Below are 57,671 nucleotides of genomic sequence, written 5' to 3'. Positions count from 1 at the left end.
AACGGCTACGGCGGTACTTTCAGCGCCGGCGAAGGCCCATCGCTTTTCCGGGCGAACGATGGGGATGTCAACGGATATCAGTACTACCTCTTTGCCGATCAGCCCAATTACCACGGTGGCCCCAACCACTATGTGCCGATGGCCACGAACAATATATCCAAGGCCGACCAGTGGAAGGTGATCGGCGACAAGATGCCCGAGGCCAACTTCCCGACCAATACGGACGGCGGCAAACCACGGCACGGCACTGTCCTGCCAGTGACCAGGGCTCAGTATCAGAAGGTCCTGGAGGCCTATGCGCCCCATGTGGCGGTCGCCTCGGTTCCGGCCATGTCTGTAGAGACGAAGGTCGGTCAGGATCCCACGCCGAATCTTCCTGCCCAGGTGGAGCTGACCAAGGCTGACGGAAGCAAGGAGCAGGTGAAGGTGGCTTGGGATGCCGTGGATCCGTCCTCCTACAACCACCCCGGAACCTTCCGAGTGAGCGGAATCGCTGCAGATGCTTCTCGGATGCCCGTGGAGGTCACGGTCAAGGTCCTCTCCAATGACGCCAGCCTCAAGTCTCTGACCGTGGCCGGCCAACCAGTGGACCTGGCGCAGGCCTTGGCGGGTACTGCCACGCTGGCGCTCGCCGACCTGCATGGACTGACTGAGACTGACATCGCCGCTCTCGCCACGGATGATCAGGCTACTGTCGCCTTGACCTTGGACTCTTCTGGATCAGCTGAAAGGATGCTGACGATCACGGTCACAGCAGCCGATAAGGCCACCACAAGGACCTACAAGGTCAAACTGACCCAGATTCGCAGCGCCCAGCCTGCACCCGACAAAGACAACACTCAGAAGCCGGGGCATTCATCATCCGGCAATCCATCCGGTACTGCGAACCCGCAGGCACAGGCTCGCCCCTCCCTCTCCGCCACAGGTGTGGACCTGTCAAAGGTTCCAAGTCTCCTGCTGGCAGCAAGCCTGGGGCTGGTTCTCATTGCCGTCTGTAGGTTCTTCGTCCGTCGACAGGGGCCGGCAACAGCCATGGACGGAGATGAGCAGAAGTGAAACGATGTGGAAGAATGATCGCCTGGATGATGGCGATTCCGACCGCCTTGGCCGGATTGGCTTTCATCCCTGCAGCAGCAAGTGCTGTTGAAACCCTGCCCACCGAGGATTTGCTGGCCGAGTACTCCTTTGCCAGCAAGCCATCGGACGGGCACACGGTCGCCAATACCGCCTCTGGCAGCGCCTTTGGTGAGGCCCAGGTGCAGAATCCGGGAGACGATCTGTGGAAGGATCAATCGCTGGTTCTTTCCGGTGGGGACTGGAGCGGAGGGGGCAGCTGGGTTCGGCTGCCTGCGGATCTGCTTTCCGGCAAGTCCTCCGCTACCGTCCAGATGGAGGTCAAGGCGGATCCCGACATGCTGAAGAGCTTCCACTTCATGTGGAACATCGGCAACGCCTCCAACCAGGAATACCTGTTCAGCTCCCTCAATTGCGCCTTCGGACGCCAGCCCCTGGTAGGCATCAAGGCGAAGGGGACCGAGCATCTGGTCCAGTCGGGTTCTTGTGCAGTCCGGGCCGACCAGTGGATGTCGGTGACGGCCACCTTGGACGGGTCGGACGGTATGGCCAAGCTCTATGTCGATGGCGAGGAGGTCGCCTCTGGCAAGGTTCCCGTCACGACTGCCGACATTGGCGACCAGAGCCTCAACACCATCGGCCACTCGCCTTGGAAGGATGTGAATTTCAAGGGCCAGGTGGCCAACTTCCGCGTCTACGGCAGGGCTCTGGACGCTGGAAAGGTCAAGAGCATCAGCACTGTCGACGCCAACATCCACAGGAGCGAACTGGTGGACGGACGCATCGATGCCCTGGGCTTCCATGACCAGAGCGTGGACGGCGACTACCTGGCACTTCCCACAGCAGGAGGCACGGTAACCTGGTCCTCATCGGATCCTTCGGTCATCACTGATACAGGTATGGTCAACCAGCCGCCCTCCGGCGCTCAGGATCAAACGGTAACCATGACGGCTACCACCACAGTGCGTGGATTGACCGGCAGCAAGAGCTACCGCATCACCGTAAAACCGAGTACGAAGACCAAGGCCGAGAGGTTGCAGGAGGCGGCTGACGGTTACGTCATCCCGCCCCTGATCGCCTCGGGGACCAAGCTTCCTGTGGCTCCGGATCATACGACTCTGCAGCTGAAGGCCGCTTCCGGCATCTCCATCCAAGACGGGGGACTGGTCTCCATAGCTGGCGACAAACCTGTCTCTGGACGGATCACTGCCACAATCACAGCTGCGGGAGTTGCTGAACCTATTGTCAAAGACTTCGAGGTGAAAGTCCTTCCCAAGTCGAAGGCCAGCACCCTCCTTGCCTACGACCGTAATGCGACCTCGGCGGATACTGCCAACAACGGCGATATCGCGCACAGCATGCATCTGGCCCTCAAGGACGAAGCTTCGGGGCGGTACCAGCCCTACAACGGCAACTATGGCATCTTCTTCCCACTGGGTTACGCCTCGCAGCCCGTCAACCAGAACACCAGGGACTACGCGCGCAGCCTCAAGGATCCCTCGATTTTCATGATGGGGGATGGGTCTTACGGTATCCTCTCCGTGCGCACCAACCGGGGGACGGATGTGCCGGACAGTCCCGGTCATCTGCTTTTTGCCCGGTCTGCTGACCTGCTTGCCTATGAGGAGTCCCCGAATTCCGCAGGCCTGATTGACCTGGGCGAAACCAACGGGGTCAACAGCCCCTACGGGGTCTACGATACGGCGTCCAAGACCACCATGATCGGGTGGTATGACGACAACGGAGTGCCCAAGTACACCAGTTTCGCTGAGCTCAAGGACAAGGATTCCGCGCATGGGCCTGTTCATGTTGGGCGGTTCGCCACAGTCGGCGGCAGCCAACCGGCGTCAAAGGTTCAGGGTATTGATGACTATCGCCACGGTTCGTCCATCGTCATTGATCAGGACCGTGTCAAGGCCCTGCAAACCCGATTCGGTCGTCTGGCCAACACCGGCGTGAACGATTTCAAGGACATCACCGTGACCAAGGGGAGTTCAGCAAACGGATTGAAGCTGCCGAAAACCGCTCGACTGACCTATTCCGATGGTTCCACAGGTTCACTGCCCATCAAAGACTGGGATACCTCGCATCTTGACTTGAACAAAGTCGGGGAATATGAGGTCACCGGCACCATTGGCCAGACCTCCTACAGAGTTCCTTTCGCTGAGGAGCGCGCTGACCCCTCCATCTATAAGTGGCAGTGGAAGCGGCAGGTGGACGGTCATGAACGGGTGGATACCAAGTACCTCATGATCGCCACCAACGACATTGAAGGAGACTGCACCTGGCAGCATGGCAGTCCCCATATGCCCCTGCGGATGGCCGATGCCATCGCCGATCTGGCTGACACCCTTGGCCAGGATTCCGGGTTGATTGATGCCAACGGGTACAACGCCAAGGAACACATCATCCTTAAGGCGGGGGATCCTGATGCAGAGGGGCAGCCGATCATGCACAGCTTCTGGGCGCCCGAGATTCACGAGATCAACGGCAGGTTGACAGTCCTGTTCATGGCGGGATACGGAAACCAGTGGACCAATGGCAAGGCCGTCTATATGCAGCTCAAGCAGGATGCCGGAGGTCATGACCTCGACCCGACCGTTGCTTCCAACTGGGAGCGGCCGCAAGCCGTGACTCGTTCCGACGGGCGTCCCTTGGCCCTTGCCGCTGATGGAAGTGTCGGCATGTCCTTGGATATGAGCTACTTCCAGGATCAGAAGGGACAATCCTATTATGTCTGGCAGCAGTTGGGCGCCACCTATTTGGCCAGGATGAATCCTGCCGACCCTGCTCACGTCACCGCCGACCCGGTGAGGATTGTCGCCCCAGATTACGCCTGGAACGCCACAATCGCCGAGGGGCCTAATGTAACCCTGCACCAGGGCAAGCTCTATCTGATGTACTCCGGTTCCTCGGTCGGCAAGACCTACACCACGGGCATGGCCGTGGCCGACGGATCAGGCAATACCGATCTGACCAATCCAGCCAGTTGGAGCAACCTTAACTATCCCATCCAGAATTCAGGCATTTTCAACGGAAAATGGCAGCTGGGCACGGGCCATGGCATGTGGAGCGAGGACGAGGACGGCAATCAGATCTACGTCTTCCACGCATACGCCAACAAGACGGATGGCTACCGCAACTATTCCGGGCGGGATACTTTCGTGCGCCGAGTACATTGGGCAGCGGATGGTCTGCCTGTGCTGGACATGGATGCGGATGAAGAACTCGCCCACCCTGATGTGAAAGTCCGGGTCAAGGTGGTTGATTCCATAGCCAAGGTCGACAAATCCGGTCTTTCTGCTGCCTTGAAGAAGGCCGATGGTTTGGATCAAGGCAAATATGAGTCCGGTTCCTGGATGGCTTTCACTGCGGCTCGAATGCGGGCACAGGCTGTCTATGACGATCCCGATGCCGACCAGGCTGCTGTTAATGAGGCGCTGAAGGGTCTTCAGGAGGCTGTCAAGGCCCTGGTTCCCCTCAGCAGACCGGGCGGAAACGGGACGCAGGACGGCAGTATAGGACAAGGTACCAGTCTGATCTCTGCCGGCGCCAGCGGGCATGGTCGTCACGACCCTGTCCGTGATGCATCGGTCGGGGGCGGTGGTTTGTCCTCCACCGGGGCGGATGTCGCTGCAGTAAGTTTGGCGGCTTTGCTCATGGTCTCGCTGGCCTTGATGGTGGCCATTCCGGTCAGAAGGTCGATGTCATCGTCGTTGACCTAGGCTTGAGCTTGGCCCGATGGTACCCCGCAGATGGAACAGATCATCTGCGGGGCACTTTTACAAGGTGTCCGCCGTGTCCTGCTGCTTCAGCGGGCGGATTCGGCGCCGGACACGTCCATGTCCTTGAGGCGCACGATCTTGGTGTGGTTGACGAACTTGAAGCCCAGGTAGAGGACCAGGACCAGTACCACGCTGAAGTAGGTCATGGCCATGTGCGACCAGTTCAGGTTGAGCAGGGAGGGGATGTCCTGTCCGGCGATGACGATGACGCAGAGCACCATGGCCAGGACCGGGCCGAACGGGTAAAGCTTGGAGTGGTACTTGAGCTCGCTCAGGTCGTGCCCCTGGAGCTTGAAGGCTCTCCGGAAGCGGAAGTGGCTCAGGGCGATGCCGATCCAGGCGATGAATCCGGTCAGTCCGGTGGCGGTCACCAGCCACATGTAGAAGGACTGGCCGAAGATGCTGGAGGCGAAGGTGGCCAGAGACATGCATACCGTGGCCATCAGAGCTGCCAGGGGGATGCCCCTCTTGGTGGTCTTGGCGAAGATGGCCGGAGCATAGTGATCCTTGGCCAGTCCGTAGAGCATGCGGCTGGAGGCGTAGGCCCCGGTGTTGACGGCCGAGAGGATGGATGTCAGCACCACAGCATTCATGACGCTGGCTGCCGAGGCCAGGCCGGCCCGCTGGAAGACCAGGGTGAATGGCGACATGGCGATGTTCCCGTCGGAGGCTCCCAGGAGGTTGGGGCTGGTGTAGGGGATCAGGGCGGCGATGACGAAGATGGACAGCACATAGAAGAGCAGGATCCGCCAGAAGACGTCGTTGATGGCCTTGGGGACCGCCTTGCCGGGGTTTTCGGATTCACCGGCAGTCACGCCCACTACCTCGGTGCCCTGGAAGGAATAGCCGGCGATCAGGAAGACGCTCATGATGGCCGGGAATCCTCCAACGAAGGGGGCGTCCTTGTAGGTGAAGTTCTTCAGGCCGACCGCCGGCTGGAACATGATGCCGCAGATCATGGCCATGCCGATGACCAGGAAGACGATGATGGTGGCCACCTTGATCAGTGAGAGCCAGAATTCGGTTTCCCCGAATGCGGAGACTGTCAGGGCGTTGATCAGGAAGACGATGACCAGGACCAGCAGACTCCAGACCCATCCTGGGGTGTTGGGCAGCCAGTACTGGATCAGCAGGGCCGCGGTGGAGATGTCCACGGCACCCGAGATGGTCCAGTTCAGCCAGTAGTCCCAGCCCATGGCGAATCCCAGGGCCGGATCCACATAGCGGGCGCTGTAGGCGGCGAAGGATCCCGACACTGGAAGGTGGGTGGCCAGCTCGCCCAGGCTGGTCATCAGGAAGTAGACCATGACGCCCATGGCTATGTAGGCCAGAAGTCCGCCGCCGGGGCCGGCTGTAGAGATGGTGGAGCCGGAGGTCATGAACAGGCCGGTGCCGATGCAGCCGCCCAGGGCGATCATGGAGATGTGGCGGGTCTTGAGGTTGCGCTTGACGCTGCCGTAGCCATGATGCTCTTGCCCGGCCCGGTCGGATTGATTGGTGTTCGACGCTGCATTGCTGGTGTTCTGCGTCATGATCCTCCTCCTTTTGGCTGGGCGACGCACCGGGGAGTCCGGGGTCGTACTGAAATTGCGATTCCTGATATGCCGGCTGGATGCCGGAATGGATTCATATGGCCGGGTCCTTGAGCCGGTCCTCGAACGCTTAGGGAGTCTATGCCATTGGTATGGCCTTTCGGCTCCCGTGGTCACAATGTGTCATGGTAGTTGACAGATCTGTCATAGCGATTCCGGATCCCCGCTCAAATCCATCTCCTTCAGGGGCACGATCCGGGTATGGTACCGGATCTTGTAACCCAGGTAGAGGGCAAGCACCAGGGGCACGCTGATGTAGGTGATGCCGATCTCCTGCCAGTTCCAGTTGACGAAGGCCTCGATGTTCTGCCCGCCGATGACGATGACGCACAGGATCAGGGCCAGGATGGGCCCCAGGGGGAAGAGCTTGGCATGGTAGCGCAACTCCTCAACCCGGTGGCCTTGGACCACCCAGGCGCGACGGAAGCGGTAATGGCTCAGGGCGATGCCGACCCAGACGATGAATCCGGTCAGCCCCGAGGCGGCCACCAGCCACATGTACATCCGCTGGCCGAAGATGCTGGCGGCAAAGGTGGCCAGGGAGACCACGAGAGTGGCGATCAGCGAGGCCATGGGTATGCCGTGACGGGTGGTGTGCCCGAAGAAGGCGGGGGCGTAATGGTCCTTGGCAAGGGCGTAGAGCATCCGGGTGGAGGCGTAGACACCCGAATTGGCGGACGAGAGGACCGAGGTCAGGATGATGGCGTTCATGACGCTGGCTGCCGAGGCCAGGCCCGCCCGCTGGAAGACCATGGTGAAGGGTGACATGGCGATGTCCCCCTCGGCGGAGCTCAGCAGATTGGGGCTGGTGTAGGGGATCAGGGCGGCGATGACGAAGATGGACAGCACGTAGAAGAGCAGGATCCGCCAGAAGACGTCGTTGATGGCCTTGGGAACCGCCTTGCCAGGGTTTTCGGACTCGCCGGCCGTGACCCCGATCAGCTCAGTGCCCTGGAAGGAGAAGCCTGCAATCAGAAAGACGTTGAGGATGGCGGGGAATCCTCCCACGAAGGGGGCGTCCTTGTAGGTGAAATTGCCCAGGCCCACGGCTGGGCGGAACATGATGCCGCAGATCATGGCCAGACCGATGACCAGGAAGACGATCACCGTTACCACCTTGATCAGAGCCAGCCAGAACTCGGCCTCGCCGAAGGCCGACACGGTCAGGGCGTTGATCAGGAAGATGACTACTAGGACCAGCAGGCTCCAGACCCATCCTGGGGTGTTGGGCAGCCAGTACTGGATCAGCAGGGCGGCGGTGGAGATGTCCACAGCCACGGTGATGGCCCAGTTCAGCCAGTAGTTCCAGCCCATGGCGAATCCCAGGGCCGGATCCACATAGCGGGCGTTGTATGCGGCAAAGGAGCCGGAGGTGGGCAGGTGGGTGGCCAGCTCGCCCAGGCTGGTCATCAGGAAATAGACCATGAGGCCCATGGCCGCGTAGGCCACCAGCGCGCCTCCTGGTCCGGCCTTGGCGATGGTGGAGCCGGAGGTCATGAACAGGCCGGTGCCGATGCAGCCGCCCAGGGCGATCATGGTGACGTGTCGGGTTTTAAGGTTGCGTTGAACCCGGTCGGTGGAAGCGGAGGGGCTGTCCTTTCCGCCCTGCCTGGTCGCCATAACTGCTCTTTTCCTTGGACTGACCTGAGAGCCCTATGACGACGGTTCCGGCCAGTTCCGCTCAGGCGGAATCCAGGCGGGTTGCCTGTCTGTGACACTGCACATAGCGCTCCGCAACATGGGGTTGCGACAGTCCCGGACCTGTTCGACCCGGGCCCAACGGGTCGGATGGGCGGATCCGAACCGTTTCGGCCGGACCTCCTTTCGCCGGGAATGCGCGACACCGCACTGTCTGATCCCGGTTACTGATAGGTTCGGCGACCTCTTCAGTGGCTTTGCAATTACGGGTAAGCATAGAGGGATTCTCAGACAAGGTAGGAGCGCTTGCCTTATAGGGCATAGGGCGAAGTCGTCGAAAGCGCTGCTACCGCAAAGCGCTACACCAGCCTAGAGTTCGTTTGATCAAACAGGTTGATATCAATTGTGAATGAAGATAATCAAATGAAAATCCCGTGGTTTAGCACCGCTTTGCTAAATCTACATTTCCTGTAATTGAATTAATAAACTGTCCTCGCAAATAAGTACTGCTATACTGAATGTGCACTTCGAGGTTAAGACAATGTTGTTTTTTATGAAGGGGTGAATCAAGATGAGAACCAGCAGCAAACGCATAATGGCGGCCATGGCTGCAGTGGCGGCCTTAAGCATGGCATTGGCCGGGTGCGGTTCCTCCGGCGGATCCGGTGCCAGCAAGGGCGGTGACACCAAGTCGGGTGGCAAGGTCGAACTGACATACCTGCACCGTCTTCCCGACAAGCAGGGCATGACCATGGTCAAGGACACCGTGGCCAGGTGGAACAAGGATCACCCGAACATCCAGGTCAAGGCCACCAAGTTCAACGGCAGCCCCGGCGACCTGATCAAGAAGCTGGAGACCGACGTCAAGGCCGGTAATGCTCCCGATCTGGCCCAGGTAGGTTACGCTGAGCTGCCCGAGGTCTATACCAAGGGCATCGTCGAGGATGTCACTGCAGAGGCAGGCAAGTACTCCAAAGACTTCGCAGAGGGTCCCAGCAAGCTCATGAGCGTGGACGGCAAGGTCTTCGGTCTGCCCCAGGATACCGGCCCCATGGTCTACTACTACAACAAGACGGAATTCGACAAGCTGGGCATTAAGGTTCCCACCACGGCCGAGGAATTCATCGAATCGGCCAAGAAGGCAGCGGCTCAGGGCAAGTACATCATGACCTACCAGCCCGATGGTGCAGGCATGGCCTTCTCCGCCCTTTCCGGTGCGTCATCTCCCTGGTACAAAATCAAGGACGGCAAGTGGGTCGTCAACGTTGATACGCCCGGCTCCAAGGCCACAGCCGACTTCTACCAGCAGCTGCTCGATGCCAAGGCGATGAACCTGACCCCCAGCACCGACCCCTCCTTCGCTGGCGCCTTCCATGACGGCTCCATTATCGGATCCATCGACGCCGCCTGGAATGCCCCGATCATGATGGACTGGATCGGTGATGCCGGCAAGGGCCAGTGGAGGGTCACCCAGATCGGTGACTGGTTCAAGAACGGCGAGAAGACCGGACCCAACGGCGGTTCGGGCGTTGCAGCCATCAAGGGCACCAAGCACAAGGCAGAGGCCATGGAGTTCCTGGATTGGTTCAACACCCAGGTGCCTGATCTGACCTCTCAGGGTCTGATTGTCGCGGCCTCCACCGAGAAAGCCAAGACCCCCCAGTCCTGGACCGAGTTCTTCGGCGGGCAGGACGTGATGGCGGAGTTTGCCAAGGCCAACGCCAACATGGGCTCCTTCAACTACATGCCCGGATTCTCCGCGGTGAGCAGCGCCGTCGGCGAGGCTGCCGACAAGGCCGGCAAGGGTCAAGCTAAGGTCTCCGATGCCTTCGATGCAGCACAGAAGACATCCCTTGCCACACTGAAGGATTATGGCCTTCCGATCGCCAAGGATTGATCGGTAACCGCTCTTCGGCGGATACAGCAGGGAGACCTTCCCTGACAATCTCACCAGGTTGGGGAACCCAGGTCTGTGGCCCGTGTTCCCCGCCTGCTGGAAGGTCGCTCGCCTTATAGGTTCCGAGAGGATGGGTTATTCACATGAGCCATCGAACAGCAGCTGAGGCAGGGGCTCAGAAGAAGGGGAGATCCGAGATCGTCAAACGCAACGAACGGACGGGTTGGGCATTCATGATGCCTTTCTGCATCCTCTTTGCGATCGTCTTCATCATCCCCATTGCCTATGCCGTCTATATGAGCTTCTTCCAGCAGGTGGCCTCGGGCGGCGGCGCCTACGGCGGGGGCGAGATGATCAATAAGTTCGTCGGGTTGGAGAACTTCCGATTTACAGTCACCTCCGCAGCCTTCTGGACCGGCATCGGCAGGGTCCTGATCTACACGGTCATCCAGGTCCCGGTCATGATCATCGCCGCCCTGTCCCTGGCCATGCTTCTGGATTCCTTCATCGTCAAGCATGTCACCCCCTATCGGCTGGGCTACTTCCTGCCCTATGCCATCCCGGGCGCGATCGCGGCCATCATCTGGGTATTCCTTTACAACGACCAGTTCTCGCCCATCGTCAAGGGCCTGGCAGCCATAGGAATCCATGTCAACTTCTTCGCGCCCAACGCTCTGATTGCCTCCATGGCCAACATCACCACCTGGACCTTCACGGGCTACAACATGCTGATCTTCCTGGCGGCTCTCCAGGCCATCCCTCGTGATCTCTATGAGGCTGCACGAATCGACGGAGCCAACGGCTTCCAGATCGCCATGAGGATCAAGCTCCCCAACGTCAGGGGGGCGGCCCTCCTAGCTATGCTCCTGTCCATCATCGGCAGCATCCAGCTCTTCAACGAGCCCCAGGTCATGCAGACCGTCGACAAGGGCATATCGAACTCCTACACCCCTATGATGATGGCCATGAACACGTCACGAGGCATCCTCACCCCTAAGGGTGACGGTCCGGCTTCCGCCATCGCAATCGTCATGGCACTGATTGCCGGGGTCCTTGCCGCCCTCTACGCATACATCGAGAGGAAGGTGAACGAATCATGACCTCGGCCAACCCCGCACGCCTCGCAAAAAAGCAGGAGAAGCTCCTCAAGCAGAAGGCCGATGAACTGCCCCGCTCCATGAGGCCCACCAAGGTGGTCAAGATCACCACCATCGTGGTCCTGGTTTTCGCCCTGATCTACTTCCTCTTTCCCATCTACTGGGCCATCATCGCCTCTACCAAGTCGCCCTCCCAGCTGGTCAGCAGCAACGGCCTCTGGTTTGCTGTCGACCTGAAGAAGATTCCCCAGGCGGTGGCCACCAACTACTCGATCCTCCTGGGCTGGACACACTCACAGTTCTGGCATTGGGTCTTTAATTCCTTGATTTACTCAGGGGTATCCGCCCTGATCGGCACGGTGGTTTCGGTCATGGCCGGGTATGGCACAGCCAAGTTCCAGTTCCGGGGCAGGGGTGTCGTCATGACTATCGCCATGTCTGCCCTGCTGATGCCCTCGGCACTGATGACCATCCCCCAGTACTCCATCTTCAATGCCCTGCATCTGAGCAACACCATGCTGGCAGTGATCATCCCCTGCTCGGTCTCGCCCTTCGGTTTCTTCCTGGGAAGGGTATATGCCCAAAGTTCGGTACCTACCGAGCTTCTGGAGGCGGCCAGGATCGACGGTGCCGGTGAAGCCAGGATCTTCTTCACGATCGTGTTGAGGATTCTTGCGCCCGCCATGGTCACGATCTTCCTCTTCCTCTTCGTGGCCACCTGGAACAACTTCCTCCTGCCGCTGATGATGCTCTCCAGCGAGAACCTCTTCCCGGTGACCCTGGGCCTCTATGGTCTGGTCTCTCTGCCGGTCTTTACCGATCGAGGGGCGCTGATGATGGGGTCGCTGCTGGGTGTTCTGCCGGTGATCATCCTCTTCTTCTGCCTGCAGCGGTTCTGGCAGGCTGGACTGACCGCCGGTTCGGTCAAGGAGTAAGGGTCCAAGGCTGCACACAGTTTTTCAGTCATTCCGTTACGAGATATTCCAAGGAGATTTGATTCAATGACCACGACCGGGCGCTTTACCCTGCCGGGCGAAGAGAACTTTGCCGAAAAGACCAAGGAGCTGGCCAAGCTCTGGGGTGCGGATGCCATTCGCAACTCGGACGGCACCCGTTTGGACCAGGAGCTGCTGAACTTAGGGATGAAGGTGTACAGCGCCTACTTCCCTACTCGCGCCCACAACGAGTGGATCAGCAAGCACATGGACGAGACCCCGCAGGTCTACCTGATGTCTGAGCGCATACTGGCCCACGAAGATCAAGTGCAGATTCCCTTGATGGACCGCTATTTCGACCAGCAGCTCAGGCCCAACAGGGATGCCGACCCCCATCGGTACTGGGAGGTCATCGACCGCACCGCCGGACGGGTCCTGGACCAGTCGGAGTGGAGCCTGGATCCGGATCAGGACCTGGTTCGCGTGACCGGGGCCACTCCCATGCATGAGTACACGGCATCCTTCCTGGCCTACATCATCTGGGATCCGGTCGAGATGTACAACCACCTGACCAACGACTGGGGCGACAAGGAACACGAGATTCCCCTGGACATCTACCATCCTGCCACCCGAAAGTTCGTCATGGATGCCTATCGGCAGTGGCTGGATGAGAACCCGGCGACCGACGTGGTCCGGTTCACCACCTTCTTCTACCAGTTCACGCTGATCTTCGACCAGCTCCACCGGGAGAAGCTGGTGGACTGGTTCGGATATGCCTGCACGGTCTCCCCCCAGGCCTTGGATGACTTCGAGACTCGGTACGGTTACCGTCTGCGTCCAGAGGACTTCATCAACAAGGGCAGCTACAACTCCTCCTTCTGCATTCCTGGCAGGGCACAGCGCGATTGGATTGATTTCCTCTCGGATTTTGTGCGGGAGAATGTCAAGACCATGGTCGATATGACCCACCAGGCCGGCAAGGAAGCTATGATGTTCCTGGGAGACCAGTGGATCGGCACCGAGCCCTACAAGCCGGGCTTCGAGAAGCTGGGTCTGGATGCTGTGGTTGGGTCCGTGGGCGACGGTACCACCCTGCGCATGATCTCCGATATTCCCGGGGTCCGCTACACCGAAGGTCGTTTTCTGCCATACTTCTTCCCAGATACCTTCCATGAGGGCAACGATCCCAGCATCGAGGGGCTGGACAATTGGCGCAAGGCCCGTAGGGCCATTCTGCGCAGCCCCATATCGCGCATGGGCTACGGCGGCTACCCATCCCTGGCGGCCAAGTTCCCCAAGTTCGTTCAGACCGTGGCGCGCATCGCAGACGAGTTCCGCGATCTGCATGACAGGACCAAGGGGAGGGCAGCCCAGGGACAGCTCAATGTGGCGGTGCTGAATTCCTGGGGCACCATGCGTTCCTGGATGGCCTACACGGTGGCGCATGCCCTGCCCAACAAGCAGACCTACTCCTACTACGGGGTTCTGGAGGCACTGTCGGGCATGAGGGTGAACGTCCGCTTCATCAGCTTCGACGACATTCTGGCCCACGGCGTGGATCATGACCTGGATGTGATCATCGCCGGTGGTCCGGCTGATACGGCCTTCAGTGGTGGCGGGGTCTGGAGGAATCCTGCCCTGCTGGAGACCCTGCGAGCCTGGGTCGACGGGGGAGGGGCCCTGGTCGGCATAGGCCAGCCGACTGCTCTGGAAAGAGAGGGGCGCTTCTTCCAATTGGCCGACGTATTCGGCGTTGATCAGGAGCGCTTCCACACTCTTTCGGTAGACAAGTACTTCCCGAAGGTCACCGAGAGGCACTTCATCACCGCCGATCTGCCCGAGGACGGCAAGGTGGACTTCGGAGAGCCCGTGGTGAACACCTACCCCATCAACGAGGCTGTCACCCTGCTCAGGGCCGACCAGGGTCAGGTGCAGCTGGCGGTCAACCAGTATGGCATGGGCCGTGGGGTCTATCTTTCCGGACTGTCCTATTCGGCCGTCAACGCCAGGCTTCTTGAACGGATCCTCTTCTACGCCAGTGGGCGACAGGATCGGTACGGGGACTGGAGCTGCACCAATCCTCATTGCGAGGTGGCCTACTTCCCGCAGGAGGGCATCTACTGCGTCGTCAACAACACCGACTTGCCCCAGGAGACCAGCGTTCGTCAGGCAGACGGCCAGGTCAGAGACATTGTCCTGGAACCCAGCGCCATGGTCTGGCAGCAGGCATAAGGGCAGGTTCGGCAGGAAAGGGGCTATTATGACGACGGTTCAGGATCAGGAGCTGGCCGCGGTTGCCGCCCGCTACCCCCTCAAAGGGCGTGTGGAGAGCATTGCGCCTTATGGCAACGGGCACATCAATCAGACTTATCTGATACAGACGGACAAGCGTCGTTACATTCTGCAGCGAATGAACACCTCGGTTTTCCCTGATACGGCCTCCCTGATGCGCAACATCGAGTTGGTGACCGAATTTTTGCGCTCGCAGGGTCAGGAGACCCTGGATATCATCCGCAATAGAGAAGGCAATACCTACTGCGAGCTGGCAAGTGGGGCCTGGCGGGTCTATGCCTTCATTGAGAACACGATCTCCTACGATTTGGTTCCCAGCCCAGATGTTTTTAGGGAGGCGGGCCAGGCTTTCGGACGCTTCCAGAACTCCCTGGCGCTCTTCGATGCCTCTCAGCTGACCGAGACCATCGCCCACTTCCATGACACCCCCAAACGGTTCGAGACCTTCAAACGGGCTGTTCAGGAAGATATCAAAGGCAGGGCATCCACCTGCCGGACCGAGATCGACTGGTATATGGAACGTGCCGACCAGTACCCGGTCATCATGGACGGGCTGGCCGATGGATCCATTCCACTCAGGGTCACCCATAACGACACCAAGCTCAACAACATCCTGATGGATGCCGCCACCGGTAAGGCCAGGGCCATCATCGACCTGGACACGATCATGCCCGGATCCATGCTCTTCGATTTCGGCGACTCCATCCGTTTCGGCGCTTCGACAGCCCTGGAGGATGAGCGTGATCTGGATAAGGTCCATTTCAACCCTGATCTTTACCGTGCCTATGCCCGAGGGTTCCTGGGAGCCGTGGCCGGCAAGGCTGTGGACCGGGAGCTGAGCCTCTTCCCGGCTTCCTGCAGGATTATGACCTTGGAGTGCGGCATGCGCTTCCTGACCGACTACCTTCAGGGCGACACCTATTTCGCCACCGCCTACCCGGAGCACAATCTGGTGCGGACCCATACGCAGATGCGCTTGGTGGAGGAGATGGAGGCTGACGATGCCCAAATGCAGGAGATGACCGCCCAGGTGGTCGAAGAGGTGAGGAGCTGATGCTGAATCGGGTTTACCGGAGCCTCGATGCTCTGATCGGGTACGCCTGTGCCTGTCTGGACCTGGACCCGTCCGATGTCGACTGGGCTCGCAATCAGATCCTGGCGCTTTTCTCCTTGGACTCCTACGATTCCGGGAATGGATCTGCTGATCCCGCCTCCGGTGGCGTCGATGAACTCCTGGAGTCCTTTATGCAGGCCTTGGAGGGTGCCGGTCTTATGGCTCAGGATGAGGCCCTCTCCATGGCAGATACGGTCATGGGAATCCTGTCCTCTAGGCCATCCCAGCTGCAGCGGCGCTTCACGCAGGTGGAGGGGGCCCAGGGTGGTATGGCTGCCATGCACTGGTTCTATGACTATTGCGTCAAAAATACCTACATCAAGAAGTCCCGTCTGGACAGGAACCCTCGTTTCTCCTCCGGGGGCGTGGTGGTCACCATCAACCTGGCCAAGCCGGAATTCAAGGACATGAAGAAGGCTGCGGCGGGCAACAGCACCGCAGGCGGGTACCCCAAGTGCACCATCTGCCATGAAAATGAGGGCTTCGCCGGGCGTGACAAGCGTACACTGCGGACCATCCCACTGACTCTGGGCGGCCACGACTGGTTCTGGCAGTTCTCGCCCTATGGGTACTTCCGCGAGCATGGCATCTGTGTCAACGCTGATCACACCCCCATGCACGTGGATCGGGACACCTTTGGGAATCTGCTGGATTTTGTGGACCGTTTCCCCGGCTACTTCCTAGGCTGCAACGCCGCCCTGCCCCGAATTGGCGGATCCGTTCTGGCTCATGATCACTATCAGGGCGGAGGAGAGCGTCTGCCTGTGCATCAGGCCGGAGCTTGGCGGACCCTGCACTTGGACGGCCACCCTGATACTCCTATCGAGATTCTGGACTGGCCGGGGACCGTGGTCAGAGTGGTTTCGCCGTCACGGCAGGAGATTATCGAGGTCAGCGAGACCATCAGGCAGGCCTGGGTGGATTACGACAACCCGGACCTAAACATCGCCAGCCAGGGGCCAGAAGGGCGGCAATCAGCCCTTTCACCCAGCCTGGTCAAGACCGACCGAGGCTACGAGATGAGCCTGATCCTGCGCAATAACGGTGTCAGTCCGCAGTTTCCTGATGGCATCTTCCACGTGCACCCGGAGTTCTATCCGGTCAAGCAGGAACCCATCGGGCTGATCGAGGCCCAGGGGCTCTTCGTCCTGCCCGGAAGGCTGGTCGGCCAGCTTGCCTGCCTGGAAGAGGCCCTGGTGGCAGGTACCGGGCTTTCCGAACAAGTGGCCGACTTCAGCTTGGAGTATGGCGAAATTACCAAGGCTCTGCGGGGTTCGCATGATCCGGAGAAGATCCATGAGGCCCTTAAGAGTGAGATCGGCAGTGTCTGCGCCCGGATCTTGGGCAACACCGCAGTCTTTAAGCGGCCCGAACAGACCGAGGAATTCCTGCGGGGGCTGGGTTGCCGGTAGGCGGCGTAGATGAATAACACCAATGACAGGGGATGACCGATGGGCGGAACAATCATGGGCGGAAACCAACCGATCGCGAGGCCGGGCGCCACGGACTCTTGGGAGACCCTGCATACTCAAATAATGGAAGTGCGCCTCAGGCCTGACTTTCCTTCGGTGATTGACTATCGGTTGAAGACGCCTCAGGCTGAAGGAACCATGCTTGGGCAGGTCCGGGATCTGCGTCTGGTGGCCATCAACGGCATCGAGATTGAGCTGGGCCCTGACAAGGTGGAGCTGGAACGGGAGAATGAGACAAGTCTGGTCTATCGACTCCATGCGATCGCCGCAGAGCAGGGGATTGATGCGGTTTTGGCGGTCCGCATTTCAGTCGAGGACGCCTCTCTGAGCTTTAAGGTGATCTCGATTGGGAACCAGGCTGGCCCCGACCATCCAGTCCAGACGGTGGCCTTCCCTGGACAATGCCTGATTTCCGTGACCAACACTCAGGCGGATGCGGAGTTTACCGGCGCTCGCATGTCTGCGGACGTCTCCATCAGTGGCGATGTGCACCGGGCGGTCGCTGGGCAGATGGAGGAGGATCCTATCGGGCAGGACTACATGTATGGCTTCCTCTCTGCGGATGGCCTCAGTGCCGGCCTCTGGAGCAACTCCGAACACGATGGGACCACGGCCAGCAAAACGGGAACCGGTGGCGCGCAGAACACCAGGGTTCTGGCGGTTCGCGACCAGGTGGACGGAGTCACCGTCCTCGGCTTGACCAGCGCACCTTGGATATACAACCGGGTGGTCCAGGATTCCCACGGACGCTCTTATACGGTCGGGGAGACGGACAAGCCCGCCATGGCAGTAGCTCTGGCCGGAGACCTGAATGATGACGGGGTGGTCAACTGGCAGGATGGTGCCATCGCCTTCAGACGCATCATGAACAATCCGTATGGTTCTGATGATGTCCCGGACCAAGTGGCACGACGCATAGCCATGAACTTTGGCTCCCAGGCCCAGAATCCCTTCATGACAACCTTGGATAACGTCAAGCGGGTGGCCCTGGCTACCGATGGCCTGGGTCAGTCAGTCCTTCTCAAGGGATATGGCAACGAGGGCCACGACTCCGGCCATCCGGACTACGACGACATTGGTCGACGAATCGGCGGACTCCAGGACATGAATACCTTGATGGACAGGGGCAAGACCTATGGGGCCCGGTTTGGTGTCCATGTCAATGTGGATGAGATGTTTCCCGAGGCCAATGCCTTTTCTGAAGACATGATCCGTAGGGATGACAAGGGCGGCCTCTGCTACGGCTGGAACTGGCTGGATCAGACCGTGGGTATCGATGGTATCTACGACCTGGCCTCGGGCGCCAGGAGGGAACGCTTTGCCGCCCTCGCCCGTGAGGTCGGTGACAGGATGGACTTCGTGTATGTGGATGTCTGGGGCGATGGGACCTCGGGGGAGGAGGATTCCTGGCAAACCCGGCAGCTCTCGAAGATTTTGACCGATAACGGGTGGGGGATTGGCACGGAGTACGCTTCGGCCAATGAGTATGATGCCGCCTTCCAGCATTGGTCCCTGGATTTGACCTATGGATCCCCTCACGACAAAGGTGAGAACTCCCAGGTCATGCGCTTTCTGCGCAACCACCAGAAGGACAGCTGGATAGGTGATCACCGAGCCTTCGGAGGCGCAGCCAACGCCCCGCTCCTGGACGGCTACAGCATGAAGGACTTCGAGGGATGGCAGGGACGCAACGACTTCGATGCCTATATGGATAACCTCTATACCTGCGACCTCTCGACCAAGTTCATCCAGCACTTTAGAATCATGGCCTGGTACAACGACCCCATCAATGTCGATTCAGTGCGTGACTTGACCAAGAATCAGGGGAACGAACAGATTGAGCTGGTCAATGATCAAGGTGACAGGCTGGTCATTTCCAGGGGTTCCAATGAGCAGACATCGCCCGCCTACCGCGAGCGCACGATGAGGCTGAATGACCGAGTGGTGCTTGTCGGCGAGCTGGAGGCCAATGACCCCAAGGCCGACAAGCCTGGGATTGAAACCGGAACCGGCGCAGGAGCGTATCTGCTGCCCTGGGTCTGGGATGCCAATACGGGGGATCGGCTGGATCCAGATGAGCAGAAGCTCTACCACTGGAATACTGCAGGCGGCTCGACCACCTGGGAGCTCCCGGAATCGTGGCGCGATGCCTCTGTCGTCATCGTCTACCGGCTGACCGACCAGGGCAGATCGGAGCCAAGGGAGATTCCGGTGGTGCAGGGGAGCCTCACCCTGGATGCTAAGCCCAGAACACCCTACCTGGTCTGCCGGCATGCGGGCCAGGGAGTCCAGGTGGACTGGTCGGGAGAGCATCTAGTGGATGCAGGGTTCAACGGCGGCGAAAGGCTGTTCCAGTCGGTCTGGTTCGTGAAGGGGCTCGGACGTGCCTCGATCACCAAGGGTCAGTGCGCCAATCCCATGCTTAGGCTTGAGGGTTCGGTCTGTGCTGTGCAACCCCTGACCAACCTGGTGCCAGGCAAGAGGTATGCCCTCTATTTAGGGCTTGACAACCGTGGCGGCCAGGTCGAGCTGAGTGTGGATGCGGACCAGGGTGGGGTGCTGGCTCGCAATATGAGCGGCCCGAGCATTGCCAAAAACTATGTCAAGGCCTACGCCCACAACACCGATGCTCCAACGACTGACGGCAGCAGCTACTTTCAGAATGCCTATCTCTTCTTCACGGCTCCCAAGGGTGGGCAGACCCGTCTGGCCTTGGCCCATGAAGGGGATGGCGCCGCCTACCTTGACGACATTCGCCTGGTTGAGAACGAATACGATGGCATCAGCCTGGACCAGGACGGTCATCTGGTTGAGCTTACCTGTGATTTTGAAGATAACGTCCAGGGCATCTGGCCCTTTGTGGTGGCTGGAGCTGAAGGGGTGGAAGACAACCGAATCCACCTGGCCCAGCTGCATGAGCCCTTCACGCAGGCTGGGTGGGATGTCAAGAGGATGGACGATGTCCTCCAGGGTGACTGGTCTCTGAAAGTCAACGGTCTGACTGGGAGACGCGCTCTCCTCTTCCAGACCATTCCCCAGAACGTCCCCTTTGCGCCGGGTCGACGCTACAGGGTCTCGTTCGACTACCAGTGCGGATCAGACGGCATATACGCCCTGGCAACAGGTAGAGGCGAGTACACCGGTGAGGATCTGAACCTGTATCCCTTGCACAAGGCTCTGGGGGTCACCGCCAGATGCGAGTTCGAGCTGACTGGCGATCCGAATGGCGATACCTGGTTCGGCATTTACTCCACTGACAGAGGACCAGATCTGGAAGGCAGCAGCGGCTCGGAGGCCAACATGGCTGGCTACCAGGATCTGGTTCTCGATAATCTGCGGATTACCAGCCTCTAGTCAGAGATTCCTGGGTCAAGAAGGAAGTGACTACAAGGGCATCGAAATTCTTCAATCAGGGCTAAGAAATTAGCCTCGACCAGATTCGCCTTGCTGAATGGTCCGCAGAGTAATTTGTGCGAATTCATCCCAGAGTGGTTCCGGTATCTCATGAGCCATGCCAGGGTAAATATGCAGTTCCGAATTCCTGAGTAGCCGGGAAATCCGAATGCCTGCCTTGGGGCTAAAGAAGGGATCGCGGCGTCCATGAATGATTGCTGCTGGCAGGGTCAATTCGCCAAGTTTGTTTTGGTCCAAGCTGAAGGAGTTTGTTGCAGCCTGCTGTCTCCTCCATCCGTCGGGCCGATAGCAACGGTCATATGTCATCATTCCCAGTTGACGGGCTTTCTCTTCATTGAAGGGATAGGCAGAATTGACATGGCAGGCTTTTTCTCGTGATACGAAAAGATCGATGGCCTGGTCGCGGTTCGATGCGACATCAAGACCGGCGTTGTTGCCCGACTCGGCAGAGTCGGCATTCGACATCCATTCCTTTCCCCAGGACGGGGCAGTGAACATGATAACGGCAGAATTAATGCGATTGGGATAATCGACCAGAACTTCTTGAGTGATCATCCCGCCCATCGACTCACCCATGATGTTGAATGTCTTGAGCTTTTCTGCATCCGCAACCGCCAAGACATCATTGGCCATGTCGGTAATGTCATAGGTCTTGTCTGTCTGGTCGGGAGTTCCTGTCTGGCTGGATAGACCGACATCCCTATTGTCGAGCAAAATGGTCTGAATGTCCAGATCGTTCAGTTTTTGCACGAATCCTTTGTCCCAGCCAACTAATTGAGCTGTGTATCCTTCAATCATGATCAGGGCAGGCCCATCGACAGGACCATACTTTTCGTAATAAATGGATATGTCACCATTATGAGCATAGGGCATGATGCTTGCTTCCTTTCATACAGTAATTTTTTAAGTACTACGGTCACCTGACTGAACGAATCAGCATGGCAAAAATTCCGCCGAGCAACGAAGTTACGATGCCAAATACGAAGACGGACACATAGGAGCCGGTGGCATTAATCAGCGTGGAGCCGATCAGGGGGGCTACTGCTGCCGGCACCGAAGTGGCGATGGCCAGGATGCCAAGATCTCTGCCCTCATTGGCCTTATTGGGCAGAACCAGGGACATGACCGCAATATCTACGGCGAAGTAGACGCCACCTGCCGCCCCATTGATGGCCGCGTAAATCAGCATTCCTGTCCAGCTATGCATAACCAGCGGGACGATGAATGAAGCCATAAAGACCAATGAGGACAGTGCGACAATTAGTTTTCTGCGGTCGAGGAGATCTGCCACCTTGCCGAAGAGCACAATAGCGATTATCTGGGCGATGGTGGAGATGGTCGAAACCGTGGCAACCCCTGCCGTGGCATTATTCCCGGGGAGGTTTTTAGAGCCAATGTAGTCAGTCAGAATAAAGAATGTGAAATTGGATATGGCAAAAGATGCAAAGTAGAAAGCGAACCTTGACAGAAAAGCCATAGAGAAGTCCCAGTGGAGGAATGCGGAGAAGAAATGTCCTACGGTACTGAGACTCCAATTGGAATGTTGTTTTTTTGCTGGTGTAGGCATATCCAATGATGGGTCTTCCGGAGCCAAAAGGCAGAACAGAAGGGAAGCCAAAAGAATAAAAGCTCCGATGATTACGTATCCCCAGTGCTGGCCGGTGCGTGATGCAACGTTGACGAAAATCAGGATGCCAAACGGAAGCCCCAAGCCACTGACCGAAGAAGCCACTCCACGGTGCTCCTCAGGGATTCGGTCAGGAATTACTGCGTAGATGACGCCCTGAAACCAGTTGGCGAAGAACCAGACCAAACCCGCAAAAACAATAACCATGGCGATGCTGGTCATCATGCCCATTCCGACACACATGAGCGCTGTGCCTATTCCGGAGAATATCAGCCAGGGCGTTCGCTTCCCAAACCTTGAACGTGTTCTATCTGAAATGGCAGCGCCAATGGGAAGAATCACAGTGCCGACGATTGACTCGACTAGTGAAGCGACGGCCATGTCATGAACCTTGTTGGTCGCGTTGATGCTGACGATCTGAGCGGGCAATAGAACTTGATTGATTGCTTGGTACACCCCGTATAGCCCTACTATAGCCGGGAACAGGAGTACCAGAATTCGTGTGATGCTTACTGGGCGTCTGGTATGGACCGTTTCCTCGTTTTTCATAGTTGATCTCCTTCGCTCATCTTGCATCCTCACAAGTAATACGTATTAGTAACACGTGTTACTAAGTTATAATAAACTGATTGAGGATTTTGTCAAATAGAGGTGTAGAAGGGCATCCATATGAGCAGACGGAAGGCGAAAAGTCAGGATGTGGCAATTCGAGCTGGCGTTTCCAGGACAACGGTCAGTTTGGTGCTTAATCACCACGATGCCAACATTCCTGAGCAGACCCGCAAGAAGGTTCTTCAGGCAGCCAAGGAGCTTGAATTCATTCCATCTGCAGCAGCAAGGACCTTGAGAAAGGGCAAAGGATCAATTGTGCTCTGCCTGACAGTTAACGCTGAGCCTTCCTCCCGCGCAGATGAAGCATGGAGCTCCTTGAGCGAGAAACTTCATGATCGAGGCCTGGTTTGCATCTTCTCGAGAACTGCGGGTTCAACCACTCCGCTCCGTCAGCTCTTGTGGGAGATAACTCCGAGCGTAGTCGTGCCTTTTTTTGATCTGAGTGTCGACGACAAAGCCATGCTTCAGCAGATGGGTATACCTGTAGTTGAATTTTTTGGTAGGCAGAATAAAGAGGAAATAAAGGGCCAACCCATTCAGTTGTTTGCCGATTTCCAGGTCCAGCTCGGTACAGTTCAAGCGAATTATTTATTGAATAAAGGGTGTGGCAAGATTGCCTATGTAGGGACTGCGACTCCAAGTAGTAGCGCCATGATGAACGATCGCAGAAATGGTGTTCGTAGAGCCCTGGAGGCGGTAGGTCTTGAACTGGTCTCCGATGGGAGTATTTCTCTTCACGATAGTGGCCAGTCGGCAAAATTGATGGTCAAGAGGCTTAGAGAGGCAGAATGTGACGGGGTCTGTGCTTTCAATGATGAGCATGCTGCTCCGATTATGGCTCAAGCACAAAAACAAGGTATACGGGTTCCTCAAGATATGCGCGTAATTGGAGTGGACAATGAGCCAATCAGTGCTTATCTGCAGCCTGCATTGACCAGTATTGATTATGATAGCATCATCCCTGCATATCTCGATAGCATTGTTGCGGCATGTAGCTCGTCTGCAAAACCGGCTCCAGTGGAGCGCAACGATACCACCCTGTGGGTGGTCGAAAGAGAATCTGCATGATATCAGGGAATAGTGCTCAATGCTGAGCAGAGACAACTGTCCACGCTAGAGTGAAAGCTGCCTCTTCCTATGAATCCGTCATTCAAGCTTTCCGCTGGGTCAGCTGGTAGGCCGCCAGGAGGACGATCAGCCAGACTGGTCCAGCGACGACGGCCACCCGGTAGCTGGGCGAGAAGCACATGAGCACGACGATCATGGCCAGGAAGGCCAGGACCGCCCAAGGGGTCACCCGGGCAAAGGGCAGCTTGAAGTGCAGGGCATTCAAAGCGCTTTCGCCGGTTTTGCCCGCCAGGTCGCCGGGGCCTTTGCCACGAGCAACAGCACGCCGGAAGAGCATCTCGGTCACCATGATCATGGACCAGTTGATGATGGCCGAGATCGTGGCGATGCTCATCAAGTAGTTGAAGGCGAACTGGGGCCAGAGGAAGACCACTACCACCGCCAGGGCGATGATGCAGGCCGAGGTCAGCACTCCTGCGTAGGGTACCCCTCCCTTGGAAAGCCTTCCCAGGTACTTGGGGGCATTGCCTTGCCGGGCCAGGGAGAAGAGCATGCGGGAGTTGGAGTAGAGGGCCGAGTTGTAGACGCTCATGACTGCGGTCAGGCAAACGAAGTTGAGGATGCCTGCGGCCGCGTGGACACCAACCGAGTCGAAGATCTGAACGAAGGGGCTGACGACCATGCCTTGCGCGTTGGGCTTGCCGATGGCATTCCAGGGGACTACGGCCATGATCACCCCAAGTGTCAGGATGTAGAAGACCAGGATCCTCCAGATGATGGCGTTGGTGGCCTTGGGAATGGTCCGGCGGGGATCGGAGGCCTCCCCGGCGGTAATGCCGATGAGCTCGGTGCCGCCGAAGCTGAACATGACCACCGCCAGCGACATGAGCAGACCGGTCCACTGGCCATTGGCCCCGTGACGCATGAGCCCGTTGGGCAGGAATCCGCCGCTTACGGTGAACCAGTTGGCGAAGGAGGCCCGCAGGCCGTTGGCTGTGGGCAGGGCCATGATCACGACGGCCAGCCCGCCGATGATCATGGCGACGATGGCTGCAATCTTGATGATGGCGAACCAGAACTCGAACTCGCCGAACTTGCTGACCCCCATCAGGTTGGCGGCCGTGATGACCACCAGGAAGAAGGCTGCAGAGACCCAAGCCGGTATCGCCGGGAACCAGAAGTTGACGAAGGTGCCTACTACGGAGAGTTCGACCATGGACACCAACACGTAGTTCATCCAGTAGTTCCACCCCGACACAAAGCCCGCACGCTTGGACCAGTAGCGGGTGGCATAGTAGCTGAAAGCGCCGGACTTAGGGTCTTCCACGCTCATTTCGCTCAGAGCCCTGACGATCATGAAGATGGCCAGACCGCCTATCAAATAGGCGATGATGATGGCCGGTCCTGCCAATGAAATGGATTCCCCGGACCCGTAGAAGAGTCCCGTCCCGATGGCGCCGCCCAGCGAGATGAGCTGGATGTGCCTGTTCTTCAGGGTCTTGTGCAGGTCCTTGCCTTGCGACTCCTTGGGTTGATCCATGGGGATGCCATTCCTTAGGTGGTGATAGTCGTCAGCTGAATACGGCCGGTTGACAGGGCCAACCCTATCGGAGCCTCCCGGGCTGAGGGACATTGCCTTTGTATTGTGGAATAGCAGTGTCCGCAATATGAGATACCCGATTCGCCGGATGACAGCCGCCAGGCCTCTGCGGCGGTTATCGACACCCCTGTGGTATTGCTGTCCTACCGGCCTCTACGGGGCATCCGCTTTGGCCGACGACCACAGACAGGTTGCGAAGACAAGGAGGTGCAGTTGGATGAACCGCACGGGTAATGGCCCTTCGGCGCAGGAGCATCAGGGTGGCGGCGCCTCGTCGGGCGACGGCATGGAGCGCGGGCTGAGCAACCGCCACGTGCAGTTCATCGCCATCGGCGGCACCATCGGCACCGGCCTCTTCCTAGGGTCGGGCAAGTCCATAGCCCTGACCGGACCCTCCATCATCCTGGTCTACATCGGCGTCGGCGTGATCATGTACTTGCTCATGCGGGCCATAGGTGAACTCATGTACCGCAGTCCTGTCCAGCATACTTTCATCGCTTTCATCAGCCGCTACCTGGGCCAGGGGTGGGGATCCTTCGCCGGCTGGTCATACTGGATCGTGCTTATCCTGATCGGCATGTCCGAGCTGACCGCTGTAGGCACCTACTTCGTCACTTTCTTCGACACCTTCGGCATTGATCTGAGTGCCTGGCGGGGTCTGATCGAGCTCTGCTTCCTGGCGGCCATGGTGAGCGTCAATCTGATCGCCGTGCGGGTCTTCGGGGAGACCGAGTTCTGGTTCTCCATGATCAAGATCACCCTGATCCTGGCCATGATCGCCACGGCTGTGGTCATGGTCGTCACAGGCTTCCACTATCCGGCCGTCCACATGCCGGGACAGGACCGGATCAGCCCGGCCGGCCATGCGGGCCTGGACAACATCACCACAGGCCTGAGTCTGGCGCCCAACGGGTGGATGGCCTTCTTCATGAGCTTCCAGATGGTCTTCTTCGCCTACGAGATGATCGAATTCGTGGGAGTCACCGTTTCCGAGACCCAGAATCCCCGCAAGGTCCTGCCCAAGGCCATCAACCAGATCATCCTGAGGGTGTTGATCTTCTACGTGGGCGCTCTGGTCGCCATCATGCTGATCGTGCCCTGGCGCTCCTTCCGGCCCAACGCCGACGGCAGCTTCACCTCGCCCTTCGTCATGGTTTTCCGTTACGCCGGGGTGGACTGGGCGGCCGCTCTGGTCTTCTTCGTGGTCATCACGGCAGCCAGCTCCTCGCTAAACTCCCTGCTCTACTCCGCTGGCCGCAACCTCTTCCAGCTGGCAGCTGCCGGCCACTCTCCAGTGATGCGCAGCCTGCATACGATTTCGCGGCGCGGCAAGGTGCCCGCCCGGGCCATCGTCCTATCCGGGGCGCTGATCCTCTTATCTCCGGTGTTGCATCTGTTGCCCGGCTTCGAGGACACCTTCGTCCTGTTCACCTCCTGTTCCAGTGCGGTCATCATCTTCATCTACATCCTGACCCTGTTTGCTCACCGCCGCTACCGGACCAGCAAGGACTTCATACCCGATGGATTCATCATGCCGGCCTACCGGGTGACTGGAGCCGTTGCCATCGTCTTTTTCGTTCTGATCTACTTTTCGCTCTTCCTGGCTCCCGACACCCGGTATCCAGCCATATTGGGATTGGTCTGGCTGCTGATATTCGGCGGCATCTGCCTCTGGAAGCATAAGGGTGAGCCGTTGCTGGCCGACTGACCGTCCGCGAGCGCGGGCGTATTATATGGCCTCAAAACGCTATAAACAAGTCTGTTTTTCCATTTGTGCTTGGGCTAGATTGATTTTCGGTAGTTGTCAAATCGGCCTTCGTTTCTCGCAGGTTCGATAACGAGGGACTGACGAAGGAGATCATCGCCCATGGTTGCACAGGTCGGCAGGACACGAGTGGCCAGAACCGCTGGCTCCCTGCTCTCATGCCTGCTGTTGGCCCTGATATTCCTGATCCTGCAGACTCCACAGTCGGCCATGGCGGCAAGCGGGGCTGCGGATTATGACAGCTGGACCCAGGTGGCCGATTCCATATCCCATCAGCTGGATAGAGGGTGTAAGGACTATGCCCTGGAGGATCGCGCCGGGGCGGCCTCCCAATTCATGGGGGCCTACAACGTAGGTTACGTGGGCTCCGGATTCGTCTCGATCGTGGAGTCGACCCTAGGCCAGGACAGGCGCAACGCCCTGGACGGGCAGTTCCAGGCCCTGCAGGGCCAGGTCTACGCTCCGGATGCCGGGCGGGCCCTGACCCAGGGCAGCGAAAAGCTCAAGGCCGATCTGGCAGTTGCGGCCACCCAGCTGGATGCCACCCAAGGGCTGGCCAATCCTCGTGCCTACGCCAAGGCTCAGCAGGAGCAGATCAAGGCGGATCGTCGACGGCTGGACGCAGCCAAGAAGCATCGGAACAACGGCAAGGGCGACCGGACCTGGACCCAGGTGGCCCACGAGATGACGCCCATCCTGGACCAGGCGCTCGCCCAGGCATCCAAGGGACAGGGCCAGGCGGGATCTGACCTGGTCAACAAGGCCTATTACCAGTATTACGAAAAGCTGGGCTTCGAGAAGAACGTCATGAACGCCATCAGCGGCAACAGGGTCTCCCAGGTGGAATACCAATTCAAGGAGACCCGGATGGCCATGGTGGCGGGCAAGCCAGCCAAGACCCTGGTAAACGACCTGAAGAGCATGCTGGTCGAGGACGCCGCCGTTCTGGATGGAGGCGCCGCGGACCAGGTCAATGGGTGGACCTCCTTCCTGACCTCCGCCTTCGGCCAGGCCTTTGTGGTCCTGCTGAGGGAGGGGCTGGAGGCCATCCTGGTGGTGGCGGCCATCATTGCCTACCTGGTCAAGTCCGGCCATAAAGACAAGATCCGGCACATCTACTGGGGCATTGCGGCAGGCCTGGTGGCCAGCGGGCTGGTGGCTCTGCTCTTCACCCTGCTCTTTAACGGGAACGGTCCCCAGCAGGAGATCCTGGAGGGTGTGGTGGCCCTGGTTGCCATGCTCATGCTGCTCTACACCAGTAACTGGATGCTGTCCAAGTCCTCTGTGGAATCCTGGAACCACTACATTCAAAGCCGGACGGTGGCTGCTATCTCGAAGGGCAGCGTTATCTCCCTGGCCCTGCTCTCCTTCCTGGCGGTCTTCAGGGAGGGGGCTGAGACGGTCATGTTCTACCAAGCCATCTTCGCCATGGCTCCTGGCGGCACACGTGAGATTTGGACCGGTTTTGCGGCTGCCGCTGTGGTCCTGGTCATCGTTTTCGTACTCATCCGCTTCACCTCGGTCAAAATTCCCATCCGGCCCTTCTTCATCATCACCAGCCTGCTCATGGCGGTTATGGTGGTCATCTTCGCCGGAGGCGGCGTCCATGCCCTGATCGAGGGCGATCTGGTGCCGGCCACCTACCTGCCAGGTGTGCCCACCAGCGACTGGATCGGGCTGTATCCATACACGCAGACCATTGGTGCCCAGATCCTGGCGGCCCTGGTCGTGGTCGTGCTGGCAATTGTGTCGACCCGCCGCCTGCACAAGCAGGAGCAGGCGCAGTCGAATCAGGACTCCGGCGGGTCGTCGTCGGCAACCGTCCATCAGACGGAAGCCGAGCAGGCCGCCGAAGGGGCTGTGCCCTCTGAGGTCACGGCATCCATGCAAACATCAAAGAGCGAAGGACAATCATGAAGAAGAGACAATTGACCGCCCTGGTCGCGCTGGTGCTCTCGGGCACCCTGGCCTTGGCGGGGTGCGGCTCCAGCGGGTCAGGCACCCGTGAGGCTCCCGCGCCTGAGGCTTCTGGCGCCTCCCAGTCCTCGGCGGGCAAGGGGGCCGGGTTCGAGGAGATCCCCATACCGCCCGACGATCAGCAGAAGGGCCCCCTGAACATCGGCACGGTCTTCTTCCAGCCCATCGACATGGAGCCCGCTTCCATGGGTCTGAAGGCGGCAGATGCCAGCCTGCATTTGGAGGCTGATATCCACGCCCTGCCCAATAACAATCTGGGCTATGCCAAGGGTGAGTTCGTTCCGGATCTGACCGTCAACTACACCATCCAGAACAAGGATGATCCCAACGACAAGCAGTCCGGCACCTTCATGCAGATGAACGCCTCGGATGGCCCGCATTACGGAGCCAACATCAAGATGGAGAAGGCCGGATCCTACAAGCTGACCTATTCCATCGACTCTCCTGAGAAGAAGGGCTGGATGCTGCACGTCGACCCGGAGACCGGCGTGAAGGGGCACTTCTGGACCGAGCCTATCGTGGTCAGCTGGGACTGGGACTACACGCCCCACCAGTGGTAAGCTGCTATGCACCATGCTTGAGCAATTTGTCACGGTCTTGCCGGGGACACTGGCCCCGGCTCTCCTGGTCATGATTTTCAGCGTGCTTCTAGGAGTGGGCGAGGGCCGCGATCGGCCCCGTTCCTCCTCCTGGCGGCTGATTGGCCTGGGGGTTGGCGTGCTGGGAGCGCTGGTTTTTGCCCTCCTGCGTGCCACCGCGATCATCAACCGGCGAACCATGGTCAACTCCCCGACCCTGGTAGCCTGCGTTCTGACTGATCTGGCGGCTATTGCGGTGGTGCTGTTCGCCGATCGGCTGGTTTCAGACTGGCATCGCCGCCCTTGGGCCATGGATCTGGCCAACGCCCTGGCAGCCCTGGCCATAGCCCTGACCACCTTCCGTGCCCTGCCCGACGTCATCCTGCAGCTTACGGCTTTTGTGGAGCCGGGGGAGCCGGTGATGACCTCGGCCATGCTTCTGAGGGCCTTGGGCTTCCTGCTTGGTCTGGCTGCCGCTGTGATAGTGGCTGCCATTCTGAGGACCATGCATACCTCCTGCCCCCGGATAGCCTTCCGTCTGGCCGCCCTGCTCATGGTGGTCCTGCTGCTGGTTCGGCACGGCGTAGCCCTGGTGGCCCTGATGCAGACCACCGGCCTGGTTCTTCTGCACGGGTGGGCCTTCCGGGTCATGGCCCTGGGATACAACGCCGACCTGATCCTGGTTCTTGCCCAGGTTCTGGTCTTCATCATTCCAGTCTTCGCCTGCTTGGTTGCAGGCTGGCGCATGCCGGTGACCGGAGCCTCCACAGCTGACGACCGCAGTCACCGGGCCTTCCGCCGACGGGCCTTGGCATCGGCGGTCTGGAGCCTGGTGGCCATGATCGGCGTCACCCTGGCCCTGACGGTGGGCACAGCCAAGGCCCACCAGGTGCCTGTGCTCTCGCCTCCGGAGAAGTATTCTTTGACCTCCGATACGGCCACCATTCGTTTCTCCCAAGTGGAGGATGGTCACCTGCATCGATTCAGCTACCGGGCCAAGGACGGCACCGAGATGCGCTTCATCATCATCCGCAAGAATGGCGCGGCCTACGGGGTCGGGCTGGATGCCTGCGAGAACTGCGGGGATGCGGGCTATTACGAAAAAGACGGCAAGATCATCTGCAAGAAGTGCGACGTAGCCATCAACCTGGCCACCATCGGGTTCAAGGGCGGCTGCAATCCCGTCCCTCTACCCTATAAGACCGGCCGGGGCGCCATACAGATCAGCACCGCAGACCTGGATGCACTGTCTTCGCACTTCAAGAGCTGATAAAAGGGAAGGAGCGGTTGGCATGTTCTTCATGCGAATGATGCTGCGGTCATTCAGCCGCCAGTTCGGGCGAAGAATGCTCATCGCCGTCACGGTCTGCCTGTCGGCCTGCGTGGCTACGGCCATGCTGGGGGTGGTCTTTGACGTGGGCGACAAGCTCAACGCAGAACTGTCCACCTACGGATCCAACATCACGGTCCAGGCCAAGGCTGATGCCGTGGTCTCCGACCTCTACGGCGACCAGGAGAGCGGCCCATCAGGCGACGAGTCAACGCCGACAGCCTTCCTCAAGGAGTCCCAGGTGCCCAAGATCAAGACCATCTTCTGGGCCTACAACATCACCGACTTTGCCCCACGTCTGGATCTGCGCGGCACTGTGGACCAGGTCGGCGCCCCTCTGGTGGGCACCTGGTTCGGCCGGACCGTCAAGGTCGACAGCGGCGAGAGCAGCACCGCAGGCTTGAAAGGTCTTCGGCCCTGGTGGAAGGTTCAAGGACGCTGGCCCAAGGACGAGGCTGGGTCCGGCGGCAGGACCGAGGCCATGATGGGCAAAGAGCTGGCTGCGCGACTGGGTGGCCGTCAGGTCGGCGACCAGGTCAAGGTGGGTCTGGATGGTAAACAGCAGACCGTCACTATTGTGGGCATCTTCGACTCCGGTGATTCGGATGCCTCCTCCCTCTACCTGCCCACCAGGGCGTTGCAGGAGATGTCCGGTCTGACCGATCAGATTGACCAGGTGGAGGTCAAGGCCCTGACCACGCCCGAGAACGACCTGGCCCGCAAGGCCGCACGAAACCCAGCCGCCCTCTCCCAGGACGAGTGGGAGACCTGGTACTGCACGGCCTATCCGTCCTCCATCGCCTATCAGATCGAGGAGGCCATCCCCGGGTCCATGGCCAAGCAGGTCAGACAGGTGGCAGCCCTGCAGGGCGATGTTCTGCAAAAGACCCAGGCGGTCATGATCCTGATGACCGTGCTCAGCCTGCTGGCGGCAGCCATCGCCGTGGCCAACCTGATGGCGTCCTCCATATCCGAGCGGTCATCAGAGTTCGCCCTGCTCAAGGCCTTGGGCGCTACCGATGGGGCCGTGTCCAGACTGGTGCTGGCCGAGACGGCCCTGATCGCCTTGGCCGGAGCTCTGGTCGGCGCTCTGCTGGGCTCAGGGGTGGCTCAGATCGTAGGCAGGGTGGTATTCGGCTCAGGTATCACCATGAGGCCCATGGTCTTCGTGCTGGTCTTTGTGCTGCTGGCCTTGACGGTGCTGCTGGCATCCATCTCGTCAATCAGATCGATTCTGCGGCTTCGGCCGGCGGAGGTGCTTCATGGCCGCTGATCGCCATACAAGCCATATGACCAATACCCGCATGTTCCTGACCATGCTCTTTGGGGCCGTTTTCCGTCGTCGGGGACGGGCCCTGATGGCCGTGGTGGCCTCCTTGGTGGGGGCGGCCACCCTCTTCTGTCTGGCGGCGGTCTGCATTGAGGCTCCCAGGCAGATTAACCAGGAGATGCGCTCCTACGGGGCCAATCTGGTCGTCTCGCCCATTCAGGGGGGCAACCGGTCTGGCTCCGGCATCGAACAGGGCATGGTGGATCACACCACCCACATGGTGACTGCCAAGGCCCCGGCCCGGTACGCCACCTATCGATATGAGACGGTGCAGGTCAATGCCGGGGCCCGCGAGATGGCCGGCATCCACCCTGACCAGGTGCGTCAGCTCAACCGCCACTGGAGCGTGGAAGGAGCTTGGCCGAAGCCTGGTTCGGTCATGGTGGGGCGGGATCTGGCAGATTCGCTGGGGCTGACCACTGGCAAGCCAATAACTATTGGTTATCCGGCCGGGCAGTCCACCTTCACAGGCAAAGCCGGGGGGCAGGGTCGTGATTTTCGCGTGGGTGGCATTGTCGATACTGGCGGCCCCGAGGATCGCATTATCTACGCCGACCTGTCCGATCTGGAGCTCCTGACCGGGGCCAGGCGGGGTACCGATGTCATCGAGTACTCGGTCAACACCATGACTTCGGGGCTGAAGACCATCGCTGCTAGCATCAACGACATGACCTCCATGGGGGTCAAGGCCCGGCCGGTCGCCAGGATCACAGCAGGCGACAGCCATACCATCGCCATGCTCCAGTCGCTCTTCTGGCTGGTTTCGGTGGTGGTGCTGGTCCTGACCTTTGTGGGCGTGGGGACCACCATGGCTTCCATTGTTTCTCAGCGGCGCAGCGAGATCGGTCTGCGCAAGGCTCTGGGTGCCTCCTCGCGGGGGATAGCCATGGAGTTTCTGGCTGAGTCGGCCTGCTACGGGTTGGCTGGAGGCCTGATCGGCACCGCTTTGGGCTATGGCTTCGCCCGACTGCTCTGCCTGTCGGTCTTCCAGCGGCCGCTGGGCTTCAACTGGTGGCTGGCCTTGGGCACGGTCCTGCTGAGCGTGGCCATATCCATGATTGCATCTATCCGGCCGGTCCTCCGGGCTTCGCGTATCGACCCGGCCCTAGTTCTGAGGGAGGAATGACAATGACGCAGGCAAAGGCGAGCGAGTCCCAGTCAGGCGGCGGCATGCTGCTGGACCTGGACCATGTATCCAAGATCTACGGCGATCTGCATGCCTTGGATGATCTGAACCTGAGCGTCCCGCAAGGTCAGTGGCTGGCCGTAGTGGGGTCTTCCGGCTCAGGCAAGACCACGCTGATGAACATTCTGGGCTGCATGGATACGCCCAGCCGCGGCTCGGTCCGTCTGCAGGGGCGGCCGCTGGAGGATCTGAGCCAGTCCCAGCTGGCCGATGTGCGCAAGAACGTGATCGGCTTGGTCTTCCAGAAGTTCTACCTGGTCCCGCATCTGACTGCCCTGGAGAATGTCATGGTGGCCCAGTACTACCACTCGGTGGTGGATGAGGACCAGGCCCTGAAGGCCTTGGACCGGGTGGGTCTGGCGGATCGAGCCCGCCACCTGCCCAGCCAGCTTTCGGGCGGTGAGCAGCAACGGGTCTGCGTGGCCCGGGCGCTGATCAATGAGCCCAAGCTGATTCTGGCTGACGAGCCCACTGGCAACCTGGACGAGGCCAATGAGCGGATCGTGCTGGACCTCTTTAGGCAATTGCATGACCAAGGAACCTCCCTGATCGTGGTCACGCACGATGCTCTGGTGGCCTCATGCGCCCAGCGGGAGATCATGCTCAACCACGGGGTGCTGGCCGGTGAGCAGTGGAATGATGAGGAGGCCAAGCAGGCCTACCTGGCAGCCGGAGGCCGGCCGGCCTTCAGCGGGGCTCCTGGCGACACCGGTGACCAGGATATTCCCGTGGGCTTCCATGACCCCACTAAAATGGCCAAGACAGGTGGGTCTCTGCTGGGATCGGCCGCTGAGTCAGAAGGAGAACGCTGAGATGGCCACAAGCAAGTCTCGGGGGCTGGTCACGGCCTCGGCAACATTGGCGACCCTGGTGGCGGTCGGCTCCCTCCTAGGCGGCTGCGGAAGCCAGCAGGCCAAGCCCATGGACGACGAGTTCGCCGGATCGGGCGCCGAGTCCAGCTCTGCTCCAGGGTCGGCTGAAGGTTCTGGCGCAGCTGGTGAGGGCAATCCCACGGCCGTCTCCCGTGATGGACTGCCGACTGCTCCGGCAGACACGGGCAACTATCACGACGGCACCTACGCCCTGACGGGCAAGTACGGGCATGACGGGGCTGACAGTATTGATGTGGATCTGGACCTGTCGGGAGGCCAGGTGAGCCGGGTCCGGGTCCAGGGCCATTCGGACTCGCCCATCTCGCGTGGCCACATGGAACGCTTTGCTCGGGCAGTGCCTGGTGTGGTCCAGGGACGCCCGCTCAAGGACCTGAAAGTGGACAAGGTGGCTGGGGCCAGCTGGACCTCGGACGCCTTCAACAAGGCTCTGGATCTGGCTCGGTTGGAGGCTTCGGCGGAAAGGTCGTCCTGAGAGCCAGGCTGTAAGGGTGGCGGAAACAAAAAGGGCGAGGAGTCGAGTCCTCGCCCTTTTCCAGACCTTTATGCTACCGATCCCACCAGGGCCGCAGGGGGTAGGTGTCCGTGCCGGTCTCAGGATCGGGCTTGATGCACTGGAACTGGTGTATCTGAATGTTGTCGAGCTCGAAGTTGAGCCGCGCGCCGGCCATGTACAGGCCCCAGAGCCTCGCCTTGGGCGCGCCCACCATAGGCTTGGCCTGGTCCCAATGCTCCTGGAGGTTCTCAGTCCAGTGCTTGAGGGTCAGCGCATAGTGCTGACGCAGGTTCTCCTGGGTGATGACCTCGAAGCCGGTATCCTGGATGGCCAGTTCGATCTCGGCTGGGCTGGCCAGCTCGCCGTCGGGGAAAATGTAGCGGTCGATGAACCCGCCCGCCCGCTTGTGGTCGTGGGAGTTGGTGCGGGTGATCTGGTGGTTGAGCAGGATGCCGCCTGGACGAAGCTTGTCCATCATCTCCTTGAAGTAGGAGGGGTACTGCTTGTAACCCACATGCTCCATCATGCCGATGGAGCAGATCCCGTCGAAGCCGGACTCGGGCACGTCGCGGTAGTCCATCAGCCTGACCTCGGCCAGATCCTGCAGACCCTCCTGGCGGATCCAGTTCTGGGCCCATTCGACCTGCTCCTCAGCCAGAGTCACGCCGATGACGTGGATGCCGCGGCGGGCGGCCGCGATCTCCATGGAGCCCCAGCCGCAGCCCACATCCAGCAGACGGTCGCCCTTGTTCAGGCGCATCTTGTCCAGGACCATGTTGAGCTTATGCCACTGAGCGTCCTCCAGGCTGTCGTCCTCCTTCTCGAAGACAGCACAGGTGTAGGTCATGGAGGAGCCCAGGAAGAGCCGGTAGAAGTCGTTGGACTGGTCGTAGTGGTAGCTGACCGTGGCTGCGTCGCCCCGGCGGGTATGGGGGCGGATGCCCTCGGTCAGTCGCTTGGCCAGGGAAGGCCCCTCAATGGCGGGTGGCTCGGGTACACGCACTCCATGCGAGAAGACGGCCCCAGCTGCCCGGGCCAGATCCAGCTTGCTGGGGTGCTTGACGAAGTGCTTGAGGCCCATCAGCTCCTTGAGGACTTGGTAGGGGTTGCCTGGCAGCAGCTCGGGAGAATCCAGGTCGCCTTGCAGGTAGGCCCGGGCCAGACCCAGATCATTTGGATTTTCCGCGATGTAGTACATGGCACGGGAATTCTTGACTTCCAGATGCAGCGGCGCTTGCTCTTGCCCGAAGACCGACCCGTCGAAGGCGGTCACCTGCACAGGTGCGTCAGGGGTGAGGAAGAGCCCGATCATTTCGGCTACAGTCATCTTGCTTTTGGCCATGAAGCCCCCTTGTGTGACCCGGACATGACCGAACATGGCGGGTCTGGTAGTTAGTGGATACAAGTACTGTCTTCACCCTACCCCTGACACTGGTCCCTATCGGTGTCATGTTCGGTGAATTATTCCGCATGGGAAACCTTGCCTGGGTACAGACTCTTTGGTAAGGCTGAACATGGAGGCGAGCAGGAAATGACCAGTAGCGGATCAGCGTCGGCCCGGGCAGATGAGGCCTGGATTCAGGACACGCTTGCCAGGTTGGGGCATTCGCGCTTCCGCGCTGGATTCTCTTTATCGGCCAAGGATCGCGCCTACGCCCGTGCCAAGGGCAGGGATACCATCGACCGCCACGCCCATGAGATGCTGGCCAAGCGTGTGGGGCCTGCCCACCCTTTGAAGGACGGCAAGCAGACCCCCTACCGCGGGCATCCGGTCTTCACAGCCCAGCATGCTACGGCCACCTGCTGCCGGGGGTGCATCGAGCGCTGGCATCGTATTCCGCGAGGCCGGGCTCTGACCGATGCAGAGGTTGATGCCCTGGCCAGTCTGGTCATGGCCTGGATCGAGCGGGATCTGGTCAATCATCCGGTCCGTCCGGCCTGACGGACCGGATGATTTAGTCAGGAGGCTTGCTTCTGGACTTGTATGTTTGTCTGAGTCTCCAAATCAGCTCTTTCCCGCCAAGATTGAGCATAGTTACCATAGATGGTGCGGATCCGAGTACCTACGGGCAGGGCTGGAGATTCATTCTCTGTATTGGTTCCCCAGTTAACCCAGCCAGACTGTGGCCGTTGGACGATCTGAAAGCCGCCTGATGGTTGTGATGTCAGCCAGATCATGCATCGCCCGTTGCTGCTGTTGAATTCTGCAGTGCAATCAGCGGCCCCGGGGAAGATGGTTTGGTCTTGCAGGGATGAGACATCAATTGCCTGACTTGGCATGTGCCATGGACGTTCATTTGCATCGGCGGCCACATGTGCCTGGTCGGTCACCTGAGCCAGATGCTCTCGTATCTGTGCATCGGTGAGAGCGTGCTCCCAGTATGAGAACAGCCGCCAGTACAAATCCCAGTGTGCATTGGTCAAATCCCTGTCCAGAAGATTGCGGAAGTATGCGAATCTTGCTGGTTCTTCCTGGTGGTTTTCCTGGTTCTTGGCCTCGTTGATGATGGAAGCCACCTCTTGCTTCAACAGGGCTGCATAGGGATCGCCTTCTCTGTAAGGGGTGCGGTTATAGGAATCAAAGCGGTCAAAGACCAGTCCTCCTTCGCCGCTTTCAAATTCATCCCCGACTGTGATGCGATCCAGAGCACAGCGCCCGTTGACTTCAGTTTCAAAGTGATCCACTTGGTATCGGCGGTCGAAAAAGTCGACATCACGGTAGAAAGTAAATTCAACCGAGAAGGATTTGCCGCGTAGCTCTGGACGGAGACCATCCGGGATGCGTCCGCTGAGCAAATAGCGGTGCATGACCGGTCCGCATTCTTCAACCGTTACGTGTGCCACCATATGTTCAGTCGGGTTGACGAGCCCATTCTCAGGGGTGAAGAATGGCCCATAGAAACCGCCTAGGGCGTTGTTGCCGCTCTTAAGCAGGTCGACTTGCTCCTCCTTGCTCATGAAGTGCCGAATTCCCCACTTGGATGCGCCTTCTCCTGATCCTGTGCCTCTGCATAGTTCGAGATCGAAGTATCCGGTATCCAGCCTGCATACGGCATCACGCTCGTGAACTGAATGTATTGACCTGATACCTCCGGTGGCTTCAGACGATCCGGATGTGGGCCTAGTTGCGCTTTCCGGCTCATATGATGAATCGTCAAAGACTATAATTTGGTCGTCATGCGGTTCTACTATGCCCAGATAGACCGAGTTTTCGGGCGTGCCCTCCCCAGCCAGGCGTTGAAAGGGGACAGCACCTTCTTGCTCGACTTGAGCAGTCAGAATCGGCTGGTTGATTGAGCTGGGCAGACGTATCCGAATCGGTCTGGGGCCCGAGTGTGCTGGTCCGGAATAGTGAATCTGATAGCGTGCGGATATACTCATGGCTGTTGCCTCCTTATGCGTCTATGCTGGCCGCTCTTCTCCTTAGGAAGGAGAATGAGAAGGAATTCTGTTTCATTCCATCAATCAGGACTGCAATGATGATGACTACGCCTTTGATCAGCTGCTGAGTGAAGAATGGCACATTCATCAGCACGAGACCGGTTGTTAAGACTCCGAAGATGACCGAACCGATGACAGTGCCTGATATGCGTCCTTTGCCTCCAGCGAGTGAGGTGCCGCCGAGTACCGTTGCAGCGATGGCATCCATTTCATAGCCATTGCCAGCCGTCGGCTGTGCCGATACGACCCTGGCGGCGAAAATGCAGCCTGCCAGACCGGCGCATAGCCCGGCGATCAGGTAGACGGACATAAGGACTGACTTGACATTGATGCCTGCCAGCCGGGCGGCTTCTGGATTGCCTCCTACTGCGTAGACATGAGCTCCATACCGTGTTTTGTCCAGGACCACCCACATGACCAGGTATACGACGATCATGATGATGAAGGGGATCGGGATGTGCCAGATATATCCGTTGCCGATAGCTCTAAAAGACAGATTGTTGTCAACAATAGGCAGTCCGCCGGTGATCGTGTATGCCAGTCCTCTCAGGAATGTCATAGTCCCGAGAGTGACGATGAAAGCGGCCAGGTTGCAATAGGCAATCAGCAATCCATTGACGAGTCCCGCTATTGCCCCAACGATGATGCCAAGGGATACGGCAATCAAAGGATTCATGCCTGAGCGGGCTGCCAGTACAGCCACACATCCGCTGACAGCGATTGTCGAGCCCACAGAGAGGTCGATGCCGGCCGTGATGATCACCAGCGTCATGCCTGCCGCCAGAATGGCGTTGATGGATATGGCCCTGGCTACGTTGAACAAATTGCTCAGCGTGCCAAAATTTGGCGCCTTTACCAGCATGAAGAGTATGAGCAGCAAGAGGACGAAGGGCATGCCAACCTTCTCCCAGATTGCCGCAATATTGACGTTTTTGCCTTTCATAATGCTTCTTTCATGTTTCAAGTTACGGTTGCCGGTTTCCCGAACGATGCATACGGACGGTGGATCGGAACCATGTGTTTGCTGTCTTATAAGTCAGTCGAGCAACTGCGGCTTGCTCACCCCGGTGGCATACGACATTACGTTTTCCTCAGACGCTTCTGATGCTGGAATATTGGCCACCACCTCGTTCTGCCGGACCACTAGAATCCGATCACTGACTCCCAATACCTCAGGTAGATCAGAGGAAATCATCAAGATTGCCTTCCCTGCTTTTGCGAGGGAATTGATCAAGCCATATATCTCCTGTTTGGCGCCCACATCTACCCCTCGGGTTGGCTCGTCAAGGATGAGCAAGTCCGATTTCTTGAGCAGCCATCGGGCTAGAACGGCCTTCTGCTGATTGCCACCGGACAAATTGTTGATCTCGGTATGCTCCATGGTCTGGTCGATGTTGACCTCCTGCATGATGTTCCGAACGGATGCCCGCATCTTGCCCTTGCGTAGAAGATGCAGATATTGGAACTGATCCAGTGATGAGATGGCGATATTTTCTTCGACGCTCATGACGGGGAAGATGCTCTGGGTCTTTCGGCTCTCCGGCAGGTAGGCTACTCCATGATTAATTGCCGATTTTGGAGAGTGGAAAAGAACCTTGTTCCCCTGAAGCCGGACGCTGATGGAGGCGCAGCGGTCGGCGCCAATTATGGCACGCGCCATTTCTGTCCTTCCGGCGCCGACCAGCCCGGACATGCCCACAACTTCGCCGGCGTGGACGTTGAATGATACAGGCTGGTCGTCTTCCTTGATTCTGAGATTTTCGACCCTCAGAACCTCGGCGCCTTTCTGTCGGGCATCGTGCTCATAGAGTTTTTCAACCTTTCTGCCGACCATTTTGGATACGACCTGAGATTGGTCGACCTGGGAGAGCTTGTCGGCCAACACAGTCTGGCCATCACGGAGCACGGTAATTCGATCAGCCAGACGCCAGACTTCCTCCATGCGGTGCGAGATGTAGATCAGTCCAGTGCCCTCGTCGCGAAGAGTACTGATCAGGGTGAACAGCTGCTCAGATTCGGCTTTCGATAGGGAAGCAGTGGGCTCGTCCAGAATGAGTATTCGGGCCTTCTGGGCGAGGGCCTTGGCTATTTCGACCATTTGCTGTTCGCCGATGCCTAGTTTGCCCAACTCCGTATTTGGATCGATGTCCGCCTTGATGACCTCAAGCTTGCTTCTGGCTTCATCCTTGAGGCGCTTTTTGTCTATCAGACCGTACCGCGTCTTTGGCTCTTGACCCAAGGCCAGGTTTTCGGCGACAGTCATGGTTGGCACGACATTGAGCTCCTGATGGATGATGGCAATGCCTTGATCCGTTGCCTGCTTGGGGGTTCGGATTTCAACAGGCTCGCCTTCGATGGCAATGGAACCGGAATCGAGGCTGAGGTTGCCTGACAGGATGTTCATCAGTGTCGATTTTCCTGCTCCGTTTTCACCCATTAGAGCCAGAACCTCATGGTCATAAAGGTTTAGGCTGACATTGTCAAGGACTGTTACACCCGAAAAGCTCTTGCAGATGTTCCGCAGCTCTAATAAGGCGGCTTTATTCTCAGACATGCTCACCACCCTTTGTACTTGTTGACGTTATCGCGAGTGATCATTTCGCTGGGAATCAGGATGGTCGTTTTCTTGGGTGTCTTTCCTTTGACCTTGTCTTGGGCGAACTTCACGGCCTGATCAACCATGGCCCTTGGATTCTGGGTTGCTGCACCAATGAAAGGCGAACCTGCCCGCTTGAGCTCGTCCACTCCTTGTGGGCTGGCATCGATGCCTGTGACGATGATCTGGCCCTGCCGCCCGGCTTGTTCCACAGCCAGGGCTGCCCCGAGGGCAGAGGGGTCGTTCATGCCGAAGATGCCCTGCACGTCCTTGTTGGCGGTGAGCATATCAGTGGTCACTGTCAACCCTGTGGCTCTATCGTTCTTTGAGGCCTGCTGGGCTGCCACTTTGATTCCAGGGTATTTCTTGAGCGCTTGCTTGCAGCCTTTGATCCTATCAGTGATGGTTTGAATGGGTGTTCCATCAACGATTAGGATGTTACCTTTGCCTCCCAGCTTCTCTGAGAGGTAAGAGCAGGAAAGTTGCCCAGCCTGTACGCCATCGGTTGTCACGATCGCATCAGCTCCTTTGGCTGGGGTGTCAACAGCCACAACGATTATGCCCGCGTCTCTAGCTCTCTTGATTGCCGGTTGCAGGCCGCTTTCATCGACGGCGGATACGATAATCAGATCCACGTTCTGCTCGATGAAAGCAGAGATTTGGTTATCTTGGGTAGCCAAATCGAGTTGGGCATCCTGAACGTTCAGACGTGCCCCGATTCGTTTTGCCTCCTTTTTTGCTTCCTTGTCCATGGAGGAGAAGAAGGGATTCGACATATCTTGGACCATCAGGCCAATGCTTTTGATTTCTGTGCGTTTTGGTGCAGACTGTCTGTCTTCGTCGCCATTGCTGCAGCCGGTTAGAGCGAGCGATGCGGCCAGAATTGCCACCATCGCAGTGACGATTTTCTTGGATCTCATAATTAATTTACCTTTCGCAAAACGGTCAGGCGGCCCCCGTTGGATACCTGCAACCGCACGATTCTCTGATCTTCAGTGATGCTTCAATCGTTTGATGGATGGGCCCCATCGTCATTTGCGGTTTCCCATCCGGTTTCGAATCGTCGTCACCTCCTTTTCTGTCTTGTTTCTGATCAATCAGTGCAAGAATGTGTTCAGCGGCCTTGGCGCCGATTCCATAGCTGTCTTCCGCAACCAGGGTGATGCGCGGTTTTAGCAGATCGGACCATATGAAGTCGTCGAACGCCACTAGTGCCAAATCATCGGGAACTTCAATTGCCCTTGCCTGCAGGGAAGTCATGATCCCCAGCAGTATTGGGTTGTTGCCGGCGATAATGACATCGGGCTGGAATTTGTCATGATCCAAAAACCCGTCGAGTGCTTTCCGTGTGGAGAACTGATCGTTGCCGCATTCTAGAACACGGATGGCGGCTCCGCATCGCGCAGCTGCTTGGCGGAGCCCTGATTCTCTGATATATCGGCTGTTCCAGACCGATGGGTAGATGACCAACAGCCATCGCTTGAAGTGATGCCCCGCCAGATGGCTCCCCAGTTTGTTCGAGGCATCCTTGTTATCTGTTGTGACATAGGAGAAGTCCTCGTGAGTTGATCCAGGAGTCGAATCGACGAAGACTACAGGCATCTTCCACTCCCGCAGCCGCTGCCGGGACGAATCGCTCAGTCCCAGGGTTGATATTATCCCTCCGGGTCGCGTTTCCAAGACATGCTGGAGCAGCAGGCTCTCGGCGGACTCTGAGTAGTGGCCGTCAATGGCGATGTCTGATATGAGCAGGTTTTCGCCCCGTATTTGGAATATGCTCTCGATTCCGCTAATCAGATCCAGGTAGTAGGGATTTGACATTCCTGCTGTAAGGAGACTGACCGAGTGGTGAAGTCCCTTGCGCAGATCCCTGGCATTGACGTTGGGAATGTAGCCCTTTTCTTTAGCGACTTTCAGTACGGCGGCACGTGTGGTTTTGGAGACCCCGCTTAGGTCGTTGATGGCCCTTGACACGGCATACACGGAAAGGTTCAGCTCGTCCGCAATGTCCTTCAAGGTAACGCCAGTGTGTTTCATCATCGAATCCTAAACGTTTATTATTGACAATACAAGAATATTATCAGGTTAATTTTGTTGGGTCAAGTTATATCTGGAGGCGGTGGGCGATGATGGCATCTTTCTAATGGTGCCGGGCCCTGCAGCCTTTTGCTGTTAACGAAGTGATTTACTGCCTCGGAGGTATCTCGCCTGAACCTCTGGCGATCAATTCAGTAGGAAGCAGGATGTGGCGGGGTTCGGCAGTTAAGCCATCGATGCGTTCGAACGCCATGTTTGCGGCTATTCGGCCGATGTTCTCAGGATTCTGCTTGATGACCGTGATTCCGGGATCAAGCATGTCAAACATATCGGCGTCATCGAAGCTGATGATTGCTATGCTCTTTTCCAATCCTCTTGTTCTTAGGGCGCGAATCACACCTCGAGCGATAAGGTTCTGTCCTGCAAAGATCGCGGTAGGCCGTTTGGCTCGTGCCCGGTCTAACAGTCTGCATGTGACGGTGTATGCTTTGCGTTCATCCATGTCGTCAACGAGGTCAATATTGTCCATCGGCAGATAGCTCTCCTTGATGGCAGCGAGGAAGCCTTTTCTCCGCTGGCTTACGGTATACACGTTTTTCTTGGCCCCTAGGTAGGCCATGTTCCTGTGCCCAATGGATAAAAGCGCTCGGGTTCCACTGATTGCACCGGCATAGTTGTCAGACATGACGGTGTCTGAAGGTAATCCCATAGAGGTGCTGTCGGCAAAGACGACGGCCAGTCCACGACGCATTTCGGGAATCAGGTAGTCCTGCGAGCTAGCGGCTGTGACCAGGATCAGTCCGTCTATCCGCCGGCTCAGCATTTCGTCCACGGTATTGGAGTCCCTGTCTTGATTACCGGTCAACGCCGAGGCCAGAACCAGGCTGGAGTGCTGCACGGCGACGCTGTCAATGGACCAGTGCACCGATGAGGAGAAGGGATTGGGTCTGGCTCCCAGCAGAACCCCGAGGGTTCTGCTGTGGCTTTTGCCACGTTTCAGATCGGCTGCATGCACGTCGGGCCGATAGTGCAGTTCCTTAATGGCCGAAAGGACTCGCTCCTTGGTTGTCGAAGATACATAAGGCTCTTCATTGATCACGCGGGATACCGTCTTTGGCGCGACTTGTGCAAGGGCCGCCACGTCCTTGATCGTGGGGTGGCTGTTCGCATTGCCACTGTTCTGTGTCATATCTAGCATTGTCCCCCGTGAATTGACAACGGTCTGTAATTAGTATAGTTTTACATATGTCAACGTTGTCAGACAACGTTGACATATAGTCACTATGAGGTGGCGTTGGTTACGTCCAATGAAGGAGAGACCATGAAACTATCATTCGCCAAGAGGGCATGCACCTGTGCAGTGGCTGTCCTATCCTTATTTGGTTTTGGGGGGTGCGGTTCTTCGCAACGGTCGGGTACCATCACTTGGCTCAGTGCGAGGCCCGCCAGTGAAGGAAGCATAAAAGCAATCAAGCAGATCGCTGATGAGTACGCGAAGTCGCATCAGGGTTTTAAGCTGGAGTTCCAGAACATCTCTGATCGACCTTCATATAACCAAAAGTTGAAAGTGCTGGCATCCAGTAACCGTTTGCCGGAGTTATGGGATGCCGATCCCGATCCGTACTTCGCCAAGCTTGTCAAGGACGGTCGTGCTGAAGATATTGGAAAACTCTACAAGGACATTGGCGTAACCAATCGCTTTTATCACATATCCACCAAATACCCGACAATGGCTGACGGCAGCCTGCACTTAATGACTTTCAACGCTAATGCGGAATACTTTTGGTACAACAAAGACGCCTTCCGCAAAGCAGGAATTGCAGAGGAACCTAAGACCTTTGACGAGTTGCTGACTGACCTTCAGAAGCTTAAGGACACGGGCGTTATTCCGATCGCTCTTGATGGCAAGGACCAGTGGCCTTTTTATAGGTTCCTGGGGATGATTCCATACAGGGAAACCGGCAATGAGTTCTTGGCCAAGCTCAAGGTCGGAAAGGAATCTATGGCCAGTCCAACTGGTCAAGCTGGAATTGCCTTCCTCCAAAAGATGTCAGCATATTTCCAGCCTGGCTTCACGAATTCGGATGCCACCGCCACCTTGAATCTGTTCAAGAGCAAGCGTGCTGCGATAACGTATGACGGTACTTGGAATCTTCCGTCATACGTTGACGATTCCGGCAATCTGAAATCGGACATCGGTTATTTCCGCCTCCCCATGCTTGGTAAAGGAGACAAGACTGCGCCCACGGACTTCTTTGCCAATTCGGGCATCGGTACTGCCGTCAGCAAGGGCAAGCTAACTCCCCAGCTGAAGGATTTTCTCAAATACCTATTTGACAAATACGGTGATGTGGCTTTGAACGATTATCGGGTCATTCCTTCGGTCAAGCCCAAAGGCAGCGTCAAGACCCCCCGCATATATCAGGACGTCCTGTCTGACATAGCCAAGGTCAACGATTATGCACAAGTTTGGGATGTGCAACTTGATGCAAATACGGTCAGTGTACTTGGACGACAGTGCCAAAGCCTGCTAGTGGACAATACCTCAACGGATGAGTTTGCGGCCAATGTCGACAAAGCCATCGCTCAATACAACAAGGCCAAGTGAAGGCGGATATGCAAAGATCTAATCCAGTGGATTCCATCCCGCCACGGATGGTGCGTCGGAGGCGGTCCTGGCCGGGTCATCCGTCCAGGGGGAACAGGGCCATCAGTTCGGTAGCGGCGTGGCCCTATTACCTGCCTGCGGTCATCATCTTTACGCTCATAGTGGTTGTCCCTATCATCTGGTCGTTCGGCGCGAGTCTGTTTGACTGGAATGGGATAGGAGCCATGCGATTCTCGGGCTTGGCGAATTTCAAACTGATGCTGACCGACAAGGTGTTCCGCGCGGCTTTCCTCAACACCATTTTCTTCACCCTTCTAGGTACCTGCGTTCAGATGCTTATGGGTTTGGTGATGGCCCTGTTGGTCTTGTGCATTGACCGATTTCGGACCATCATCAGAACGGTTTATTTCATTCCGTGCGTCATTTCCTCAGTTGCTGTCAGCCAGATCTTCGCCCAGATGCTGGCTGTCAATCCGCCGGGGGTTGTGCCGGCGGTAGGCAGTCTGTTCGGGCTGGCCCCTCACGCTCTGCTCTCGGATCCCCACTGGGCCCTCGTGTTGGTGACGCTTATCGATGCTTATAAGTTCGCCGGCATATACATGGTCATCTACTATGCAGCTCTGGAGTCAGTCGATGCCGAAGTGCTGGAAGCGGCACTGATCGACGGCTGCAATTGGTGGCAACAGCTCATCTACATAAGGGTGCCTCTAATCAGAGCGGTCTTGGAGGTGACGTTGGTGATGTTGGTTTCTGGATGCTTGAAGGGGTTCGATGTCTCCTATGTGCTTACTGGAGGCGGACCTGGTTCGTCCAGCGAGCTGGTGTCTACCTACCTGTACAAGACAATCTTCATATCCGGGAATTTTGGCTACGGTAGCGCCATCAGCATCTTCCTAGCGGTGGAGTGCCTGGTAACGCTTCTTATTCTGCGCCGCCTGTTCGGGAGAGGGGACAAAGCATGACTACGAAGCCAGGCAGGAAAACCAGGGGATTGGTATATGCGATTATCGCAGTTTTCGTTCTGGTGCAGATATACCCGATTCTTTGGGTCACGCTCTCTTCGTTGAAAAGCCCCGATGAGCTCGCAGATACCTTGGCTTATCAACTGCCTAAGGGTCTGTATCTGGGTAATTACGTGAGAGCCTTTGCCACGTCGGGTCTACTGCGATATTTGATTAACAGCACGATCGTTGCCGTGCTGACCATTCTGGTCACCGTCATGGTCGGAGCCCCTGCGGCGTTTGCCATTGAAAAGTTGCGGTTTCGGGGTGCGGATAAGGTGCTTTCCTATTTGCTGGTAGGACTTCTGGTGCCTTCATTCGCAGCTTTGCTGCCTCTGTTCGAAGTGTTTAACAAAATCGGCATTACGGACACCTATCTGGCCCTTATCATTCCGCAATTGGCTTTCAATCTGCCGATGTGCGTCTATCTGTATGCAGGATTCATGAAGGAGATACCGGATTCGTTACTGGAGGCCGCTCGTATCGATGGAGCCGGAACCTGGCAGATCTTTTCGAAGATCGTCATGCCGCTTTCCCGCAACACCACTGTGACTGTGGCGACCTACAACTTTGTCTTCATCTGGAATGAATTCGTATTTGCCAACACCTTTATGGTTCGCAGCGATATGAAAACCCTCCCGATAGGTTTGAACGACTTTGTCGGTATGTATGGACAGACCGACTTGGGAGCCACATACTCAGCAATAGTTGTGTCTATGATTCCGACCCTTATACTCTACTTCTTCCTGAATAGACAGGTTATTTCCGGCATGGTGGCCGGAGCGGTCCGTGGGTAAAGGCACTGGGAACAGAATTAAGGAAAAAAATGAACAAGCAATTGGACATCAGTAATGATTGGAGCGTTCTACAGGACGTCAATGATGTCGGTGAAAAATTGAAACTCTATGAGGATCGCGACTGTACGCAGGTCGGACCGCAGATATCAGAGTGGGAGCCGTTGCCGGCTCTGGAGCATCTCCAGTGTCTGTTGGATGAACAGCCTTATTGGGGACGCCGGCTGCGGTATTTCAATCAGGCGCCTTGGTGGTATCGTCGGCTCATTAAGCTTGATAATTCTGAGGCGGACGACAAGATTTTGCTGCGGTTCAGCAATGTCGATTACTTTTGCAAGGTGTGGATGAACGGGCAACTCCTTGGCTCCCATGAGGGCTACAGTGAGTCGTTCGTCTTTGATGTCAGCAATATCATACACTCCGGTACGAATATCCTGATGGTCAAGGTCTGGTCACCTTGGGATAGGCAGATAAGGAATGATGACGTTGAGAACCGTACCTATATGGTTGAAAGGAGATTGGTCAAAGGAACCTATGAGCATGATGACGGCCTTATAGCCCGTGACGTGAATCCCGTGGGCATTTACGGCAAGGTCACCCTATCGATTCATGAGTCTGCTTGTCTGGCTGAAGATCCGCGCCTGAGCGTGTGGATGGATGATCAGGGTCGTGGAAGAATAATCGTTAGAGGGAAAGTACTCGGTTGCGGTAATGATCATCCATCTGTGCTGAGAACCCTGGTGCGGGATCCAGTTGATGGCCGTGTGCTGCTTGACGCGGATAAGCAGGTCCAGGGACCTTTCGAGTTCAAAGCTGCCGTTGATGGCGTGACGCCTTGGTTCACTTGGGATCTGGGAGAACCGAAGCTCTATGACATGACATTGAGCTTGGACGGCGAACAGGTGGAAAGCCGGAAGATCGGATTCCGGAATGTCAAACTTGATCGTGATGAATCGACAACCCGGTTCGTGCTTAATGGAAAGCCCCTGTATGTGCGTGGGACATCCTATTTTCCTGATGTCTATATATCTCGAATGCACAGAATGCGGTACCTGCGTGATTTGCAGGCTATCAAAGTGGCTGGATTCAACTTGATCCGGGTGCATGTGCATGTCGAGAAGCCGGAATTGTACGATTTATGCGACCGCATGGGCATTGCCGTGATCCAGGATTCAGAATACAATTGGAACCAGCCCAGAACTTCTGAGTGGGCGGAAACGTTTGTACGGTTGTTTGTCAGTACCGTCAAAACCCTTGATAGACATGCCAGTGTTTTCAGCTGGATATGCCTTAATGAACCAGGCGTAGTGGATGTGCCGAAGGGCACACAGGGCACGGCTATGCAAGTGAGTCCAGGCCCTGCCATCTATCGGGAGGTCACTCGAACAGACCCGACTCGTCCCGTTATCAAAGGCTCGTATTGCGCTGATGATCTGACCAGCGGAGACACCCACAACTATACGGGATCGTTGGATACTCCTCCCACGTCATATACGTTGATTGACGGCACGAAAGAGAAGTTCAATACAGAATTTGGTTTCGACGCCCCCGGCTACTTTGAAAATTTGAGGAATCTCGGGACGTTGACAGAGCGTATAGCGGCCTTGGAGCCTTTGACAGGAACATTGCAACGTTATCAGACTGAGCTGCTCAAGTATTACATCGAGCACTATCGGTGTCAAAGAGCTGCACCCAATTGGGGATATGTACAGTTCATGTTCATAGACCTGTGCCCGCAAAGCTTCTACGGGCTGTTGGATTGGTGGGGGCAGCCGAAGCCTGCATACGAGGCGGTTGCCAGAATCAATCAACCCATAGGTGTTTTCTTGAATAGGTGCAGCAAGAAGGTTTCTGGATTGGTTGTTGTCAATGATTCCCCCAAAGATCTGAGTCAGGTCTCCATTACTTGGAGATTCGTGAATTTGCAAGGGCGCGAGGTGCTCAAAGGGAATGCGTCTATTTCACTTGCGCCTTTTTCAAGTGTTCAGATACAGGAGGTCTCAATTGCTTTACAGCAAAATGACGGCGACGATTTATCGGCCTATATGACCTTGTGTGATGAAGAAAAAAAGGTTCTGGCGTCAAACAGCTATGACAGTGTCTTCAGCCATCCTGAGCATCCGTCGGGCCATCCTGTAAGGCTCAGCCATGAGTTTGGAGTCCGACTGTATTCTGTTTGAACTGCAGCAAGAAAGTGGTGATGGAATCGAAAATGGCCGGTGGTCAGAAATGAAAATTACTTCGGGCCACCGGCCGAATTCTGTGCCTGTCGTATTCTCGACACGTTGACGGTGGGCGGAGTAGCCGAGTCGTTGTCTTATTCTCAAAGGGCGAGAAGGTCTCTTGTATATAGCTCAGACTGAGTTACCTAAACAGAACTTGGACGTTCATACGACTTGACTGCACCTGTTATTTCTTGTTCTTGTCTCCGGAACGGGGAATGCCCAGAAGTTTGCGCGTTTCGGCAGCCAGCTTTTTCGGCGTCTTACGCACGCCGCTCTCTTCGGCATCCTTGATGATGGTCTTCACGTCCAGGTCGGGGTTGCGGTCCTGGGTTGCCACCAAGTCGCGTGCCTCCTGTCGGTTGAGCACAGTAGGCAAGGTGCCGGGCATGGGGCGCCGGGCGGTCTCCGCCAGGAAGAGCACGGTAATAAGACCGCAGGTTGAGGTGAACATGATCCAGTAGGCAGGTGCCAGGGACTTGCCAGTCGCGGTCACCAGCCCTTCCATGATGACTGGCGCGGTCCCGCCGAAGACGGCTACGGCCAGGTTGTAGGACAGCCCCATGCCACCGTAACGGGAGGCCGTGGGGAAGAGGGCCGGCAAAGTGGAGGCAAGGTTGGCCACGAAGAAGATAACCGGGATGGCCAGCAAAACCAATCCGCCGAAAACGGCACCCGTGGTCTCGCGCTCCAGCAGATGGAAGGCCGGCAGGGATAGGCACAGTCCGGTCAGCGCTCCCATGAACAGCACCTTCTTGCGCCCGAAGCGATCGGAAAGGGCTCCGGTAATGGGGATGCAGCAGGCCACCATAAGCAGGACCGGCAGGGAGAGCAGGTTGGCCTGGGCCGTGTTGTAGTGCAGGGTGCCTGACAGGTAGGTGGGCATGTAGGCGGTCAGCGTGTAGCTCAGGGTGTTGGCCGCTGCCACCAGGATGAAGGCCATGAGCAGCTCCCGCCAATAGCCCCGGATCAGATCCAACAGGCCCTTGTGCTGGCTCTTGGTCTTCTCGTCGCTGGCATCCTGAGCTTGGCGGAAGGCGGGCGTGTCCTGGACCTTGGCCCGGAAGTAGACCGCGATGGCGGCCAGTGGGAGAGCGATGATGAAGGGGATGCGCCAGCCCCAGGCCAGCATGGCCTGAGGGGAAATGGAGAATTCCAGCAGGGAGACCAAAGCAGCCCCGAAAGCGTAGCCCAAGTAGGATCCTACATCCAGCAGGGAAGCGAAAAAGCCGCGATGCCGGTCAGGTGAGTATTCGGTGACCATGGTCGAGGCGCCCGCGTACTCGCCGCCTGTAGAGAACCCTTGGATCAGTTTGAGCAGGATGAGCAGGATGGGTGCCAGGGGACCGACGGCCGCATAGCTGGGCAGGAGGCCGATCAGCAGGGTGGCTGCTGACATGCTCAGCAGGGTGAAGGCCAGGATGCGCTGGCGGCCGACCTTGTCGCCCAGCTGGCCCAGGACCACGCCACCCAGGGGACGGGCGATGAAGGTGACAGCGAAGACGCCCAAAGAGAAGAGCCGTTGCACGGCATCGGATGCGTTGGATAGGAAGACGCGGCCGATGGTGACTGCCAGGTAGCCGTAGACCCCCACGTCGTACCATTCCATAAAGTTACCGACTACGGTGCCGGCGATGGCCCGCTTGAGGGTGGATCTGTCCACCACGTTGATGTCGGTCAGGTGCAGGCGCTCGCTCCAGCCCCGATGCTGCCGGGGGTTCTGTTTGCGGGCCTTGCGTTTTGCTGCGGCCTGCTGTTTCTTGATCTTCTTGGCTGTGTGCTTATCGCGCCGTTTCTGCTCGTGCTGACCGCTGTCCGCGGCCGAAATTATATCGTCCTCTGCCATTATTCCTTCTCCGGCCACCAGGCCGTTGTTCGTCTTTTCCGCCTTGTGATTTCCCTGTCTGCCTCTTCCTTTAGCGGTTTTCACAAAAATGTCATAAATATACAGCTTACCACGTCCCCTGTGGTAGGCCGCGAAGGACTGTGCTCCGGCCTCGCGGCCCACTGGCAGAATTTGATTCAGGATTTGAGGAATTCAGCGTCCCGGTAGTCGGGGTCAGGGTAGTGGTAGAAGCCTTGGCCTGTCTCCTCGCCCAGCTTTCCTTGGTCGATCATGGCCTTGAGCTTGTCCAGGAGGGGCCTGGCCTGAGGGTTGTCGTTCTGGCGCTGGCAGAGGATGTTGTAGGCGGTCCGGAGGCCGACCATGTCGTAGAAGCCGAAGGGGCCCTTGGGTGCGCCAGTGGCGATCATCCAGGTCTTGTCGATGGTATAGGGATCGGCCACATCGTGCGCCCAGAGCATGCCGGCGGCGCCCATGAGCGGCATCAGGAGCGTGTTGAGTACGTAGCCGGGCTGCTCTTTGTGCAGCTGGATGGGGACCATGCCGATCTGCCGGGCAAAGGAAACGATTTGGTCGTAGACGGACGGATCCGTTTGATCGGTGCCCATGATTTCAGCGGTGTTCATCAGCCAGATCTGGTTGGCGAAGTGCATGTTCAGGAATTTGTCTGGTCGGCCGGTGTCCTCCGCGAAGGTGCTGGGCACGTAGGTGGAGGAGTTGCTGGCGAAGATGGTCTTCTCGGGGGCCGCCTTGGCCAGGCTCCGGTAGAAATCATGTTTGATGGAGGGTTTCTCGGGGATGGCCTCGATGACCAGGTCGGCGTCCTTGACTGCTTCAGCCAGGTCAGAGCTGTAGCTCAGATTGTTCAGACCCGCATCGAACTGCTCGTCAGTGGCATTGATGTCCCTCTTATAGAGGTCGCGGAGGTTTCGGACGCGCTCCTCGGCGGCCGCCACAGCCTCGTCGTTGATGTCGTAGACCGTTACCTTCTTGCCCTTGAAGGCCGATTGATAGGCGATCTGGCTGCCTAGCACCCCACCGCCGGCTACTGTGACCATGTTGATGTTCGTCATGGAAACCCCTTTCATTTGTGGTACCCATCGTTGGATACGCTCTTTCATAGTAGAGCCAGGTCTTGGACGGAGCCAGGCCCACCGATGCGGCGGGAGGCCGATCAGGACTTGAGGCACCCTCCCTCTTCTTCGAAGATGCCATAAACGGTGCGCAGGCCGCCGGCTACAGCGACTTTCCCGATAGTCAGCATGAGCAGCTGGCTCCGTTGCAGGGAGATCAGCAAATGGGCCTCATTGCTGGCATGGGATTGTTCGTACGGGGCAGGGCCCAGACCTTCGTGGCTGCGGTTGCGCCCGCTTGCAGCGGGCATTCAGAGAATCTGGCAGAACTCGATGGTTTCCTGGTTGGGGCCGATGACGTTGAAGTAGCGGATTCCGTGCTGCCAGAAGGTGGGGATGGACTGGATGGAGTCCTCCCTGATGTTCAGCCCCATCTCCAGGGCGTGCTCGTAAGCGGCGTCGATGTCCGGCGTGTCCAGAGCCCAGTGGTTGATGGCTCCGGTGCGCATGGGCGCAGGTTCGCCCTCCCAGGTCTCGATGGTCAAGTGGCCCAGGCGCAGGAAGGCGCAGCGGTTCTCTCCGTTGGGGTAGATGCCGACCAGCTCGAACCCGAGTTTGTTGGTGTAGAAGTCGATGGTCTCGTCCAGATCGTGGGCGATCATGCCCGAGTGCTGCAAATCCTTGACGTAGTCCGACATTGGTCTCATGATGGCCGCTCCTTTGGTACCTTGATGCTGCGATGCTTCCTTACATCTACTCTAGGCGGTGGTGCGTCTGGAGATGAAGGCGAGAGAGAAAATGAAACAGGCTTTGCAGTCTGAATCTTCAGAAGCCTCCATCGTTCTGCATGAAGGTGAATAGGTTTTCGGTGCTGATCGAAAGCTGGGAGGCGACGGTCGGAATCTTGGGACGCTTCCACGGGCGATCTGATTCAGCTTGGGTTTGCTCGAAAGTGACGATAGTGGCACCGTAAAATTTCGCCGTAGCGATCAACCAGGGGTCGGCAATTTGTTTGTTAGCCCATTCACGAAATGCTGTGGATTTGTATCCATTTTCAGGTCTGGCGACCTGATTGAGCACTGCGCTATATGCTTGTATAATGCCATCCTCTTCCTCGCAGATGACCAGTAAGCTGTTTATGGCGTCCAACCAGGTATCGACTTCTGGGCAGTTGTGACCGTATACCTCGTCGCGAACTTTGTCGATGATTGCCACTCGGCCCGAGTTAACCAAATTATGTAGATGCTGCCAGAACGGTGCAGATAGAGTGAACTGAGGGTTGTAGTACCGGTTGTAGGGCTCAATCAGGCAGTTTGCATCGATAAGAAAAAGCGGATTCATAAGGAGTGGCTGCGTCATGAGATGGCTCTCTTCATGAGTTTGGAGAAAGTATCACCATTGGTGCCAGTGAGACGATAAGCATCCAGATATGTGGTTCTGCCCTCGGCTACGCTGCTCGCCATCCTTTCCAGAAAGCGAGAATCGAATCTGCTTAGTTTGTTTTTATAATAGTCTCCTCCGGAGTGCTGCTGATTTTCAGTTCCTTTTGACCAGGTTTGGGCGGCCTGGTTGCATTTCTGGAAGGTTTCCTGGCTGATCAGCTTATGCTCCAGGGCATGAAGGGCCAAAGTGGTGTGGGAAACAGGGAAGCATGCCTTCAGCTTTTTCATCCGTTCGTCCAATGTGGTGTCGTCCGGAATGCTCTGCCACGTTTCCAGGAAGTCTTCGTCTGGCAGCAATATGGCTGCCCCTACCTCATTGCAGACCTGTTCAAGCCTGGTGACTCCGGTGGGTAGGGCGGTGTCATTGTATAACTCATCTGCTCCCAGCCAAACATGTGCCAGCTCATGCACCAGGGAGAAGAGGCGAGCGGTTTCGGGTTCGTCGGTCCTGTTGATGAATATCAATGGGGCGTATGGGTCGATGAGCGCAAAAGCACGAAATTCTTTGGGGTCGAGTGGTCTACTGGTATTGTTGCCGACTACTCCGTTCTGCATGATGAGAATCCCGGTGCCCTCAGCGCGTTCGCGCAGCAGTTTGAAAGCCTTGGCCGAGTCATGCAGGCCGGATTTGCGATACCAATGCTCATCAATCTTCAGAGCTTGACGAATATCCTCTGCGATAAGGTTGCTGTCATCGTTGATGGTCCGGGAACCCACCTGTTTCAGTTGGGTTCCTTCATTATCGATACGGTCTTGTCTCGCCCAGTCCTGAATGGCAGTCATCTGGCCAATGGTGTCCACAAGATCTCGGGAAGGATGTCCTTGTGACTGCTGACTGCCAATAGTGCGTTTGGCATAGACAGGCGGCGTATCATCAATGGGCTCATCCATGAAGAAATAACCAAATGGCACGCGCAACTGGTTGCTGACGGTATGCAGCTGTGAGACAGTAGGGCGTTTGGTGCCCTGTCTCCAAGCATCAATATTCTGACGTTGGCCCTCGCTTAGTTGGTCTTCGGCGCCTATGGACATGACCCAATCGAGAATGGTGCGAGGAACATTGACACGTACTGTTTGAGCCATCGTTCCCCTTCCTATATCTCGAATCCTATCTGGCACTAGGCGCTATCGCTTACGTACGAGTATGTACGATGGCATTTCCTCGGCAGCTTTTGCAATCTATTATTCACGCCTGATGAGCGAAGGGCAAGATACGGGAATCAGCCTTGCGCTGGCCACTATCTTGCTTAGCGCAGTCTTTTAGACTTTTAGAAGACCGATTTGTTGAAAAACGCAATCAGATCATACCGGCACAGGTCCATATGAAAATATTGAGTGTCTTCAGACTTATCTACGTCCACAAGGTCGTTTACCCCCCCCCCCCCCCTAGATTCCTATGTGTGCCGGGAAGTCTGCTTTTTAGTCAACTTAGTCAAACGTTGTAATTAAGGACAAGGAGTTTTCTTGGAGCGACTGGCTTCAGAGGTTGACAGCCTAAATAACGCATACCTTTGTTGGATTGCCGCTAAAAGAATACGGTATTGGTTAGTTATTCTCTGTTTGTTCTGTATAGAAAGCTAGTGTCTTGTATCGGCTTTGTTCTCATTAATGAGGTGTGCTGTTTAGTGTGGTTTCAATCGGATGACGTAGTTGCGTATTAGCAGGCAAGTGCTAAAGTGTGGTTTAACGTCAAATCAACGTTGATGTTGAAGTTACCTCGTGAAGTCAAAAGTGATGTCGTTCATATAAGCGTCATGTGATTGCCGCTGGATTGCGGGAGGAACAATGATATCGGTAAAAAAGATACTGACGAGTGGAACAGTTGTGTTGTCGGTATTGGGTTTGGCTGCGTGCGGCGGCTCTCAATCCGGAGGAAAATCAAATGCCGAAGGGCCTACGGAAATTACCGTTTGGGCTTGGGAAAAGACATATCAAACTGTAATAAAGCCGTTTGAGGCCAAGTATCCCAATATTAAAGTCAAATTAGTCAATGTTGGGGTTGGCAATGATCAGTACAAGGCATTGAATAATGCCTCGGAGGCTGGCTCGGGTTTGCCTGATGTAGCCCAATTCAGCTATGAAGATCTTCCCGAGTTCCAGATTAAGCATATCGTCAAAGATATCAGTAAGTATGTTCCCAGCAATTTCAAGAATGACTATACAAAAGGAACATGGGCTTCATCGGCCATTAATGGTGGTATTTACGGGCTGCCGATGGACTCTGGCCCCATGGCTATGTTTTACAACAAGGAAGTTTTTGACAGGGCCGGCGTGAACGAACCACCGAAGACCTGGGACGAGTATTATGAGGCAGCCAAGAAAGTAAAGGCTGCTGGATCATACATTGAGGCTGATTCTGGCGATGCTGGATTCTTCAAATCCATGATATGGGCCTTTGGTGGTCATCCATATGATTATTCAAAAGATGGGCAAAATATAACGATTAATTTGTCCACTGATAAAGGGACTCAGCGGTTTTTGGAGTTTTGGCAGCGTATGTCTGATGAAAATCTGGTCAACAAAAAGCTGTCCGTATGGTCGGATGAATGGAATAGAAGCTTAGGAGATGGCTCTACTGCGGCGCTTTTGATCGGGGCTTGGATGCCGCCGAATTTGCTCTCCTCGGCGCCGCAGGCCGCTGGTAAATGGAGAGTTGCTCCCATGCCTGTGCTGCATGAAGGCGATAAGCATAATTCTGAAAATGGTGGGTCGGTACTGGCTGTGATTGATAAGACTTCCAAGGCTGATGCCGCCTACAAATTCGTAGAATATGCCTCTCACGACCGTGAAGCTATTAAATTGCGTGTTGGAGCTGGGGCATTCCCTGCGGATACCAAAACTTTGGCGGACAAGCAGTTCTTGGATTCAACATCCGTCAAGGGAGGCGACGGCAAGGCTGTTGAGTACTTTGGTGGGCAAAAGTTCAACGAAGTATTGTCGCAGGCAGCAAAAGATGTCGATCCTAATTTCAAGAATATACTGTTTAATGTTTATGCAAGCAGCATCTATGGCGACTATGCATCTAAGGCTTATTATGGACAATCTACCTTTAAGCAAGCAATTACCGATTGGCAGAATAGCTTGAAAAAATATGCAAGTCAGCAGGGCTTCACAGTTAAATAGCCATTAGCATACGTACACAATATTTTGCCGTTCTCGACAGAAATGCTTGTCTGTATGTAAACATTTCTGTCGAGAGACGGCCAACCGCGTTGGTGTTTTGAGTTTGTTGAAAAGGGTCAAGATATGGGTACGGGAGTTGTAAGCGCAAGCGGTCATACGGCATCGGTGCCACAGCGTCCGCGGACGGCTGCTCGTTGGCGTGGTTGGTTGTTTATGGGGCCGTTTGCGGTGGTGTTTGTGGTGGTGTTTGTGGTGCCGGTGGTGTATGCGGTGTGGATTTCCTTGTTTCAGCATCGTATGGTGGGGGGGACGGTGTTTGTTGGTTTGGCGAATTATCGTCGTCTGTTGGCTGATGGGCAGTTCTGGTCGTCGGTGCGCCGGGTGGTGGTGTTCACGGTGGTGCAGGTGCCGGTCATGTTGTGTTTGGCGGCGTTGATGGCCCTGGCCTTGGATTCGCTGCGTCTGCATGGGATGCGGTTCTTCCGTATTTCGACGTTCCTGCCGTATGCGGTGCCGGCGGTGGTGTCTGCGCTGGTGTGGGGGTTCATGTATGGGGCGAAGTACGGGCTGGTGGGCTCGTTGAACGCGTGGCTGGGCACGCATTTGGACGTGCTGCAGCCGTCGGTGCTGCTGGCGGCGATCGGGAACATCAACACGTGGGAGTTCACGGGGTATAACATGCTGATCTTCTATTCGTCGCTGTCGACGGTGCCGCGCTCCCT

Annotated in this window: 43 protein-coding genes and 1 riboswitch (1 of these 44 running past the window's edge); of the genes, 25 read left to right on the top strand and 18 right to left on the bottom strand. The window is 57.2% G+C overall.

The annotated features are described in order from the left end of the window. Window positions 1–1,056, top strand: partial view of an immunoglobulin-like domain-containing protein gene (locus J3T92_RS07610; RefSeq protein WP_267400857.1) — the final stretch only. It extends 2,118 nt beyond the left edge of the window; the window shows 1,056 of its 3,174 coding nt (coding positions 2,119–3,174); its start codon lies off the left edge, out of view; the stop codon is at window positions 1,054–1,056. Window positions 1,057–1,082: 26 nt separating this feature from the next. Continuing rightward, entirely contained in the window at window positions 1,083–4,799 is a 3,717-nt protein-coding gene (locus J3T92_RS07605) for a family 43 glycosylhydrolase (protein ID WP_267400855.1), read from the top strand. An 86-nt stretch (window positions 4,800–4,885) separates the two neighbouring features. Here J3T92_RS07605 and J3T92_RS07600 read toward each other — a convergent pair whose 3' ends face one another. Then, the gene (locus J3T92_RS07600) at window positions 4,886–6,391 is read right to left on the bottom strand and encodes an amino acid permease (RefSeq protein ID WP_267400854.1); all 1,506 of its coding nucleotides are present in this window, start codon (window positions 6,389–6,391) and stop codon (window positions 4,886–4,888) included. Between the two features lie 204 nt (window positions 6,392–6,595). After that, window positions 6,596–8,071: an amino acid permease gene (locus tag J3T92_RS07595; RefSeq protein WP_267400853.1), complete on the bottom strand. Its 1,476-nt coding sequence runs from the start codon at window positions 8,069–8,071 to the stop codon at window positions 6,596–6,598. Between the two features lie 96 nt (window positions 8,072–8,167). Continuing rightward, window positions 8,168–8,346: riboswitch (Lysine riboswitch) on the bottom strand. Window positions 8,347–8,660: 314 nt separating this feature from the next. Here J3T92_RS07595 and J3T92_RS07590 point away from each other — a divergent pair. From J3T92_RS07590 to J3T92_RS07560, 7 genes are all read left to right on the top strand, one after another. Further along, on the top strand, window positions 8,661–9,986 hold the full coding sequence (locus J3T92_RS07590; protein WP_267400852.1) for an ABC transporter substrate-binding protein: 1,326 nt from the start codon (window positions 8,661–8,663) through the stop codon (window positions 9,984–9,986). 143 nt (window positions 9,987–10,129) lie between these two features. After that, window positions 10,130–11,086 carry a carbohydrate ABC transporter permease gene (locus J3T92_RS07585; RefSeq protein WP_267400851.1) on the top strand — a complete coding sequence of 319 codons (957 nt, stop codon included), beginning with the start codon at window positions 10,130–10,132 and terminating at the stop codon, window positions 11,084–11,086. Further along, window positions 11,083–12,018: a carbohydrate ABC transporter permease gene (locus J3T92_RS07580; RefSeq protein ID WP_198199416.1), complete on the top strand. Its 936-nt coding sequence runs from the start codon at window positions 11,083–11,085 to the stop codon at window positions 12,016–12,018. The genes J3T92_RS07585 and J3T92_RS07580 overlap by 4 nt, the downstream gene beginning before the upstream one ends. 66 nt (window positions 12,019–12,084) lie before the next feature. After that, window positions 12,085–14,250 carry a 1,3-beta-galactosyl-N-acetylhexosamine phosphorylase gene (gnpA, locus tag J3T92_RS07575; RefSeq protein WP_267400849.1) on the top strand — a complete coding sequence of 722 codons (2,166 nt, stop codon included), beginning with the start codon at window positions 12,085–12,087 and terminating at the stop codon, window positions 14,248–14,250. Window positions 14,251–14,278: 28 nt separating this feature from the next. Beyond that, window positions 14,279–15,364 carry a phosphotransferase enzyme family protein gene (locus tag J3T92_RS07570; RefSeq protein WP_267400847.1) on the top strand — a complete coding sequence of 362 codons (1,086 nt, stop codon included), beginning with the start codon at window positions 14,279–14,281 and terminating at the stop codon, window positions 15,362–15,364. Beyond that, a complete protein-coding gene (locus J3T92_RS07565; RefSeq protein WP_267400846.1) occupies window positions 15,364–16,836 on the top strand; it encodes a UDP-glucose--hexose-1-phosphate uridylyltransferase in 1,473 nt (490 codons plus the stop codon). Before J3T92_RS07570 ends, J3T92_RS07565 begins: the two co-directional genes overlap by 1 nt. A gap of 39 nt (window positions 16,837–16,875) precedes the next feature. Next, window positions 16,876–20,250, top strand: a complete 3,375-nt coding sequence (locus J3T92_RS07560) for an endo-alpha-N-acetylgalactosaminidase family protein (RefSeq protein ID WP_324124239.1) — start codon at window positions 16,876–16,878, stop codon at window positions 20,248–20,250. Window positions 20,251–20,319: 69 nt separating this feature from the next. Here J3T92_RS07560 and J3T92_RS07555 read toward each other — a convergent pair whose 3' ends face one another. Both J3T92_RS07555 and J3T92_RS07550 read right to left on the bottom strand, forming a co-directional pair. Further along, entirely contained in the window at window positions 20,320–21,183 is an 864-nt protein-coding gene (locus J3T92_RS07555) for an alpha/beta fold hydrolase (protein ID WP_267400844.1), read from the bottom strand. Window positions 21,184–21,226: 43 nt separating this feature from the next. Further along, complete coding sequence (locus tag J3T92_RS07550; protein ID WP_267400843.1) at window positions 21,227–22,486, bottom strand: MFS transporter; 1,260 nt, start codon at window positions 22,484–22,486, stop codon at window positions 21,227–21,229. Between the two features lie 120 nt (window positions 22,487–22,606). Between J3T92_RS07550 and J3T92_RS07545 the strand changes: the two genes are divergently transcribed. Further along, window positions 22,607–23,617 (top strand): LacI family DNA-binding transcriptional regulator, encoded by a 1,011-nt coding sequence (locus tag J3T92_RS07545; protein WP_267400842.1) that lies wholly within the window; start codon window positions 22,607–22,609, stop codon window positions 23,615–23,617. Between the two features lie 82 nt (window positions 23,618–23,699). Here J3T92_RS07545 and J3T92_RS07540 read toward each other — a convergent pair whose 3' ends face one another. Beyond that, window positions 23,700–25,157, bottom strand: coding sequence for an amino acid permease (locus tag J3T92_RS07540; protein WP_267400840.1), 1,458 nt, complete (start codon window positions 25,155–25,157; stop codon window positions 23,700–23,702). A gap of 277 nt (window positions 25,158–25,434) precedes the next feature. On the opposite strand from J3T92_RS07540, the gene J3T92_RS07535 reads away from it, so the two are divergent. The 8 genes from J3T92_RS07535 to J3T92_RS07500 all read left to right on the top strand — a co-directional run bounded on the left by J3T92_RS07535 (window position 25,435) and on the right by J3T92_RS07500 (window position 34,748). Continuing rightward, window positions 25,435–26,925 (top strand): amino acid permease, encoded by a 1,491-nt coding sequence (locus J3T92_RS07535; protein WP_267400839.1) that lies wholly within the window; start codon window positions 25,435–25,437, stop codon window positions 26,923–26,925. Between the two features lie 159 nt (window positions 26,926–27,084). After that, a complete protein-coding gene (locus J3T92_RS07530) occupies window positions 27,085–28,899 on the top strand; it encodes an FTR1 family iron permease (RefSeq protein ID WP_267400838.1) in 1,815 nt (604 codons plus the stop codon). Then, window positions 28,896–29,519, top strand: coding sequence for an iron transporter (locus J3T92_RS07525; protein ID WP_029678340.1), 624 nt, complete (start codon window positions 28,896–28,898; stop codon window positions 29,517–29,519). Before J3T92_RS07530 ends, J3T92_RS07525 begins: the two co-directional genes overlap by 4 nt. Window positions 29,520–29,532: 13 nt before the next feature. After that, window positions 29,533–30,807: a DUF2318 domain-containing protein gene (locus J3T92_RS07520; RefSeq protein WP_267400837.1), complete on the top strand. Its 1,275-nt coding sequence runs from the start codon at window positions 29,533–29,535 to the stop codon at window positions 30,805–30,807. Between the two features lie 22 nt (window positions 30,808–30,829). Then, window positions 30,830–32,140 (top strand): ABC transporter permease, encoded by a 1,311-nt coding sequence (locus J3T92_RS07515; protein WP_267400835.1) that lies wholly within the window; start codon window positions 30,830–30,832, stop codon window positions 32,138–32,140. 16 nt (window positions 32,141–32,156) lie between these two features. Beyond that, window positions 32,157–33,323, top strand: a complete 1,167-nt coding sequence (locus J3T92_RS07510; RefSeq protein ID WP_267400834.1) for an ABC transporter permease — start codon at window positions 32,157–32,159, stop codon at window positions 33,321–33,323. Between the two features lie 44 nt (window positions 33,324–33,367). Next, a complete protein-coding gene (locus tag J3T92_RS07505; RefSeq protein WP_267400930.1) occupies window positions 33,368–34,195 on the top strand; it encodes an ABC transporter ATP-binding protein in 828 nt (275 codons plus the stop codon). Window position 34,196: 1 nt separating this feature from the next. After that, entirely contained in the window at window positions 34,197–34,748 is a 552-nt protein-coding gene (locus J3T92_RS07500) for an FMN-binding protein (protein ID WP_267400832.1), read from the top strand. 73 nt (window positions 34,749–34,821) lie between these two features. Here the strand turns inward: J3T92_RS07500 and J3T92_RS07495 are convergent, their stop codons facing one another. Continuing rightward, window positions 34,822–36,111: a class I SAM-dependent methyltransferase gene (locus J3T92_RS07495; protein WP_267400830.1), complete on the bottom strand. Its 1,290-nt coding sequence runs from the start codon at window positions 36,109–36,111 to the stop codon at window positions 34,822–34,824. A gap of 189 nt (window positions 36,112–36,300) precedes the next feature. Here J3T92_RS07495 and J3T92_RS07490 point away from each other — a divergent pair, with 189 nt between their 5' ends. Then, complete coding sequence (locus J3T92_RS07490) at window positions 36,301–36,711, top strand: DUF4186 domain-containing protein (protein WP_267400827.1); 411 nt, start codon at window positions 36,301–36,303, stop codon at window positions 36,709–36,711. Window positions 36,712–36,728: 17 nt separating this feature from the next. Here J3T92_RS07490 and J3T92_RS07485 read toward each other — a convergent pair whose 3' ends face one another. The 6 genes from J3T92_RS07485 to J3T92_RS07460 all read right to left on the bottom strand — a co-directional run bounded on the left by J3T92_RS07485 (window position 36,729) and on the right by J3T92_RS07460 (window position 44,032). Then, window positions 36,729–37,727 (bottom strand): hypothetical protein, encoded by a 999-nt coding sequence (locus tag J3T92_RS07485; protein ID WP_267400825.1) that lies wholly within the window; start codon window positions 37,725–37,727, stop codon window positions 36,729–36,731. A gap of 436 nt (window positions 37,728–38,163) precedes the next feature. Next, window positions 38,164–39,153 carry an ABC transporter permease gene (locus tag J3T92_RS07480; protein ID WP_267400823.1) on the bottom strand — a complete coding sequence of 330 codons (990 nt, stop codon included), beginning with the start codon at window positions 39,151–39,153 and terminating at the stop codon, window positions 38,164–38,166. 93 nt (window positions 39,154–39,246) lie between these two features. Beyond that, window positions 39,247–40,764: a sugar ABC transporter ATP-binding protein gene (locus tag J3T92_RS07475; protein ID WP_267400822.1), complete on the bottom strand. Its 1,518-nt coding sequence runs from the start codon at window positions 40,762–40,764 to the stop codon at window positions 39,247–39,249. Window positions 40,765–40,766: 2 nt separating this feature from the next. Further along, on the bottom strand, window positions 40,767–41,726 hold the full coding sequence (locus J3T92_RS07470) for an ABC transporter substrate-binding protein (RefSeq protein ID WP_267400820.1): 960 nt from the start codon (window positions 41,724–41,726) through the stop codon (window positions 40,767–40,769). Between the two features lie 25 nt (window positions 41,727–41,751). Next, window positions 41,752–42,846, bottom strand: coding sequence for a LacI family DNA-binding transcriptional regulator (locus tag J3T92_RS07465; RefSeq protein ID WP_267400818.1), 1,095 nt, complete (start codon window positions 42,844–42,846; stop codon window positions 41,752–41,754). A 145-nt stretch (window positions 42,847–42,991) separates the two neighbouring features. After that, window positions 42,992–44,032, bottom strand: a complete 1,041-nt coding sequence (locus tag J3T92_RS07460; RefSeq protein WP_267400817.1) for a LacI family DNA-binding transcriptional regulator — start codon at window positions 44,030–44,032, stop codon at window positions 42,992–42,994. Window positions 44,033–44,164: 132 nt separating this feature from the next. Between J3T92_RS07460 and J3T92_RS07455 the strand changes: the two genes are divergently transcribed. Genes J3T92_RS07455 through J3T92_RS07440 form a run of 4 tightly spaced genes read left to right on the top strand, consistent with a single transcriptional unit; the run spans window position 44,165 to window position 49,426 of the window. After that, entirely contained in the window at window positions 44,165–45,451 is a 1,287-nt protein-coding gene (locus J3T92_RS07455; protein WP_267400816.1) for an ABC transporter substrate-binding protein, read from the top strand. 8 nt (window positions 45,452–45,459) lie between these two features. After that, the gene (locus J3T92_RS07450) at window positions 45,460–46,413 is read left to right on the top strand and encodes a carbohydrate ABC transporter permease (RefSeq protein WP_267400815.1); all 954 of its coding nucleotides are present in this window, start codon (window positions 45,460–45,462) and stop codon (window positions 46,411–46,413) included. Further along, window positions 46,410–47,249 (top strand): carbohydrate ABC transporter permease, encoded by an 840-nt coding sequence (locus J3T92_RS07445; protein WP_024627049.1) that lies wholly within the window; start codon window positions 46,410–46,412, stop codon window positions 47,247–47,249. Before J3T92_RS07450 ends, J3T92_RS07445 begins: the two co-directional genes overlap by 4 nt. A 29-nt stretch (window positions 47,250–47,278) precedes the next feature. Further along, window positions 47,279–49,426 (top strand): beta-mannosidase, encoded by a 2,148-nt coding sequence (locus J3T92_RS07440; RefSeq protein WP_267400814.1) that lies wholly within the window; start codon window positions 47,279–47,281, stop codon window positions 49,424–49,426. Window positions 49,427–49,655: 229 nt separating this feature from the next. On the opposite strand, the gene J3T92_RS07435 is transcribed toward J3T92_RS07440, so the two are convergent. The 6 genes from J3T92_RS07435 to J3T92_RS07410 all read right to left on the bottom strand — a co-directional run bounded on the left by J3T92_RS07435 (window position 49,656) and on the right by J3T92_RS07410 (window position 54,909). Then, a complete protein-coding gene (locus J3T92_RS07435; protein WP_267400813.1) occupies window positions 49,656–51,314 on the bottom strand; it encodes an MFS transporter in 1,659 nt (552 codons plus the stop codon). A gap of 176 nt (window positions 51,315–51,490) precedes the next feature. Continuing rightward, on the bottom strand, window positions 51,491–52,399 hold the full coding sequence (locus J3T92_RS07430; RefSeq protein WP_267400929.1) for a 3-hydroxyacyl-CoA dehydrogenase: 909 nt from the start codon (window positions 52,397–52,399) through the stop codon (window positions 51,491–51,493). 86 nt (window positions 52,400–52,485) lie between these two features. After that, window positions 52,486–52,695 (bottom strand): hypothetical protein, encoded by a 210-nt coding sequence (locus J3T92_RS07425; protein ID WP_267400812.1) that lies wholly within the window; start codon window positions 52,693–52,695, stop codon window positions 52,486–52,488. Beyond that, window positions 52,696–53,091 carry a VOC family protein gene (locus J3T92_RS07420; protein ID WP_220236505.1) on the bottom strand — a complete coding sequence of 132 codons (396 nt, stop codon included), beginning with the start codon at window positions 53,089–53,091 and terminating at the stop codon, window positions 52,696–52,698. It abuts the gene before it with no gap. Between the two features lie 118 nt (window positions 53,092–53,209). Next, window positions 53,210–53,743, bottom strand: a complete 534-nt coding sequence (locus J3T92_RS07415) for a DUF4411 family protein (RefSeq protein ID WP_220236504.1) — start codon at window positions 53,741–53,743, stop codon at window positions 53,210–53,212. Next, window positions 53,740–54,909, bottom strand: coding sequence for an ImmA/IrrE family metallo-endopeptidase (locus tag J3T92_RS07410; protein ID WP_267400810.1), 1,170 nt, complete (start codon window positions 54,907–54,909; stop codon window positions 53,740–53,742). The genes J3T92_RS07415 and J3T92_RS07410 overlap by 4 nt, the downstream gene beginning before the upstream one ends. A gap of 702 nt (window positions 54,910–55,611) precedes the next feature. Between J3T92_RS07410 and J3T92_RS07405 the strand changes: the two genes are divergently transcribed. Together J3T92_RS07405 and J3T92_RS07400 are read left to right on the top strand one after the other, a co-directional pair. Further along, window positions 55,612–56,949, top strand: coding sequence for an ABC transporter substrate-binding protein (locus J3T92_RS07405; RefSeq protein WP_267400809.1), 1,338 nt, complete (start codon window positions 55,612–55,614; stop codon window positions 56,947–56,949). Window positions 56,950–57,162: 213 nt separating this feature from the next. Next, window positions 57,163–57,671, top strand: a 509-nt coding sequence (locus J3T92_RS07400) for a carbohydrate ABC transporter permease (RefSeq protein WP_416378911.1), incomplete at its 3' end; no start/stop codon positions are given.

It is taken from the genome of Bifidobacterium sp. B4081 (assembly GCF_026537335.1).
In the GTDB taxonomy this organism is placed as follows: domain Bacteria; phylum Actinomycetota; class Actinomycetes; order Actinomycetales; family Bifidobacteriaceae; genus Bombiscardovia.
This window is presented reverse-complemented; position numbering and strand designations above follow the sequence as displayed.

Bases quoted from the DNA above. Each gene is read 5' to 3' on its own strand.
- J3T92_RS07420 (WP_220236505.1), bottom strand. From the start codon at position 53,091: ATGAGACCAATGTCGGACTACGTCAAGGATTTGCAGCACTCGGGCATG.
- J3T92_RS07490 (WP_267400827.1), top strand. From the start codon at position 36,301: ATGACCAGTAGCGGATCAGCGTCGGCCCGGGCAGATGAGGCCTGGATT.
- J3T92_RS07510 (WP_267400834.1), top strand. From the start codon at position 32,157: ATGACCAATACCCGCATGTTCCTGACCATGCTCTTTGGGGCCGTTTTC.
- J3T92_RS07525 (WP_029678340.1), top strand. From the start codon at position 28,896: ATGAAGAAGAGACAATTGACCGCCCTGGTCGCGCTGGTGCTCTCGGGC.
- J3T92_RS07600 (WP_267400854.1), bottom strand. From the start codon at position 6,391: ATGACGCAGAACACCAGCAATGCAGCGTCGAACACCAATCAATCCGAC.
- J3T92_RS07555 (WP_267400844.1), bottom strand. From the start codon at position 21,183: ATGCCCTATGCTCATAATGGTGACATATCCATTTATTACGAAAAGTAT.
- J3T92_RS07415 (WP_220236504.1), bottom strand. From the start codon at position 53,743: ATGACGCAGCCACTCCTTATGAATCCGCTTTTTCTTATCGATGCAAAC.
- J3T92_RS07470 (WP_267400820.1), bottom strand. From the start codon at position 41,726: ATGAGATCCAAGAAAATCGTCACTGCGATGGTGGCAATTCTGGCCGCA.
- J3T92_RS07605 (WP_267400855.1), top strand. From the start codon at position 1,083: ATGATGGCGATTCCGACCGCCTTGGCCGGATTGGCTTTCATCCCTGCA.
- J3T92_RS07560 (WP_324124239.1), top strand. From the start codon at position 16,876: ATGGGCGGAACAATCATGGGCGGAAACCAACCGATCGCGAGGCCGGGC.
- J3T92_RS07595 (WP_267400853.1), bottom strand. From the start codon at position 8,071: ATGGCGACCAGGCAGGGCGGAAAGGACAGCCCCTCCGCTTCCACCGAC.
- J3T92_RS07440 (WP_267400814.1), top strand. From the start codon at position 47,279: ATGAACAAGCAATTGGACATCAGTAATGATTGGAGCGTTCTACAGGAC.
- J3T92_RS07530 (WP_267400838.1), top strand. From the start codon at position 27,085: ATGGTTGCACAGGTCGGCAGGACACGAGTGGCCAGAACCGCTGGCTCC.
- J3T92_RS07465 (WP_267400818.1), bottom strand. From the start codon at position 42,846: ATGATGAAACACACTGGCGTTACCTTGAAGGACATTGCGGACGAGCTG.
- J3T92_RS07505 (WP_267400930.1), top strand. From the start codon at position 33,368: ATGCTGCTGGACCTGGACCATGTATCCAAGATCTACGGCGATCTGCAT.
- J3T92_RS07450 (WP_267400815.1), top strand. From the start codon at position 45,460: ATGCAAAGATCTAATCCAGTGGATTCCATCCCGCCACGGATGGTGCGT.
- J3T92_RS07480 (WP_267400823.1), bottom strand. From the start codon at position 39,153: ATGAAAGGCAAAAACGTCAATATTGCGGCAATCTGGGAGAAGGTTGGC.
- J3T92_RS07535 (WP_267400839.1), top strand. From the start codon at position 25,435: ATGAACCGCACGGGTAATGGCCCTTCGGCGCAGGAGCATCAGGGTGGC.
- J3T92_RS07520 (WP_267400837.1), top strand. From the start codon at position 29,533: ATGCTTGAGCAATTTGTCACGGTCTTGCCGGGGACACTGGCCCCGGCT.
- J3T92_RS07550 (WP_267400843.1), bottom strand. From the start codon at position 22,486: ATGAAAAACGAGGAAACGGTCCATACCAGACGCCCAGTAAGCATCACA.
- J3T92_RS07495 (WP_267400830.1), bottom strand. From the start codon at position 36,111: ATGGCCAAAAGCAAGATGACTGTAGCCGAAATGATCGGGCTCTTCCTC.
- J3T92_RS07565 (WP_267400846.1), top strand. From the start codon at position 15,364: ATGCTGAATCGGGTTTACCGGAGCCTCGATGCTCTGATCGGGTACGCC.
- J3T92_RS07590 (WP_267400852.1), top strand. From the start codon at position 8,661: ATGAGAACCAGCAGCAAACGCATAATGGCGGCCATGGCTGCAGTGGCG.
- J3T92_RS07545 (WP_267400842.1), top strand. From the start codon at position 22,607: ATGAGCAGACGGAAGGCGAAAAGTCAGGATGTGGCAATTCGAGCTGGC.
- J3T92_RS07485 (WP_267400825.1), bottom strand. From the start codon at position 37,727: ATGAGCAAGGAGGAGCAAGTCGACCTGCTTAAGAGCGGCAACAACGCC.
- J3T92_RS07570 (WP_267400847.1), top strand. From the start codon at position 14,279: ATGACGACGGTTCAGGATCAGGAGCTGGCCGCGGTTGCCGCCCGCTAC.
- J3T92_RS07500 (WP_267400832.1), top strand. From the start codon at position 34,197: ATGGCCACAAGCAAGTCTCGGGGGCTGGTCACGGCCTCGGCAACATTG.
- J3T92_RS07515 (WP_267400835.1), top strand. From the start codon at position 30,830: ATGTTCTTCATGCGAATGATGCTGCGGTCATTCAGCCGCCAGTTCGGG.
- J3T92_RS07580 (WP_198199416.1), top strand. From the start codon at position 11,083: ATGACCTCGGCCAACCCCGCACGCCTCGCAAAAAAGCAGGAGAAGCTC.
- J3T92_RS07460 (WP_267400817.1), bottom strand. From the start codon at position 44,032: ATGACACAGAACAGTGGCAATGCGAACAGCCACCCCACGATCAAGGAC.
- J3T92_RS07540 (WP_267400840.1), bottom strand. From the start codon at position 25,157: ATGGATCAACCCAAGGAGTCGCAAGGCAAGGACCTGCACAAGACCCTG.
- J3T92_RS07425 (WP_267400812.1), bottom strand. From the start codon at position 52,695: ATGCCCGCTGCAAGCGGGCGCAACCGCAGCCACGAAGGTCTGGGCCCT.
- J3T92_RS07475 (WP_267400822.1), bottom strand. From the start codon at position 40,764: ATGTCTGAGAATAAAGCCGCCTTATTAGAGCTGCGGAACATCTGCAAG.
- J3T92_RS07430 (WP_267400929.1), bottom strand. From the start codon at position 52,399: ATGAAAGGGGTTTCCATGACGAACATCAACATGGTCACAGTAGCCGGC.
- J3T92_RS07435 (WP_267400813.1), bottom strand. From the start codon at position 51,314: ATGGCAGAGGACGATATAATTTCGGCCGCGGACAGCGGTCAGCACGAG.
- J3T92_RS07455 (WP_267400816.1), top strand. From the start codon at position 44,165: ATGAAACTATCATTCGCCAAGAGGGCATGCACCTGTGCAGTGGCTGTC.
- gnpA (WP_267400849.1), top strand. From the start codon at position 12,085: ATGACCACGACCGGGCGCTTTACCCTGCCGGGCGAAGAGAACTTTGCC.
- J3T92_RS07405 (WP_267400809.1), top strand. From the start codon at position 55,612: ATGATATCGGTAAAAAAGATACTGACGAGTGGAACAGTTGTGTTGTCG.
- J3T92_RS07585 (WP_267400851.1), top strand. From the start codon at position 10,130: ATGAGCCATCGAACAGCAGCTGAGGCAGGGGCTCAGAAGAAGGGGAGA.
- J3T92_RS07445 (WP_024627049.1), top strand. From the start codon at position 46,410: ATGACTACGAAGCCAGGCAGGAAAACCAGGGGATTGGTATATGCGATT.
- J3T92_RS07410 (WP_267400810.1), bottom strand. From the start codon at position 54,909: ATGGCTCAAACAGTACGTGTCAATGTTCCTCGCACCATTCTCGATTGG.